Origin of the sequence: Streptomyces sp. NBC_01264 (genome assembly GCF_026340675.1) — a bacterium.
In the GTDB taxonomy this organism is placed as follows: domain Bacteria; phylum Actinomycetota; class Actinomycetes; order Streptomycetales; family Streptomycetaceae; genus Streptomyces.
The window spans coordinates 57,672-114,473 of record NZ_JAPEOX010000002.1; the positions used below are offsets into that span (position 1 = coordinate 57,672).

At 69.3% G+C, this 56,802-nt stretch carries 50 protein-coding genes and 6 pseudogenes (1 of these 56 cut by a window edge); 33 read left to right on the forward strand and 23 right to left on the reverse strand.

Going from position 1 to position 56,802, the window contains the following annotated elements:
* Positions 1 to 572, reverse strand: the beginning of a protein-coding gene (locus tag OG435_RS33025; RefSeq protein ID WP_266882479.1) for a hypothetical protein. 1,816 nt of this gene lie to the left of the window's left edge; 572 of the gene's 2,388 nt are visible here — the first part of the coding sequence; it begins with the start codon at positions 570 to 572; its stop codon lies off the left edge, out of view.
* Positions 573 to 820: 248 nt separating this feature from the next.
* Between OG435_RS33025 and OG435_RS50780 the strand changes: the two are divergent.
* Positions 821 to 2,180, forward strand: a pseudogene (locus tag OG435_RS50780) (IS701 family transposase).
* 439 nt (positions 2,181 to 2,619) lie between these two features.
* On the opposite strand, the gene OG435_RS33045 reads toward OG435_RS50780, so the two are convergent.
* The gene (locus OG435_RS33045) at positions 2,620 to 4,044 is read right to left on the reverse strand and encodes an IS701 family transposase (protein ID WP_266882486.1); all 1,425 of its coding nucleotides are present in this window, start codon (positions 4,042 to 4,044) and stop codon (positions 2,620 to 2,622) included.
* A gap of 173 nt (positions 4,045 to 4,217) precedes the next feature.
* On the opposite strand from OG435_RS33045, the gene OG435_RS50410 reads away from it, so the two are divergent.
* Positions 4,218 to 4,448 (forward strand): transposase family protein, encoded by a 231-nt coding sequence (locus OG435_RS50410; RefSeq protein WP_353962803.1) that lies wholly within the window; start codon positions 4,218 to 4,220, stop codon positions 4,446 to 4,448.
* A gap of 18 nt (positions 4,449 to 4,466) precedes the next feature.
* A complete protein-coding gene (locus OG435_RS33050; RefSeq protein ID WP_266886326.1) occupies positions 4,467 to 5,276 on the forward strand; it encodes an ISAs1 family transposase in 810 nt (269 codons plus the stop codon).
* Positions 5,277 to 5,531: 255 nt separating this feature from the next.
* Here the strand turns inward: OG435_RS33050 and OG435_RS33055 are convergent, their stop codons facing one another.
* On the reverse strand, positions 5,532 to 6,215 hold the full coding sequence (locus OG435_RS33055; RefSeq protein WP_266882488.1) for a transglycosylase SLT domain-containing protein: 684 nt from the start codon (positions 6,213 to 6,215) through the stop codon (positions 5,532 to 5,534).
* A 532-nt stretch (positions 6,216 to 6,747) separates the two neighbouring features.
* Between OG435_RS33055 and OG435_RS33060 the strand changes: the two genes are divergently transcribed.
* Positions 6,748 to 7,083 (forward strand): hypothetical protein, encoded by a 336-nt coding sequence (locus OG435_RS33060; RefSeq protein ID WP_266882490.1) that lies wholly within the window; start codon positions 6,748 to 6,750, stop codon positions 7,081 to 7,083.
* Between the two features lie 312 nt (positions 7,084 to 7,395).
* Here the strand turns inward: OG435_RS33060 and OG435_RS33065 are convergent.
* Together OG435_RS33065 and OG435_RS33070 are read right to left on the reverse strand one after the other, a co-directional pair.
* Positions 7,396 to 7,575: pseudogene (locus OG435_RS33065) on the reverse strand (IS5/IS1182 family transposase); the annotation flags it as partial.
* A gap of 12 nt (positions 7,576 to 7,587) precedes the next feature.
* On the reverse strand, positions 7,588 to 9,045 hold the full coding sequence (locus OG435_RS33070) for a penicillin-binding transpeptidase domain-containing protein (protein ID WP_266882492.1): 1,458 nt from the start codon (positions 9,043 to 9,045) through the stop codon (positions 7,588 to 7,590).
* Positions 9,046 to 9,570: 525 nt separating this feature from the next.
* Between OG435_RS33070 and OG435_RS33075 the strand changes: the two genes are divergently transcribed.
* The 6 genes and pseudogenes from OG435_RS33075 to OG435_RS33100 all read left to right on the forward strand — a co-directional run bounded on the left by OG435_RS33075 (position 9,571) and on the right by OG435_RS33100 (position 13,180).
* Positions 9,571 to 10,785, forward strand: a complete 1,215-nt coding sequence (locus OG435_RS33075) for an IS110 family transposase (RefSeq protein ID WP_266881342.1) — start codon at positions 9,571 to 9,573, stop codon at positions 10,783 to 10,785.
* Between the two features lie 488 nt (positions 10,786 to 11,273).
* A pseudogene (locus OG435_RS33080) lies at positions 11,274 to 11,612 on the forward strand (transposase); the annotation flags it as partial.
* Between the two features lie 316 nt (positions 11,613 to 11,928).
* On the forward strand, positions 11,929 to 12,279 hold the full coding sequence (locus OG435_RS33085) for a hypothetical protein (RefSeq protein ID WP_266882494.1): 351 nt from the start codon (positions 11,929 to 11,931) through the stop codon (positions 12,277 to 12,279).
* Positions 12,194 to 12,463 (forward strand): annotated as a pseudogene (locus OG435_RS50415) (MerR family DNA-binding transcriptional regulator); the annotation flags it as partial. The gene OG435_RS33085 and the pseudogene OG435_RS50415, both read left to right, overlap by 86 nt.
* A gap of 100 nt (positions 12,464 to 12,563) precedes the next feature.
* On the forward strand, positions 12,564 to 12,911 hold the full coding sequence (locus OG435_RS33095) for a B12-binding domain-containing protein (RefSeq protein WP_266882496.1): 348 nt from the start codon (positions 12,564 to 12,566) through the stop codon (positions 12,909 to 12,911).
* Positions 12,912 to 12,976: 65 nt separating this feature from the next.
* Positions 12,977 to 13,180, forward strand: a complete 204-nt coding sequence (locus tag OG435_RS33100) for a hypothetical protein (protein WP_266882498.1) — start codon at positions 12,977 to 12,979, stop codon at positions 13,178 to 13,180.
* Between the two features lie 487 nt (positions 13,181 to 13,667).
* Here the strand turns inward: OG435_RS33100 and OG435_RS50785 are convergent, their stop codons facing one another.
* Entirely contained in the window at positions 13,668 to 14,324 is a 657-nt protein-coding gene (locus OG435_RS50785) for a hypothetical protein (protein WP_266882500.1), read from the reverse strand.
* Between the two features lie 506 nt (positions 14,325 to 14,830).
* Between OG435_RS50785 and OG435_RS33110 the strand changes: the two genes are divergently transcribed.
* Positions 14,831 to 15,184 (forward strand): hypothetical protein, encoded by a 354-nt coding sequence (locus OG435_RS33110; protein ID WP_266882502.1) that lies wholly within the window; start codon positions 14,831 to 14,833, stop codon positions 15,182 to 15,184.
* A gap of 314 nt (positions 15,185 to 15,498) precedes the next feature.
* Entirely contained in the window at positions 15,499 to 15,966 is a 468-nt protein-coding gene (locus OG435_RS33115) for a GNAT family N-acetyltransferase (RefSeq protein WP_266882504.1), read from the forward strand.
* A gap of 199 nt (positions 15,967 to 16,165) precedes the next feature.
* On the opposite strand, the gene OG435_RS33120 is transcribed toward OG435_RS33115, so the two are convergent.
* The 4 genes from OG435_RS33120 to OG435_RS33135 form a co-directional block, all read right to left on the reverse strand.
* Positions 16,166 to 17,041: an MFS transporter gene (locus OG435_RS33120; RefSeq protein ID WP_266882506.1), complete on the reverse strand. Its 876-nt coding sequence runs from the start codon at positions 17,039 to 17,041 to the stop codon at positions 16,166 to 16,168.
* Positions 17,042 to 17,172: 131 nt separating this feature from the next.
* Entirely contained in the window at positions 17,173 to 18,069 is an 897-nt protein-coding gene (locus tag OG435_RS33125; protein ID WP_266882508.1) for a DUF5655 domain-containing protein, read from the reverse strand.
* Positions 18,070 to 18,465: 396 nt separating this feature from the next.
* Positions 18,466 to 18,960 (reverse strand): pyridoxamine 5'-phosphate oxidase family protein, encoded by a 495-nt coding sequence (locus tag OG435_RS33130; protein WP_266886328.1) that lies wholly within the window; start codon positions 18,958 to 18,960, stop codon positions 18,466 to 18,468.
* Positions 18,961 to 19,049: 89 nt separating this feature from the next.
* On the reverse strand, positions 19,050 to 19,334 hold the full coding sequence (locus tag OG435_RS33135; protein WP_266882510.1) for an SHOCT domain-containing protein: 285 nt from the start codon (positions 19,332 to 19,334) through the stop codon (positions 19,050 to 19,052).
* Between the two features lie 183 nt (positions 19,335 to 19,517).
* On the opposite strand from OG435_RS33135, the gene OG435_RS33140 reads away from it, so the two are divergent.
* The 3 genes from OG435_RS33140 (at position 19,518) to OG435_RS33150 (ending at position 21,433) form a co-directional block, all read left to right on the forward strand.
* Positions 19,518 to 19,982 carry a cyclic nucleotide-binding domain-containing protein gene (locus tag OG435_RS33140; protein WP_266882512.1) on the forward strand — a complete coding sequence of 155 codons (465 nt, stop codon included), beginning with the start codon at positions 19,518 to 19,520 and terminating at the stop codon, positions 19,980 to 19,982.
* A gap of 39 nt (positions 19,983 to 20,021) precedes the next feature.
* On the forward strand, positions 20,022 to 20,666 hold the full coding sequence (locus OG435_RS33145; protein ID WP_266882514.1) for a CBS domain-containing protein: 645 nt from the start codon (positions 20,022 to 20,024) through the stop codon (positions 20,664 to 20,666).
* A gap of 74 nt (positions 20,667 to 20,740) precedes the next feature.
* Positions 20,741 to 21,433, forward strand: a complete 693-nt coding sequence (locus tag OG435_RS33150) for a response regulator (RefSeq protein WP_266882516.1) — start codon at positions 20,741 to 20,743, stop codon at positions 21,431 to 21,433.
* 24 nt (positions 21,434 to 21,457) lie between these two features.
* Here the strand turns inward: OG435_RS33150 and OG435_RS33155 are convergent, their stop codons facing one another.
* The 6 genes and pseudogenes from OG435_RS33155 to OG435_RS33180 all read right to left on the reverse strand — a co-directional run bounded on the left by OG435_RS33155 (position 21,458) and on the right by OG435_RS33180 (position 27,898).
* The gene (locus OG435_RS33155) at positions 21,458 to 23,191 is read right to left on the reverse strand and encodes a sensor histidine kinase (RefSeq protein WP_266882518.1); all 1,734 of its coding nucleotides are present in this window, start codon (positions 23,189 to 23,191) and stop codon (positions 21,458 to 21,460) included.
* Between the two features lie 111 nt (positions 23,192 to 23,302).
* Positions 23,303 to 23,512 (reverse strand): annotated as a pseudogene (locus tag OG435_RS33160) (DUF1918 domain-containing protein); the annotation flags it as partial.
* Positions 23,513 to 23,535: 23 nt separating this feature from the next.
* Positions 23,536 to 25,026, reverse strand: a complete 1,491-nt coding sequence (locus OG435_RS33165; RefSeq protein WP_323187963.1) for a cation-translocating P-type ATPase — start codon at positions 25,024 to 25,026, stop codon at positions 23,536 to 23,538.
* A gap of 190 nt (positions 25,027 to 25,216) precedes the next feature.
* Positions 25,217 to 26,131 (reverse strand): annotated as a pseudogene (locus OG435_RS33170) (HAD-IC family P-type ATPase); the annotation flags it as partial.
* A gap of 7 nt (positions 26,132 to 26,138) precedes the next feature.
* Positions 26,139 to 26,999, reverse strand: a complete 861-nt coding sequence (locus OG435_RS33175; protein ID WP_266882522.1) for a universal stress protein — start codon at positions 26,997 to 26,999, stop codon at positions 26,139 to 26,141.
* Positions 26,996 to 27,898, reverse strand: a complete 903-nt coding sequence (locus OG435_RS33180; protein ID WP_266882524.1) for a universal stress protein — start codon at positions 27,896 to 27,898, stop codon at positions 26,996 to 26,998. Before OG435_RS33180 ends, OG435_RS33175 begins: the two co-directional genes overlap by 4 nt.
* A gap of 276 nt (positions 27,899 to 28,174) precedes the next feature.
* Between OG435_RS33180 and OG435_RS33185 the strand changes: the two genes are divergently transcribed.
* The 13 genes from OG435_RS33185 to OG435_RS33245 all read left to right on the forward strand — a co-directional run bounded on the left by OG435_RS33185 (position 28,175) and on the right by OG435_RS33245 (position 39,860).
* Entirely contained in the window at positions 28,175 to 28,870 is a 696-nt protein-coding gene (locus OG435_RS33185; RefSeq protein WP_266882526.1) for a CBS domain-containing protein, read from the forward strand.
* 120 nt (positions 28,871 to 28,990) lie between these two features.
* On the forward strand, positions 28,991 to 30,781 hold the full coding sequence (gene acsA / locus OG435_RS33190; protein WP_266882528.1) for an acetate--CoA ligase: 1,791 nt from the start codon (positions 28,991 to 28,993) through the stop codon (positions 30,779 to 30,781).
* Between the two features lie 25 nt (positions 30,782 to 30,806).
* Positions 30,807 to 31,886: a pyruvate dehydrogenase (acetyl-transferring) E1 component subunit alpha gene (gene pdhA / locus OG435_RS33195; RefSeq protein WP_266882530.1), complete on the forward strand. Its 1,080-nt coding sequence runs from the start codon at positions 30,807 to 30,809 to the stop codon at positions 31,884 to 31,886.
* Complete coding sequence (locus OG435_RS33200; protein WP_266882532.1) at positions 31,883 to 32,887, forward strand: alpha-ketoacid dehydrogenase subunit beta; 1,005 nt, start codon at positions 31,883 to 31,885, stop codon at positions 32,885 to 32,887. Before pdhA ends, OG435_RS33200 begins: the two co-directional genes overlap by 4 nt.
* A gap of 1 nt (position 32,888) precedes the next feature.
* Positions 32,889 to 34,202 carry a dihydrolipoamide acetyltransferase family protein gene (locus tag OG435_RS33205; RefSeq protein ID WP_266882534.1) on the forward strand — a complete coding sequence of 438 codons (1,314 nt, stop codon included), beginning with the start codon at positions 32,889 to 32,891 and terminating at the stop codon, positions 34,200 to 34,202.
* Entirely contained in the window at positions 34,199 to 34,450 is a 252-nt protein-coding gene (locus OG435_RS33210; protein WP_266882536.1) for an acyl carrier protein, read from the forward strand. Before OG435_RS33205 ends, OG435_RS33210 begins: the two co-directional genes overlap by 4 nt.
* 110 nt (positions 34,451 to 34,560) lie before the next feature.
* A complete protein-coding gene (locus OG435_RS33215; protein WP_266882538.1) occupies positions 34,561 to 35,430 on the forward strand; it encodes a universal stress protein in 870 nt (289 codons plus the stop codon).
* Between the two features lie 28 nt (positions 35,431 to 35,458).
* Positions 35,459 to 36,145: a CBS domain-containing protein gene (locus OG435_RS33220; RefSeq protein WP_266882540.1), complete on the forward strand. Its 687-nt coding sequence runs from the start codon at positions 35,459 to 35,461 to the stop codon at positions 36,143 to 36,145.
* Positions 36,146 to 36,386: 241 nt separating this feature from the next.
* A complete protein-coding gene (locus OG435_RS33225) occupies positions 36,387 to 36,992 on the forward strand; it encodes a CBS domain-containing protein (protein WP_266882542.1) in 606 nt (201 codons plus the stop codon).
* A 7-nt stretch (positions 36,993 to 36,999) separates the two neighbouring features.
* Positions 37,000 to 37,620: a CBS domain-containing protein gene (locus OG435_RS33230; RefSeq protein WP_266882544.1), complete on the forward strand. Its 621-nt coding sequence runs from the start codon at positions 37,000 to 37,002 to the stop codon at positions 37,618 to 37,620.
* Positions 37,621 to 37,636: 16 nt separating this feature from the next.
* Positions 37,637 to 38,293, forward strand: a complete 657-nt coding sequence (locus OG435_RS33235) for a CBS domain-containing protein (protein ID WP_266882546.1) — start codon at positions 37,637 to 37,639, stop codon at positions 38,291 to 38,293.
* A 14-nt stretch (positions 38,294 to 38,307) separates the two neighbouring features.
* Entirely contained in the window at positions 38,308 to 38,973 is a 666-nt protein-coding gene (locus tag OG435_RS33240) for a DUF4389 domain-containing protein (protein ID WP_266882548.1), read from the forward strand.
* Positions 38,974 to 38,984: 11 nt separating this feature from the next.
* On the forward strand, positions 38,985 to 39,860 hold the full coding sequence (locus OG435_RS33245) for a universal stress protein (RefSeq protein WP_266882550.1): 876 nt from the start codon (positions 38,985 to 38,987) through the stop codon (positions 39,858 to 39,860).
* A gap of 23 nt (positions 39,861 to 39,883) precedes the next feature.
* Here OG435_RS33245 and OG435_RS33250 read toward each other — a convergent pair whose 3' ends face one another.
* Positions 39,884 to 40,303 (reverse strand): CBS domain-containing protein, encoded by a 420-nt coding sequence (locus OG435_RS33250; protein ID WP_266882552.1) that lies wholly within the window; start codon positions 40,301 to 40,303, stop codon positions 39,884 to 39,886.
* A 114-nt stretch (positions 40,304 to 40,417) separates the two neighbouring features.
* Between OG435_RS33250 and OG435_RS33255 the strand changes: the two genes are divergently transcribed.
* The 4 genes from OG435_RS33255 (at position 40,418) to OG435_RS33270 (ending at position 46,828) form a co-directional block, all read left to right on the forward strand.
* Positions 40,418 to 42,097: an NAD(P)H-dependent oxidoreductase subunit E gene (locus OG435_RS33255; RefSeq protein WP_266882554.1), complete on the forward strand. Its 1,680-nt coding sequence runs from the start codon at positions 40,418 to 40,420 to the stop codon at positions 42,095 to 42,097.
* Positions 42,085 to 44,769, forward strand: a complete 2,685-nt coding sequence (gene fdhF / locus OG435_RS33260) for a formate dehydrogenase subunit alpha (protein WP_266882556.1) — start codon at positions 42,085 to 42,087, stop codon at positions 44,767 to 44,769. The genes OG435_RS33255 and fdhF overlap by 13 nt, the downstream gene beginning before the upstream one ends.
* 166 nt (positions 44,770 to 44,935) lie before the next feature.
* On the forward strand, positions 44,936 to 45,811 hold the full coding sequence (locus OG435_RS33265; protein ID WP_323187965.1) for a universal stress protein: 876 nt from the start codon (positions 44,936 to 44,938) through the stop codon (positions 45,809 to 45,811).
* A gap of 27 nt (positions 45,812 to 45,838) precedes the next feature.
* Positions 45,839 to 46,828 carry an Acg family FMN-binding oxidoreductase gene (locus OG435_RS33270; protein ID WP_266882560.1) on the forward strand — a complete coding sequence of 330 codons (990 nt, stop codon included), beginning with the start codon at positions 45,839 to 45,841 and terminating at the stop codon, positions 46,826 to 46,828.
* A 74-nt stretch (positions 46,829 to 46,902) separates the two neighbouring features.
* Here the strand turns inward: OG435_RS33270 and OG435_RS33275 are convergent, their stop codons facing one another.
* The 5 genes from OG435_RS33275 to ppsA are packed head-to-tail and all read right to left on the reverse strand — an operon-like array spanning position 46,903 to position 53,523.
* A complete protein-coding gene (locus OG435_RS33275) occupies positions 46,903 to 47,205 on the reverse strand; it encodes a dsRBD fold-containing protein (RefSeq protein ID WP_266882562.1) in 303 nt (100 codons plus the stop codon).
* Positions 47,206 to 47,226: 21 nt separating this feature from the next.
* Positions 47,227 to 49,908, reverse strand: a complete 2,682-nt coding sequence (locus OG435_RS33280; RefSeq protein ID WP_266882564.1) for a cation-translocating P-type ATPase — start codon at positions 49,906 to 49,908, stop codon at positions 47,227 to 47,229.
* Positions 49,901 to 50,527: an Rv1733c family protein gene (locus OG435_RS33285; protein ID WP_266882566.1), complete on the reverse strand. Its 627-nt coding sequence runs from the start codon at positions 50,525 to 50,527 to the stop codon at positions 49,901 to 49,903. The genes OG435_RS33280 and OG435_RS33285 overlap by 8 nt, the downstream gene beginning before the upstream one ends.
* Before the next feature lie 36 nt (positions 50,528 to 50,563).
* On the reverse strand, positions 50,564 to 51,067 hold the full coding sequence (locus OG435_RS33290; protein WP_266882568.1) for a flavodoxin domain-containing protein: 504 nt from the start codon (positions 51,065 to 51,067) through the stop codon (positions 50,564 to 50,566).
* A complete protein-coding gene (gene ppsA / locus OG435_RS33295) occupies positions 51,064 to 53,523 on the reverse strand; it encodes a phosphoenolpyruvate synthase (RefSeq protein WP_266882570.1) in 2,460 nt (819 codons plus the stop codon). The genes OG435_RS33290 and ppsA overlap by 4 nt, the downstream gene beginning before the upstream one ends.
* 331 nt (positions 53,524 to 53,854) lie before the next feature.
* Here ppsA and OG435_RS33300 point away from each other — a divergent pair, with 331 nt between their 5' ends.
* Complete coding sequence (locus tag OG435_RS33300) at positions 53,855 to 55,216, forward strand: nicotinate phosphoribosyltransferase (protein WP_266882572.1); 1,362 nt, start codon at positions 53,855 to 53,857, stop codon at positions 55,214 to 55,216.
* Here the strand turns inward: OG435_RS33300 and OG435_RS33305 are convergent.
* Positions 55,176 to 56,687, reverse strand: a complete 1,512-nt coding sequence (locus tag OG435_RS33305) for an AAA family ATPase (protein WP_266882574.1) — start codon at positions 56,685 to 56,687, stop codon at positions 55,176 to 55,178. The genes OG435_RS33300 and OG435_RS33305 overlap by 41 nt on opposite strands.
* Positions 56,688 to 56,802 lie beyond the last annotated feature (115 nt).

Sequence of the window (56,802 nt, forward strand, 5' to 3'; positions counted from 1 at the left end):
GAGTGGCCATAGCCGGCCGCAATCACCAGCGAGGCAACATATTTATCCGCCGCAAAGGCGTACCAGAGCGTGCGCACTGCGGTTTGCAGTGCCTCAAGCTTATCTGGCTCAAAAATGCCAGCGGTTAGGACACTTTCCCAGCTACACGCACTAAGGATATCTGCATACTTATTGATCGCCTGGCGGAGCTTTGGATTCTCGGCGAGCCGTTTACCCATAGCCGAGATCGCTTCATCCGAGACGGTGCTTGAATTTGCATTTGAAACGCGCTGCAGCTGCTCACCATAGGCCAAGGAATCGATCTGTTGCTGGATCATGCTCAGCAGGGCCAGATGTCGCTGCTCATTTTCCATGCTGACAAGACAGTCTCCATCGAGGAGCGTTTTCAGAAGTGCGATCTGATCCGCCGTGAGGATCGTCGGCAGTTTAATGTCGAAATCAGACCGCCCATTAGCGCACCATAGCACGGCAATGTCTGCCTTGAGAGCTGAGGAGATCTCCGGGTTGATCGCAAGCCAGTTATACATGTAAGCATACTGCTGATGCGTAATTGTTGCGGCTGTGTTCTCCATGAGTTCCCCTTATGTGGCGTGGAAGTTTTGGGGAAAAGCTCGATCATCTCGCTCCCCATTGTCTTTTATATTCTGGCTACCAGTTTCCCGCAGGCAGCGGTGCCACGTGAATCCCGAAGGGGCGGTCCTAAAGGCACCGTTCAGCTACGGCAGCTGTAGATAGCGCTGCCTGTGCTCATCGTGGCTGGTCAGCGGGGTGATGGGGTGGGGTGCGGGCGTGAGGACGGCCGCCCTGATCATGACGTGGTGTGACGCAACATCAGAACGAGACGGCCGCTTCGACCACGGTCGACGGAGCAGGCCACGACAGGGCCTTCGGGGCCTTGTCGGCCTCGTTGTCCGACTGCTTCGCCCGCTCCGAGAGCAGGGAGACGTTCGCGCGGATGACGCGGGGCATGCTGATGGAGCTCGAGGACGTCAACTGCTGGAGCCCGGCCGAAGCGATCGGCGAGCGAGGTCCGCACCGCCTGCATCATCTGCTGTCCCGTGCGGTGTGGGACGAACAAACGGTGCTGGAACGGACGGCGGCCTGGGCCGTTGACCTGCTCGACGACGGCGACGGGATCCTGATCGCGGACGAGACGGGGGACGCGAAGTCCTCGACCGACGAGGTGGCCGCGGCCCGCCAGTACTCCGGCTCGGTCGGCGGCGTGGCTCTGTGCCAGGTGGCCGTGCACCTCACCTTCGCCACGGCCGCCGGGCACTGCCTGATCGACCGGCGCCTGTACTTCACCAAGGCGTGGGCCGGCGACGAGGAGCGTCGTGAGCTGACCGGTGTTCCCGACGAGCTGGGCTTCGCGAGCAAGCCGCAACTCGCGGCCCGCATGGCTCGCGCCGCCCATCAGCAGGGCATATCCGCCTCGTTCTTCCTGGGCGACGAGGTCTACGGAGGGCGGGAGTTGCGTACGGCCTGCCGCGAGCTGGGCCTGCGCTACGTCGTGGGCGTGCGCTCCGATCGCCAGGTCACCACCCCGGCCGCGAAGCTGAGCGTGACCCAGATGGCCGCCCGGCTGCCGAAGCGGGCCTGGCAGCGGATGCGGACCGGTGCGGGGCAGAAGGGCGTACGTGACTACGACTGGGCGATGATCGAGGTCACCGCCGACGACACCCCGCCGCACACGACCGCGACGCGGGGACGTCCTTCCTGCTGGTCCGCCGGCACCGCTACACCCGCACCGTGTCCTACTACCGCTGCTTCGCCCCCGGGCCGGTGACCCTGGCAAGACTGGTGTCACTGGTGTGCCTCAGGTGGCGGGTGGAGGACGACTTCCAGGACGCGAAGGAGACCTGCGATCTCGACAAAGGCCAGGTCACCTGCTGGAACTCCTGGCGTCGCTGGAGCACGATCGCCCTGGTCGCCTACGCTTTCCTGGCCGTCGCCGCCACCCTCGAACTAGCCGCCCAGACCGGCCGGAACGACCCGTCGAGGCCGACCTCGTCCCCCTCAGCAGCCACGAACTCCTCCGCCTGCTACGGGCCTTAATCCTCCCGCCGCCCCGACGAGACCGCCCCCACCTGCTGTGGTGGTCCACCTGGCGTCGCCGACATCAACAACGCGCCCGCCTCTGCCACCAGAAACGGCACACGTACGCCGACACCACACCATGATCAGAAAATTCAGCAGCCGCCATCTACAGCTGCCGTATCTGTGGGTGTGGAGTGTCGCCAAGGCGCTGCATTCCTTTGTGGATTGGCGATGTTAAGACTCTATATCCGCGTGGCGAATAAATCATACGCGGAAAGTGCAATCCATCAGGCAATCAAGTTCCCGGACGAACCACCAGGGCTGGTTCAAAGTTGTCAGCTGACACGGCAGGTGGCTGTACTGAAGTTCGGCCGGGCCTACGCGAACGCGCTGCGCCGCCGGAGGCAGGGCTGATTCAAAGTCCAGGTGATCATGTGACGGTGCTGGTCACTGCGGTGTGAGGCTCCTCCAGGTGGCCCGTCACGAACACAACGAAGCTCCGGTTGACGGGGTGACCTCGCAAGTCGCCCTGAACACCCGGAGCTCCGATGTGCCGTCAGTCACGGCAGCTGTAGTTCTGGTTCAGGGCTGATCGTGGCGGTGGTGTCGTTGCTGGTGGCGGGTGGTCGCGACGGCTTGGTGGTGGCGCCGCCAGGCGATCCAGTGCAGGACGTGGTCACGGTCGCGGGCTGGTGGGGGTAGCACAAGGGCCCGGAGGAGACGGATGAGCTCGGGGCAGGTCAGCGGGACGAGTCCGGGCGGCGGCTCGGAGTCTTCGTGGACGGCTGCGGTGGTGAGGGCGAGGACGGCGGCGGCGATCAGGGAGAACAGTGACCAGCGCATCCAGGAGTTCCAGCAGGTCACCTGGCCCTGGTCGAGTCCGGTGAAGCCCTTGCCGAGCTGGAAGGCTTCCTCGATGCGCCACCTGCGGCAGATCACTTCCACCAGCGTGGCCAGCGAAACGTCGCCGGGCGCCCAGCAGCGGAAGAAGGACACCTCACCGGTGTAGCGGTGCCGCCGCGCGACCAACACACTCGTCCCGGCCCCGGCCCCGGCCCCGTTCTCGTTCTCGTTCTCGTTCTCGTTCTCGTTCTCGTTCTCGTTCTCGTTCTCGTTCTCGTTCTCGTTCTCGTTCTCGTCGGGAGTGTCGTCGGGGCGGACGTCGAGCCAGGCCCAGTCGTACTCCCGGGTGCCCTTGGTGCCATGCCCGGTCTGCCGGCGCATCCACTGCCCGGGCCGCACCCTGTTGACCAGTTTGCGGGCCTCCCGCCGGTGGCCGGCCCCGTCGGTGACCTGGTACGAAGCCGGGATACCGACCACGTAGCCGAGATCCAGCGCGCGTATGCCCCGGCGCAGTTCGCGTCCGCAGTACACCTCGTCGCCCGCGAACCAGCGGGCCTCGATCCCCGTGGCGAGTGCGTCGGTGACCATGGCCAGTGCCTGCTGCGGTTTCGTCGCGAAGGTGACGTGCTCCGGCACCCCGGCCATCTGGCGGCGTTCCTCGTCCGCGGCCCAGTCCGCCGGGAGGTACAGGGCCCGGTCAAGGATCATCTTCGTGGTCGAGGTGACCGCCGCCAGGTGGACCGCCACCTGGCACAGACCCACACCGCCGATCGCCCCCGAGTACTGCCTGCCGGCCCCCACGCAGTCCGTGGACGACTTCGCATCGCCCGTCTCGTCCACCACCAGCACCACTTCCTGCCCGGCGAGTTCACCGGCAAGCAGACCGGCGATCTCCCTGCGGGCCAGATCGTGATCGAACCGGGCCCGGGACAGCAGATGCTGCAACCGGTGCGGCCCCGGATGTCCCAACGCCTGCCCGAGAGTCCAGCAGTTCCGCGTGTCCACCTCGAGCAACAGCCCCGTGACCAGCTCCGCCGCCGTCGCCCGTGCCTCACGCCGCACGAAACAGCCCGCGACCACACTCATCGCCCTTCCGAAGGCCTCGCCCCACGCCTTCTCGGCTACCGTGGCCTCCACGGCCACCGCGTCTCGATACGTCGTCACAAACGTTCATGATCACGGTGGCCATACCCATGCCTGCACCCACCCCAGCAAGTCCCTGAACAGCGACAACGACGGAACTACAGCTGCCGTGTCAGTCTGCCACCGCCTGCCTGGCCAAGTCGCCCTCGCGTCAACAACGCGAACTCCCCGGCACGGCAGCCCGGCTGGCCGTCCTGCCCGACCCACGCGACCGGCGCGGACGTCGACACACCCTCACCTCGGTCCTGCCGACCGCCGCCTGTGCGGTCCTGGCCGGCGCCCGCTCCTACCTGACCATTGGCCAGTGGGCCCGCCACGCACCCCAAGACATCCTTGCCCGCCTGGGGTTTCATATGCGCGGACCGCTCGGCGTGCGCCGTCCGGCCTCGCCCTCCACCCTGCGTCGCGTGCTGACCCTGGTGTGACCCGGCGGGCTGGCCGACCTGCTTGGACACGATCCGACCGAGGCGGAGTCGGTCGCGGTGGACGGCAAGACCACCCGCGGCTCGCGCACCGACGCCGCCCCGGCCGCCCACCTCCTGTCCGCAGTCACGGCCGCCAGCCGCGCCGTCAGTCAGCTGCGGGTGCCGGACAAGACCAACGAAATCACTGGCTCCACCGCCCTGCTGACCCCGTTCGACCTGACCGGCACCGTAGTGACCGCCGACGCTCTGCACACCCAGCGCGAGCACGCGAAGTGGCTGGTGGAGGTGAAGAAGGCGCACTACCCGCGGGTCGTCAAGGGCAACCAGCCGACCCTGCACACGGCGCTGAAGTCCCTGCCGTGGAAGGAGGTGACCGCCCGCCGCTACGACCGCGAGGCCGGGCACGGGCGGCGCGAGACCCGCTCGGTACGCACGCTCACCGTCACCGGCCTCGGCCTGGACTTCCCCCACGTCGTCCAGGCGGCGAAGATCCTGCGGCATCGCACCGACGCCAAGACCGGCAAGGTCACCCGACAGACCATCCACGCCATCACCGACATGACCGCGTGGGAGGCATCGCCGCAGCTCATCGGACGTCTCGCCAGGTCACAGTGGTGCATCGAGGCCGTCCACCACGTCAGAGACGTAACGTTCGCCGAGGACGCCTCCGAGATCCGGACCGGACACGGACCGGAGAACATGGCCACACTGCGGAACTTCGCGATCAACACCCTGCGGGACGCCGGCCACCACAGCATCGCCGCCGGACTACGGGAGGTCTCCTACACGCCGTTCACCCGCCCGCTCGACCTGCTCGGGCTGACCTGACCAGCATCGCCACATGATCACCTGAACTTTGAATCAGCCCTGGGCGGGCAGGCGTGCCGAGTTCTGCAAGGAATGCCGGTTCTGGAATCTCATGAGACGGCCTCGGATGTAATACACTTCCCGCTTTGCCGAAAAAACCCATCCGTGGAGTGCATTCCCAGTCTGCGCCGGCATCGCGACGTGCCGGTAGGGGCAACCGGCCCGATAGTCCCGGGCAGGGGTAAACGAAGGGGAGTATTCGTATACCGGAGATCTTCAGTACGCACTGTCAACGTTGTCGATCGAGCCATAACGGGCGGCCGCATAGTTGGCCGCGGCCACGATGTTGGCGACCGGGTTGTACTGGGACTCCGCAGTGCCAGGCACGTGGTAGGCCAGGAAAGTCGGACGGATGACCTGGAGCAGGCCGATGGACGGATCACCGTCCCTGGCGTTGACGTCCCAGCCGTTGGTCGCCGACGGATTCCCACTGGACTCGCGCATGATGTTCTTGTAGAGACCGTCGTACGTACCCGGGATGTCGTGCCTCCTCATAATCTTGAGCGACTCCTTGATCCAGCCGTTGAGATTGTTCGCGTAGACCGGAGTGCGGGCGGCCGGCCGCTCTGCGGCCCCGTCTCCTCGACGGCTCTTCTCGCGGTGAAGGCCCTTGTCGTGGTGGTGCGTCGACACGATGTGCCGGGCAGGCCCGGCATGCGTCTCCGCGACGGTCTGCTGAACGGCCAGGTACTCCAGGGCCTTCGGCCGCCCGCCGCCGATGACCTGGGTCCAGGCGGCGGGTACGGCCGCCATGGCCGTGGGGCTCCCTCCCGAGTGGGAGCCGACGGTGACGAGAGAGAAGGCAAGGGCTGCGGATCCCAAGGCGGCAACACCGACGATCGCGGCCCGGCGCGCCGGCATCGGTCGGTGGCTTCGGCCCGGAGCGCCGGTCTCAAGCATGGGGAAACCTCTTCGAATAGCGGGAATGTCTGGAAAGCACCGCGGGACAGTGGCGCCGTGGGACTTAATTCTTAGCGGCGGAGGGAATGCCCCGCAATAACGTGACCTACGATCTCCCATAGTGGATCAGGGAGTCCCGGGGCCGTTCATCAGAGCCGAGATATTCCGGAAAGCTCAGGAGGAGGACGGGCGCGTGCGGACTGTTTACCCGTCCGCTAGGTGGCTTCGTAAGTGACTTACGACCCCGTGATCGGTCTCACATCAAATGCGGTCGAGGTGATCACGAATGTGTTCGACGGGAACGCCGCAGGCGCTGAAGGCCGCCCGCCCCTCGTGTCCGTGTTTCTCCACACTCCCTTTCGGGCACGCCGGGGCCGGCCGCAGCGGGACTCGGGGCCCTGGAGTCAGGACCTTCGCGGCCGCTGTGCCGGGCCTGTGAGGTGTGCCATGGATGGTGGGTATCCGGCCCCGGCAGGCCCATACCTCCCGCCGCCGGACCGGCGGCGGCAACCCATCGCCGGAAGGGGATCCGATGTACTTCCCCGAGTCCGACACGCGCTTCGCCCCGACCTCGGGACCGCTCTGCCCCGGGGACCTCCTCCGGGAGCCGTACACTTTCACCTGCCTGACCTGCGGCATTAGTTGGGAGGCGGAGTACGAGGTGATCTGCCGCATGGGGAACCTGGGCGTGGACCGCGAGATCTACACCGTCGACGGCGAAGTGACACCGCCGCCCACCGCGCCTCGGACCTGCGCGGGCTGCGGCAGCGCACAGGTCCGCGGCAGGCAGACGGAGCCGACCACCGTGGCGCACAACGTGCCCGTGCCGCGCCTGCGCCTGCGCCTGCGGACACGAAGCCGTCGCTGAAGAGCGAGGCAACCGTTGTGGGGCAGTCGGTGGTCCCGGCCCCGCACGACGGGGTTGCCGGGTCAACACGAGCGGCCGCGCGGGGTGTGCGGGTCGCACCGCGCCTGGCGGCCGCCTCAGCCACGCCCTTCCGCATCCTCCATGGGCCGACTCGACGCGAGCATCGTGACGCTCACCTCTCCCAACCTGGGAGTTCCACTCCCCCATTGGCCACGGTCCAGCGGTTCTCCCTCCCGTACCCGCTCGCCCTCACCGCGGCACTCGCCGCCGTCGGGCATCTCCCGGACGCACTGGGCAGTATCCGACAAATGATCATGGGGCTGGTTCGCGGAGCCTGAGGATCAGCGGGGCCCGGACGACTCCGGCGCGGTAGCGCTCGGCGAGCTTGTCGAACCTGGTCGCGATCGCGCGGAACTGCTCGAGGCGTGCGAAGCCCGGCTGGAGCAGGCCTTGTCGCCCAGGACTCGGGCCGGTGTCCTGCGCCGGCGGCCGACGCGACGGCCCTCAGCCGAACAGCGCCGCCCGCATCATAGCCGCGGCAATCGGCGCCGCCTGCCCGTTGCCCGATACATCGGTGCGGACCGCGCCGCTGGACTGTACGAGTACGGCCACCGCGACCTCCTTCCCCCGCGGGCCGCGGGCGCAGGAGACGAACCACGCGTACGGCTCACCGTTGTTGCCGTCACCGTTCTGGGCGGTGCCGGTCTTGCCGCCGACAGTGAGGCCTCCGATCCGGGCGTTCGTGCCGGTGCCGTCCTCGACCACCGTCCGCATCGCCGAGCACAGCTCTCCGGCGGTGGCGGCCGACATCGCGGGCGAGCCCCCGTACGGTCCTGGATCGGCCTTGCTCAGCGCGTGGCCGCTCGCATCGGTCGTCTCCTCGACCATGTACGGCTTCATCAGGGTGCCGCCGTCGGCGACGGCCGAGACGACCATCGCCATCTCCAAGGGTGTGGCCTGGTCGTCGAACTGGCCGAACCCCGACAGCGCGGTCTGTGCGGCATTCATCCGGGACGGGTACACGCTTTCCGCCGCACGTACGGGTGTGTCCACATCGGGATCGTTGAAACCGAGCCGGTCGGCCTCGGCCGCGATCCGGGCGCTGCCCAGCTGAACGGCGATCTTGGCGAAGACGGTGTTGCAGGAGTACTGCAGGGCGGTACGGATGCTGGCGTTGCGGCAGGGGGCGGAGGATTCCTCGTTGGTGACGTACCGCGTGGTCCGCGGCGGCAGGTAGGGGTCCGGGCTCTGCGTCGGAGTGTCGACGTCCGGGTAGAGCCCGTCCTTGAGTGCGGCGGCCGCGACCACCAGTTTGAACACGGACCCGGGTGCGAGGGGATCCCGCAGGGCGCGGTTCAGCGTCGGTGTCCGCGGGTCCGCGAGCAGTGCCTGCCTCGCCCGCACGTCAGCGGGCGACTCCCCGGAGAACGTCCCCGGGTCATAGGAGGGGGTACTGGCCATGGCGAGGATCGCGCCGGTCCTCGGGTCCAGGGCGACAGCTGCGCCCGTACTGGCTCCGAGACCCCGGTAGGCCGCCTTCTGCACGGCGGGGTCGATCGTGGTGAGCACCTCGCCCGGTCTGGCCGGCGTCCTGCCGAATTCTTGCAGCGGGGACTTCAGGCGGGGGTCGGTGCCGTCGAGGAGCGGCTGGTCCAGGGCCTCCAGCTGGGTACTGCCGTAGAGCTGTGAGGAGTAGCCGGTCACGGGAGCGTAGAGCTTGCCGTCCGTGTAGGTGCGCTTGTACGCGAGGTCGCCGCTCGTGCGCTCGGACCCGGTGACCGGGCGCCCCTCCACCAGGATGTCGCCCAGCGGACGGCTGTAGCGGTCGATGGCATCGCGCTCGTTGTGCGGGTTCACGGCAAGGCTGTGGGACTCGCCCGCCTGCAGCCACGTAACGCGCACGAGGAGGGCGAGGGCCAAGCCGAAGAGCACGACGGCAACACGCCGCACGGGCCGGTTCACGCGTCATCTTCCCGCCCGGCTGCGCCGGCGCGGTACACCGACGGAGACGGACAAGGATCTGCGGACGGGCAGCGGGCGGGAACCAGGGCTCGACTTGGCCGGCATAAAGGGCTCTTCACGGAAGACGGAGGAACAGGACTGGACCCCTCCAGCCTCCACCACGGTCCGCTCCCCCAAGGGATTACCTTCGTCCCGACCTTGCCTCGCTCACCACGACGAAAGGTAGCCGTGCGGGTGCCGACGCCCAGCCAGGCCGGTGCCCCCGTTATCTTTTTCGCGGTCCTGCAATGGGGCCGCTGGCCTCCGGGCCCGGTATGACTGTGTCCCCTCTGTCGAAGTGATGGCCTGGGGGGTGGTGTCGCCGGGGCCGTGGGGTGCCGTCGGAGATGCTGATGAGAGACCCGGCCACCGCCCGGTCCGGCGCAATGCCGGGCAGAGACGTGGGCGGCAGGTCTGCATAACGTGGATGCGCGAGCACGGTGCCAACGCCGAGGCCGGCCAGGTCAACCACCCGGGAGGGGTGCGATGTTAGACACCGGTGATGTGGGCGTCTTCCTGGGTATGGACGTCGGCAAGACAGCTCACCACGGCCACGGTCTGACGCCGGCGGGCAAGAAGGTCTTCGACAAACCGATGCCTAACAGCGAACCGAGACTGCGGGCCGTCTTCGACAAGCTGATCGCGAAGTTCGGCACGGTGCTGGTGATCGTGGACCAGCCCGCATCGATCGGGGCTCTGCCGCTGACCGTCGCCCGGGACGCGGGCTGCGAAGTCGCCTACCTGCCCGGCCTCGCGATGCGGCGGATCGCTGATCTGTATCCGGGCGAGGCGAAAACGGACGCGAAGGACGCGGCGGTGATCGCGGACGCGGCCAGGACGATGCCCCATGTCCTGCGTTCGCTGGAGCTGACCGACGAGGTCACTGCCGAGCTCACGGTGCTGACCGGCTTCGACCAGGACCTCGCCGCCGAAGCCACCCGCACCAGCAACCGGATACGCGGCCTGCTCACCCAGTTCCACCCCTCGCTGGAACGCGTACTCGGACCCCGGCTGGACCACCGGGCCGTCACCTGGCTCCTCGAACGCTACGGATCCCCGGCCGCTCTGCGGAAAGCCGGCCGCCGCAGGCTCGTCGAACTCATCCGCCCGAAGGCCCCGCGGATGGCCGTCCGGCTGATCGACGAGGTCTTCGACGCTCTCGACGAACAGACCGTCGTGGTCCCGGGAACCGGGACTCTCGACATCGTGATCCCGTCCCTGGCCGCTTCCCTCGCGGCGGTTCACGACCAGCGCCGGGCCTTGGAAGCGCAGATCAACAGCCTGCTGGAGGCTCACCCTCTTCACCAGGTCCTGACCTCGATGCCGGGAGTCGGCGTCAGGACCGCTGCCGTCCTGCTGGTCACCGTCGGCGACGGCACCAGTTTCCCCAGCGCCGCCCACCTCGCCTCCTACGCCGGGCTCGCGCCGACGACGAAGTCGTCCGGGACCTCGATCCACGGCGAACACGCACCCAGAGGCGGAAACCGGCAGCTCAAACGCGCCATGTTCCTCTCCGCCTTCGCCTGCATGAACGCCGACCCGGCCTCCCGCACCTACTACGACAGACAAAGAGCCCGCGGGAAAACCCACACCCAGGCCCTCCTCCGCCTCGCCCGCCAACGCATCAGCGTCCTGTTCGCCATGCTCCGCGACGGCACCTTCTACGAGTCCAGAACCCCCGCCATCACCCTCGCCGCATGACCACCCCAAACAGCCCCATACCCGGCACCACGTCCTTGACGAAGGACATAGAGACACCCCCCCGTAGGAATGGTCAGTTTGCTCGTCACAGCGCTGGCGCACCCGAAACCCCGCATCTCGCCCAGGATCGGGCCAGTGGGCCGCACGGGTACCCCTTGTCCCCCAGTGATCCCCCACGGGTGCCCGCGCTCACCCTCTACGACGTCGCCGTGCACGCCGGAGTGTCTGAGTCCTCTTGGCGCCACCACCACGCCGCGTTCACCGCAGCCAGCCGTCCCATCAGCCGCGTCAGTGGCCCTCACGGCGCGTGGCAGGAAGCAGGAGCGCGGCAACCAGGCCCACCGCCAGGGCCGACGGCATGATCAGGAGGGCAGTGTGGAAGTCGCCGGCGGTGGGGAGCGTGTCTGAAAGATCGTGTAAGTCCGTGATGTGGAAGCCTGGCCCGGGGCTCGGCCTCGGGCCTGTGGGCCAGGCGGATCGGACGAGTCATGGCAGACAAAAACGAAGCGGCCGCGTCCGTGGCCAGCGACAATACGGTCGACGAGGTGCTCGAGCGGCTGCTCGACAAAGCTGACGCCTCCGGGGCGGCCCTTCTCGGTGAGGGCGGGCTCCTGACCGAGATCACCAAGGCCGTCCTCGAGCGGGCCCTGGAAGCCGAGATGAGTGAACACCTCGGCTACGAACGCGGAGATTCCGGAGGTCACGGGTCTGGGAACTCCCGCAACGGAACCTCGCCCAAGACGGTCCTGACCGATGCCGGAGCGGTCACTCTGGCGGTGCCGCGTGATGCTACGAGGACCCCTCCCCCGGATTTGCCGCGCTCTGCGGCTTCCTGGCCTTCTACCCGTCCCGGGTGGATCACTGCCGAGTCGGGGACGAGGAAGTGGTCGCGCAGCCGGGAGACTTCTACGGGGGCTGGATCACATCCGAGATCAAGGGGCCCTTCAAGGGCCCTCCGGGTACCCGGGGGTGGTGATGCCGACCGCGCCGCCGCCGGATGGGCCCGGCTCGCGTATCCGGCAGCGGCGCGGTAGGAGAAGAGGAGGCGGGCAGCAACGAAGCGGTGTCCGCGCGGAAGAGATGCCGAGCCGCGGCGTACGCGGGTCGCGCTGCGCGTCAGATCGAGTACACCGGGAGCCGGCCGTGGCACGTTCCGGGGCACCAGCACCGATGCCGGCCCCGGCCCGCCCCCAACGGTCGAGGCAGTGGCGGGCCCTTACGGGCTTCCTCGCCGTGAGTTACGGCGTCTCGGCGCTGGGAGCGCTGGCCTCCGCCGATGCGGGTGAGGTGTACGCGGCGCTGGTCCGGCCCGGCTGGGCCCCGCCGGCCCGCCAGTTCGGGCTCGCCCTGCTGGACGTCGTCCTGCTGCTGGCCGCGCTCGCCACCACGGTTTGTACTGTTCTGGCGGTTGAGCCGCACTGCTGCGTTCCTGCTCGTCCCATACGTGGTGTGGGTGGCCTTCGCGACCGTCCTCAACGCGTCCATGGCAGCTGAACCCGTGAAGGTCGAAGAGCAACCCCTGCCACCGCCGGTGATCGGCATGAGTGCGGGCGCCGTGGCGCAGCGTCTCGGAGTGGCGCCGGGAACGCTGCGTTCGTGGGAGCGGCGTTATGCGATCGGGCCTGCTGTCCGCGTCGCGGGCAAGCACCGGCGCCGGCTGCCGGAGGACATCGCGCGTCTGGAGGAGATGTGCCATCTGACCGGGCAGGGGGTACCGCCCGCGGAGGCCGCGCGAGCTGCCCGGGTGAAGGCCGCAGGAGCGTTGCGGGACAAGGACGATGCGCCCGCGACCGGGGGGGGGGCGGGCTCCTGGAGATTCCGCGACGCTGCCACTGGGGCCGGTCCGTGTCGAGTGCCGCGGTCTCGCACGGGCGACGGTGAGACTGGACGGGGAAGCGGTGGAGCTCCTCCTGGACCGGGCGATCGAGGACCACGGATGCGCGCTGGTGTGGGAGGAGATCATCGCCCCGACGCTGCACGCGGCCGGCCGCACGTGGGCCTCTGCAGGCGAACGGTACATCGAGGTCGAGCACCTGCTGTCCTGGCTGGTCCTCCGGCGTTTCCAGTCTGAGCCCTGCGCGAGGTGGTACGACGGGTGGGCCCGTCGCCGATGCGTTTCTCGTTGAACACCGCTTGTCGGTTGGCCGTATCGGATCCCGTCTCCGAAGGCTCGTTTCGGCACAATGGTCGCGTGACGAACAATGAGGATGTCGAAGCACCTTCCATCAGCAAGGGCTTGGTTGTAGGCATACTGATCGGCATCGCAGTCGGGCTGGTGCTCGGGCTGGCCGTCTTCGACAACATGGCGATCGGCCTGGTACTCGGCAGTGGCGCAGGCGGGGTCCTCGGCGCCACTTTCCCAGCGGCGCGGCGCTCGCAGGGCCGGCCTTCATGAGCTCCACGCCGCGGCCTGTGCCGGAGTGCTGCACGTGAACTCCCCAAGCACAGCTCGGCCTTGTTCACGGGTTGTGGGATCCGGCACAGCTCTTGAGGAGCGGTCGCGGAGCGTCACCTCGAAGTTCGATTCCAAGGGAACTGGTTCGTGTCAGACCGCGTACGCCTTTCTGTCTGACCGTCGGAAGTAACGCCCCATCGGGTCTCCGCCGGTCGATGCCACGGCCGGCCGTGAACGGTGATGGTGCTGGTCATACAGACGGATGCACCGTTCTGAGCCTCGCTGGTGTTCGACGGGATCGACGAGTTGGATGTCGAGGCACTACGGCCGCGTGCGACACGGTCGAGGTGGTGGCGAGAGCCGATACCTGCGCAGGCTGAAGGACGGGCCACGTCAACAGGATCAAGAACGCCTACGTCGTCGTGGCGATCGCAGCCGAGAGCCGTGCCGCGCGCAGGTAGGCGGCTCGGCTCGCATCGGTCCGGCGTCAGAGGTAGGTCACGCCGGTCAGCTGCTCGGCCTGCGTCCAGAGCCGGTGGCCCGTCTCCGGATGGGCGGCTGCGACGCCGGGCTGGACCTCTCGCACGTCCCGGCCGCGCATCTCCTTGTAGCCGGAGGGACGGAAGAACTCTCCGCCGCGCACGTCGAGTGCGGTGGCGGCATGCAGCCGAGGCAGCGCTCCCTGCTCGCTGGGCGCCTGCAGGATCCGCAGAACGGCCCGGGCCATGAGCTGCTGGAGCCGACCCCGGTCCCGTCTGGCGGACCGGCCGCCCGCGGACCGCAACATGGTCCAGGTCCTGTTCCGTGAGCCCGAGGCCCGGATGCTCTGCCAGGGCTGGGAGAGCATGGCCCGCCAGTACGTAGCCATGCTGCGCTCCGCCGTCGCCGACGACCCGGGAACGACGAAGCTGCGGGCCAGCATCCCGTAGCACGCAGCGATCTCCCCCAGGTCGCTCTCCACCGACGCCGTACGCTTCCCGGCCCGCAGCAGCTCCACACCCAGCTCGCACAGCATCCGGGCCAGCTCACGGATCCACAGCCGCTCCGGATCCCGCGCCCCCGGCACGGTCACCGGCACCGCAGGCACCCGCCCCAGCCAGTGCTTCCTCCCCCACCGGGTACGGTCCGGGACGGCGTCGGACAAGGTCATCACCTTCTGTCTCGTACAAGGATCGGTACTGGCCGGAGCCGACTTCGGCATCGAAGCACGACACGTCGGCCGCCGCCCCACGCCCCGTGGGTCCCCGTACGCATCGCGGCATTCCGTTCCCCCATGGTGGACCACCGGACCACGGGCAGAATCAGGGCTTGAAGTCCCGGCTCTCCAGCAAGACGGTCCGGCGGAAGTCCCCACCCGCTCACCCTGTTGCATGCATGCAACCCACTGCCCCTGCGAGCGTCCAGACGGCCCGGATGACGGCGCTGTGTCTGAGCGCTACCACCACGGGTCGCGCCACGACCAGGAGCAGCTCGCCGCCTGACCCCACCGCCCGGTCGGCCGGCGCCTCCACCTGGGCAGTGGTCGTAGCGGGCCCGGCTCCCGCCCCGCGATACCGTGTTCCTCAATGGGGTGTCACAACAGATGTGACGCCCCCCTCCGGAGGTAGTCAGCGTATGAGTTCAAAGCGCAGCAAGAATCCAGCCCTGCCCGTGCTTGACGACGCATTCCGACTCGCGTCGGTCAAGGACTCCGAAGAGTCCACCCGTGACTTGGTCGCACGGCTGGCCACCACCGAGCTGCGCCGCGCTTCCCACCCGGGCCGGGTCACCTGGGAGCCCATCGATCAGGTCGAGCCCGAACCGGCCCCGCCGACTGTGGTCGACGGTGACGGAGACCTGTGGCTTCGAGACCGGGCCACTGGCAACTGGACCATGCCCGAGTTCAACCCGAAGGAGTTCCCGGCACGCTGTGGCGAGGTCCTGACGTGGAACGAGCTTGCCCGCGAGTTCGGCCCGCTGACCGCACTGGCCGACGACCGCCGCATCGGCGGCGGCCGGCGCTGACCGCGCAGCGTCCTGGGGCCCCCGGCGGCACCGTTTCCGGATCCGGGAACGGCTCGCGCCCGTCCGGCCGGGCGCGGCGGCCGGGGCGCTGGTGGGGCAGGAGCGGGCGGCGACCCCGCCCGCTCCGCGCGCACCGCCTTGTGATCGGCAGCCTCGCTGATCGGCAGGGATCGGTCGGGACCGACGGTCCGGTGGAACGGGATCCAGACCGATCTTCCCAGGCCACGAGTAGACTCGATGAGTTTGATCAACTTTCGGACGCCGTACTCGATGAAGTACCACGTGCCGGACTTGCCACAGGAGCCACCATCGAGATGATCTCCCTCCGCGAAGTGCTCGACAGTGATCTGCCTGTCTTCTGGCGGCACCTCTCCGACCCCACTGCGCAGCACGTGGCCGCTGTCACCAGGAAGTACCACTACGACCGGGGCCAATTCGACAGCCACTGGTCCAGGATCCGTTCCAACCCCGATGTCCTGATGCGCACCGTACTGGCCGACGGTGAGGTGGTGGGCCATGCCGCGGTGTACGGGCCGCCGGACGGACGCGAAGTCACTTACTGGATCGATCGGAAGCACTGGGGCCGCGGCATTGCCACAGCGGCGCTCACGGCGCTGGTCGATCTCGTAAGCGTTCGGCCGTTGTATGCCCACGCGGCAGCCGACAACGCGGGCTCCATTCGCGTACTGGAGAAGTGCGGCTTCGTCATCACGGCGCACGGCAGGGGATTCGGCCAGGCGCGGGGCGGCGAGATCGACGAAGTGCTCCTCACCCTGTACTAGGTCCTCGCGCAGTACCGGGAACGGGAAGCCGGCGGCATGCCGGGGAGCAGCCACGTCGAACAGCTCCCCGCCAGCAGCCAGCACCGGACCGGAATATGGATCGCGGACCAGAACCAAGGCCGCGACCGACTCCCCCCGGCCCAGCTCTCCGAACTCGGCGCTGGGCCTCACCGAGGAACTGACCGGCTTCGCCCGCCTGCTACTGATCGGCCGGTAGGCCGCCCGGTCCGGCGCCAACGCCTACGCGAAGGAGCAGCACGGCCACAGTGATGATCATCAGAAGGCCGAGAGCGTACGGGGTGGCGTGACCGGTGGTCGCGTACAGCCATCCGGCGAGGAGCGGGGCGGTCATCTGGATCCCCGAGCCGATCGAGGAGATGCCGCCGGCCAGCCAGCCCTGTTCGTCGGCGCCGACGGCGTTCGACATCAGCCCGTCCAGGGCCGCGGTCATCGCGCCCTGGCCGGAGGCGAACAACAGGGCGGCCACGGCCAGGAGTTGAGGCACGTCGAGACAGAATGCGACCAGGGCCATTCCGGCGCAGCCGACCGCCTGGCCGGCGATGCCGGATATGACGACGCCGCGTTCACCGATCCTGGGCACGAGCAGCGCGAGGAGTCCGCCCTGGATGACGATGTCGAGGATGCCGGCGGCCGACATCAGGAGACCGACCTGCGCCGGGCCCCAGCCGACGCTGTCCTTGCCCAGCACGGAGAGGTTGTTCACGTAGAAGTAGAACGGGACGCTGACGAGGGCAAACCCGGTGAGCAGCACGCGGAGTTCTTTGCGGGCGAAGGCGTCCTTGAGCACCTTGAACGGGTGCAGTTCCTCCAGCTTGAGCTTCTTGGACCGGTTGTGCGGGGCGAGGCTTTCGGGGAGGGCGAAGATGGCCACGAGCCCGACCAGGGCAGCTATCAGCGCGGTCGCGAACACCGGGACGTCCAGACTGATCCTGGCCAGCACTCCGCCGATCGCGGGACCGATCATCATGCCCACGCCCGTGAGGGCGCCGAGAAGACCGAAGCCCTGCAGCAGGGTCCGGCATCCAGCGGCCAGGCGGCGCTGACGGCTTCCCATAGCAGTGGATCCACGAATTCCGAATTCCCAGATCCGCCGCATCATGGAAGGACACCGCCACCCCTGTCCGCACCACGAAAGGCCGACGCCGCTGCCTGATCCACAACTCGATACCGCTGCCCGCCGAGCGGTCACGCCGCTTCGTAAGCCATCCGCAGGAGCGGCTCCACTCGGTGCAGATCGCGGTCCGTGCGCAGTCGGACTTCAAGGTCGCCCGTTCCGTGGTGGCCGATCTCGCTGACGTCCCGGGTGAAGCCGGGGACGAGGTCGACCTCCTTGGGCGACAGGCGGAGGGTCATGACGACTTCCTGCTGGTGGCCGTGGCTGACGCAGGCGAAGTTCCGCAGCGTCCGGTAGGCCCGGTACTGCTTGCGGTCGATGCGGCTCACGTCGTCACCGAGTCCCAGGAGGAGCTCCTCCAGTGCGGCCCGCAGGTCCGAGACGCCGGCGTTCTCCGCCGGCCTATCCCCTTGGGCTGTCCTGCGCTGCCGGCGGTCGTTTCGGACCGCTCCGTCGGCGACGACGGAGGCGACCGGCTCAAGGGCCAGGAGGTCGTTGCCGAAGTAGCTGTAGCGGACCAGGTCGATGCTGCGCCGGATCTCGCGTACGGCGTGGACGTCGTAGCGCGTGAAGTCCTCCGCGACGCAGATCAGCCTGGGCGCGCTCCACAGGACCTGGTCCGCAGCCGCATCCCCGAGCCGGTCGCGGACCAGGTGCTGGAACTCCGCCTTGTGGTCGACGAGCCACGACAGGTAGAAGAGGCCCTGCGTGATGACGCCGGCGTCACGGCCGCGCTTGTACTCGACGACGACGGGCGAGCCGTTCTCATCGATGCCGAGCGAGTCGATCCTGCCCCCGTGCACCGGCCCCGTGCTGTATTCGCTCGCCAGGAACCGGACGCCGAGCAGGAGCTCCATGTTCCCCTCGACCACGTCCTGCAGGTGGCGTTCCAGCTCCGCCGGCCTCGCGGTGATCTCCACCGCGCCCCCACCGTTCACATCGAACAGCCTCAGTCTCAGCACCCCCATGCATCGCTGTATCCAGGGGCCACAACAGCGGCGGAGACCGAATTGTTTCCGTCTCGGCCTTCGGGGATGTAAAGATCCTGTGAGAGGCTGAAGCCAGAGCCGATCGCCTCACACGTACCCTTGTGGCACATGTGTGGCACAGCACCACACGACTCGTGTTCGGAAGCTGCGTTTTCGCAGGCCAGCCCCCGTAGCTCGGCGGATAGAGCAGGCGCCTTCTAAGCACCTGCTCCATCGTCCGGTTCCAGGGCATGCGTCATCCGCAACAGGTGAACCTTGGTCTCTACAGCAATTCCGGGTCCGCTTGGGTCCGCGATCGCCCCCACGCCACGCGGACCGGTAACCCCTCCCCCTCCTGCCGGACGTTGCTGCGGTGCAGCAGCCAGGCATCGCCGGTCAGGTGGACGCGCCAGGGGCGGGGTGCGCGGCTTCGGCCCCGAGCCGGAAGCCCGTAACGAGATCGGGCCTGATACGCAGCGCCTTGGTCGCCGTCTGGCTCGCCCACGGCAGCAACAACGCCTCGTACCGGTCCGCCTCATCGTCGTCGCCGATCAGAGAGGCGTAGCCGGTGACAACAACGCTCCAGCCGAGGCAGGTCTCAGGGTCGATGGCATCAGCCTCGTAGGCGACGACGACCGCAGGCGCATCGGGCGTCGCCGGGAGCAAAGCGAACGCTCCGCTACCCTGGATGCGGACGATAAGGTCCTCCCCGTCCACCAGATGGCTGACCGGTCGCACGGCCGGAAGAGCGTGCTCGGTAAAGACAATGCGTCCCAGCGAGACCGTGGCGAGCAGCCTCAAGGCTTCAGTGCGGTCCAACGGCTTCACGCACCGGGTCGGCACCATTTCCGGGCCGCGGACGTCCTTTCGCGCCGTCGCTTCGTGGTCCATCATTCGCGCCCTTTGCTCGGCCCCCCCACTGCCGGGTTGATCGCGAGACCAGTCGGTCCCTGTCGCGGCTTGCGCCCGCAGGGCCAAGTTCAGCTCTGTTCCCGTCCCGGGCGGCCTTGACCTGGCTCGTGCGCACGCAGTGTGGTCAGGCGCTGTTCGTACTCTTCTTCGTCGATCTCACCTCGGGCGAACCGTTCGGCGAGCACCTGCTTGGCGGAAGGCGCAGCCGGGGGCTGCATCGGGCCCCCGGGAAAGCGGTCGCCGCTGCGGAGGAGCAGAACGGCTGCCGCGACGGCCAGGGCCACGAGGAGGACCATGCTGAACGACATGGCGACCCAGCCCCATCCGCCCATTCCATGGTCGTACCAGAACATGGTTCACACCTCTTTCGCGATGGTCTGGGACTCAGCCCGCAGGGCACGCCCTGTGTGTCCTCACTGTCCACCTGGCGGTGTTGTCCGGGCATGGGCCGTTAGGGACACGGCCAGGGCCGATCGGCCCATCCCCGCGGCCGTGTCAGCGTCCCAGACTGAAAGCGACTCGAACGGAGGCCTCAAATGAGCACGCCTTCCCCCACCCGGATCGCCGCCGCTCTGCCTGCGGAATACCGCGCCCGTCTGACGGACATCGCACGCGAGGCCGGTTTCCCCGTAGGTGCCCGCCTCTTCAATGAGGGAGGCCACGCAGACCGGTTCTGGATCGTGCGATCCGGCACGATCGGTCTCGACGTCCGCGTGCCCGGCCGGCAGGCGGCGGTCATCGAGACTCTCGGTTCCGGCGAGCTGGTCGGATGGTCCTGGCTGTTCCCTCCCTACACCTGGCACTTCGGCGCCGAAGCGACGAGCCCCGTACGCGCCCACGAGTTCGATGCGGCCGCCGTGCGGACAATGATGGAGGCCGACCCCCGCTTCGGCGCCGCCATGTGGCGCTGGGTGGCCCAGGTACTCGCCCACCGGCTCGTATCCGCCAGGGTCCGGCTCCTCGACCTCTACGCCCCTCACGGCAGCGGCAGCGCGCTGTGAACCGGTTCAACCCCACCGAGATCACTTGAGGAGTCGGCCATGCCCGCATTCCGGTACACCGTCAGCGATGTCATGACCCAGACCGCCGTGGCCATCGGCCGCAAGGCGTCGTTCAAGGAAATCGTCGAGCTGATACACCAGTGGAAGGTCAGCGCACTGCCGGTGCTCGAAGGAGAGGGCCGGGTCGTGGGCGTCGTCTCCGAGGCCGACCTCCTGCCCAAGGAAGAGTTCCGGCAGGAGGACCCGAGGCTGCCGGAGCAGCTGGCTGAGGCGTCCAAGGCCGGAGGCGTGCTCGCCGAGGAGCTCATGTCCAGCCCGGCCGTCACGGTCCACCCGGACGCCACGATCGCCGAGGCCGCCCGCATCATGGCCAGGAAGGGCGTGAAGCGGCTGCCCGTCGTGAACGGCATCGGCCTGCTGGAGGGTGTCGTCAGCCGCAGGGACCTGCTGAAGGTGTTCCTGAGGCCCGACGAGGAGATCGAGGACGAGGTCCGCAATGGTGTCCTCGCGGAACTGGCTCCCCCGATACGCATCGACTGCACGGTCAACGACGGTGTCGTCACCCTCCGGGGCGACCTCCGGGACCGCGCCCTGGCACCTCTGATAGCCCGCGCGGTCCGCGCCGTCGAGGGAGTCGTGGACGTAGGGGTGGACCTCCACCACCCCGTCGGTACGGGCGCCTGACACCGCTCCCCAGGTATTCCCCGCCCCTTCCTGCGACACTTCTCCTGAGACGTACACCGACCTCAGGGGCGTGGATGTCCGATACACCGGCCGCATCAGCGGAGGCGCCCACCCGGGTGTTCCTCCTGGACGACCACGAAGTCGTCCGACGCGGGCTGCACGACCTCCTCGACGCCGAACCTGACATCGAGGTGGTGGGCGAGGCGGCGACAGCCGAGCAGGCTCTGGCCCGAGGCCCTGCTCTGCGGCCCGACGTGGCGGTCCTGGACGTCCGGCTGCCCGACAGCGACGGAATCACCGTGTGCCGTGAGCTGCGCTCGCACATGCCGGAGCTCGCCTGTCTCATGCTGACGTCCTTCGACGACGAGGACGCCCTGCTCGACGCGATCATGGCCGGCGCCGCCGGCTACGTCCTCAAGCAGATCAAGGGTTCGGACCTGGTCTCCGCCGTACGGACGGTCGCAACCGGGCAGTCGATGCTCGACCCCGCGACGACCGCCCGGCTCATGCACTCTCTGCGGGACCCCGAAGCCGCCAGGCCACCAGGGGACGAGCGCCTCGCCGCGCTCACCGAGCGCGAGCGGGCCGTCCTGGAACTCATCGGCGGCGGCCTGACCAACCGGCAGATCGCCAAGCAGCTCTACCTGTCGGAGAAGACGGTGAAAAATCACATCTCCCGCCTGCTCGGCAAGCTGGGCGTCGAACGTCGGGTCCAGGCTGCGGTCATCGCCGCCCAGGTGCACGAGCACGACGAGGGCCAGCGCTGACAGCCACTGTGTGACGGCCGGAGGTCAGCTGCTGCCCCCGGCGATGGGGACTGTCCATTCGAGGCGGGTCCCGTCACCCTCCGCACCTCGCGCCGACACGGTCAGCCGGCCGCCCAGCGCCTCCGCCCGCTCCGCCAGGTTGCGCAGACCGCTGCGCCGTCCGCCTTCCGGGAGCCCGACACCGTCGTCGGTCACCGTGACCGTCAGAACACCGTCGGCAGCTGCGACCGAGACCTCTGCGCGGCGGGCACGAGCATGCCGAGCCACGTTGCTGAGGGCCTCACTGATCACCGCCAGCACTTCATCGGCCATTGACCGTGGTACCCCGGTTTCGATCAGACCTTCCATCCGCAAGGCAGGGGCGAAACCGAGCACGGAAGCTGCCGCGTCCACAGCCTGAAAGGCCCGAAGTCTGAGTCTCGGCGCCGCACCTTGCACCTCGTGTTCGCGGAGGCCGAAGATGGTCGACCGGATGATCTTGATCGTCGTGTCGAGGTCGTCGATCACCCTCGCGAGCCGTTCGGACGCCTGCGGGTGCTCCACGAAGCCCTGGGTGCTCTGCAGGGTCATTCCTGCGGCGAAAAGCCGCTGGATCGCGAGATCGTGCAGGTCACGGGCAATGCGGTCGTGATCCTCCAGGAGACTCACCTGTTCGGCATCCCGCCTACGGTCGGCAAGCTCGAGTGCCAGCGCGGCCTGCCCCGCGAAGTGCGGCAATGCCAGGACCTCGGTAGCCGCGAACGGTGGGCGACCGCTGCGACGGGCCAGCATGAGTACGCCGCTCAGCCGCTCCTTGGTGCCCACGGTCACCGCGACGGCGGGCCCGAAGCCCTTCCACCGCTCCGGCTGCACGGTCACGCGTTCGTCGCTCGCAACGTCCGGAACCGTGATCAGCCCGTCCTGGGCGAGGGCTGCTGCGGCAAGGGTTCCCTCGCTGCTGGGCAGCACGATGCCGCGATGCGTGTCGGCTCCCTCCCCCAGGGCCAGCGAGCCGCGCAGCTCACCACTCGGGCCGACCAGATAGAAGACGCCCACGTCGGCCGCGGTGATCTCGCGGGCCCTCTCCAGCATTCCTTCGAGCACCTGGATCTCGGAGGAACCGGACAGCAGCTCGCTCGTGAAGTCGGAGCTGGCTCCCAGCCAGCGTTCCCTGAGCCGGACCGCCTCGAAGAGGCGGGCATTGTCGATGGCAATCCCGGCCGCGACGGCCAGGGTCGACAGGACGGCCTCGTCCTCGGCGTCAAAGTCCGCCCGGCCTCGTTTCTCGGTCATGTACAGGTTGCCGAACACCGCCTCACGGACCCGGATGGGTACGCCGAGGAACGAATGCATGGGCGGGTGGTGGGGTGGGAACCCGTATGAGGCGGGATGCTGGGACAGTTTCGCCAGGCGCAGCGGCTCCGGGTGACGGATCAGCTCGCCGAGGATGCCGTGCCCGGACGGCAGATCGCCAATCTGGGCACGCAGCTCATCGCTGATGCCCACGGGGAGGAACTCCGCGAGCTTCTGATCGTCCCCGATCACGCCCAGGGCCCCGTACTCCGCGTCGACCAGCATCACTGCCGCCTCCACGATCCGTGTCAGGACCTGGGGCAGGTCGAGTTCGCGGCCGACCGACATGACCGCCTCCAGCAGGCCGTTCAGGCGGTCTCGGGTGCCGCGTACCTCGTCGATCCGCCCTTGGAGCTCATCCAGCAGCTGGTCCAGCCGCAGGCGCGGCAGCTGGCTTCGCGGGGTGTCGTGGCCATCCTCGACCATGGCACCTCCAGGGGCGCACGGGATCGGAAATCACATCTCCTTCCACGGTAGCCCCGCGCTGCCGCGGGTTCATTCCGGAGACTGGGGCGGTCGCTACCGCGCTTGGTTGGGCGCCGCCGGCTTTCCCTCGGCTTCACTCAGATGTCTGACGTGGGCGTCCGGGCCGGGGAAGTAGAGCGTGACGCGGCCGGTGTCCGACCAGCGGATGTCGTAGGGCGGAGTCCCGTCGTCATGGTGCAGGCCGACGACCTCGCCGTCACGGCCGGGCTTCCCGACCACTGGGCCTCCCACCACGACCTGGTCCCCCAGATGCGCGTGGATTCCATTTTCACTCACGTATGCGCTCATCGTCTTGTCTCCTTGTGGAATGCGGGTCTCGAATGTCGGGCCGCGGTGAATCCGGTGACGGCGGCGACTGCCGCGAAGCCCGTACCCGTCCAGCCGACGGGCTCGGTGTCCAGCACCGCCCGAAGGAACGGCACGTAGAGTGCGGCTGCGGCGAGCAGCACCGACGCGAGTACGGACAACGGCAGGAAGAGGTTCTGGCGGGTCAGCAGGCGCGTGCGCAAGCCCAGCACGACACCCAGCTGGCCTGCCAGGAGCGCGAGGAAGAGCACACTCTGCCAGGGCAGTCCCCAGCGCCGCGCGACGACCCCGGCACCCAGGCTCGATGCCGTGACCACGGCGGCGAGGAGGAGCAGCCGCTGCCAGGCTCCGTCACCGAGGATCTGCTGGCCCGCTGGCCGTGGGGGCCTGTGCATGGCTCCTGGCGCGACCGGCTCGGCTCCCATGGCCACACCCGTCAAGCCATGGGTGAGGAGGTTGATCCACAGGATCTGACCCGCCCGCAGCGGCAGGGCGAGTCCCAGCACGGGGCCGGCCAGCATCACGAGGATCTCCGCCGCGCCGCCGGCCAGCCCGTAGACGAGGAACCGGCGAATGTTGTCGTAGACCCGCCGGCCCTCCTCCACGGCCGCGACCACGGTCGACAGCTCATCGTCGGTGAGGACCAGGTCGGCGGCCTGCCGGGCGACCTCCGTGCCGCGCCGGCCCATGGCCACGCCGATGTCGGCCTGCCTGAGGGCGGGACCGTCATTGACTCCGTCGCCGGTCATCGCGGTGATCTGGCCGCGTGCGCGCCAGGCCTGGACGATGTCCAGCTTCTGCTGCGGCGTCGTACGGGCGAACACCCTGACGGCAGTGAGGTCGGCGACCCGTCCCGCAGCTACGTCCGGGCCGGTGGCGACGTGCTCCTCCCCGTGGTCGTCGTTCAGCAGGCCGACTCGCGTGGCGATCGCCCGTGCCGTGGCGGGATGGTCTCCCGTGATGAGCACCGGGGTGATCCCCGCCGCGCGGCAGGCAGCAAGTGTGGCGGCTGCGTGCGGCTTGGGCGGGTCGCTGATCGCTACGAGACCGAGCAGGCGCAGCCCCGATTCCACGTCGGCCGGATGTCGCGGAACGTCGTCCCGCGTGCCCGAAGCCACCGCCAGGACCCGATAGCCGCGCGCGGCCAGCAGCGTCGCTTCCTGCCGTGCGCCGCGCAGCAGATCGGCTCTCTCGCCGAGAATGGCCGCGTCCAGCACCACCTCCGGCGCGCCTTTCAGGCAGACGAGGACCTGGCCCGACGGCGTCGTGTGCAGGGTGGTCATCCGCTTGCGCACACTGTCGAACGGCGCCTCGTCCGTTCTGGCACGCCCACGCTGCAGGCTGGCCTGGTCCGCGCAGCCTGCTCCTGGCGGCCGCCGCCAGGAGCGCGGCTTCCATGGGGTCTCCGACGGCGGTCCAGCGATTCTCGTCATCCGAGGAATCCTGGGGCGGCCGCAGCCCCGCGTCATTGCAGAGGGCCGTCACGGTCAGCAGCTCGCGGACGGGATCGAGTTCGTCGGCGGTCGGCCGTCCGCCTTCGAACAGGATGTCGCCTTCCGGCTCGTACCCGACACCGAAGAAGTCGAACGTGCCGCGTGGCGTCCACACGTGCTGGACCACCATGCGCCCCTCGGTGAGGGTGCCGGTCTTGTCCGTGGCCAGGACAGTCACCGAGCCCAACGTCTCCACAGCCGGAAGCCGCCTCACCAGAGCGTGCCGGTCCGCCATCCGCCGCGCACCCAGCGCCAGGGCCAAGGTGACCACCGCCGGAAGGGATTCGGGCACGGCCGCCACCGCGAGGCTGATCGCCGTCACGGCCATCGTGGCGACCGAAAACCCGCGAGCGAGGCCGAGCACAAACACGACCAGGCAAAGGGCCAGGGTCACGCCGGCCAGGACACGGCCGAGGGCTCCGAGGCGGCGTTGCAAGGGAGTCGGCTCGCGTCGGCCGTCGAGGAGTGCGGCGATGCGGCCGAGCGCGCTGCCGGCTCCCGTGGCCGTCACCGTTGCCACGCCTCGTCCTCGTACCACCACGGTCCCGGCGCTCAACCGGGCGCCGGGATCCTTGTCCACGGCCACCGATTCACCGGTCAGCATGGACTCGTCGACCAACAGGACGGACGCTTCGGTGAGTTCGGCATCGGCGGCGACGATGTCACCCTCCCCGAGGAGCAGTACGTCGCCGGGAACGACCTCCGCGGCGGGGACTTCCCGCGGGGTGGAGTCACGGAGCACCCGGGCATTCGGGGCGGACAAGGCCGACAGAGCGGCCACTGCGTTGTCGGCCCGGACCTCCTGCACGACACCGACTGCGGTGTTCACCACGATCACAAGCGCGATCACCACCGCATCGGCGTGGTCGCCGATCACCAGGGTCAGTACGACGGCCCCCAGCAGGACCATGATCAGCGCATCCTTCAGCTGCGCCACCACCCTGGCGTACAGTGGCACGGCCTTGCCAGCCGCCACCTCGTTGCGGCCGTGCTCCGCGAGCCGCCGGGCCGCCTCCGGCTCCGTCAGGCCCCTCTGGTGCGCTGCGGGGGCGGACTTCTGCTGTGCGGCGTGCGTCGTCACGGCGTTTTCACCTGACGGGGACCGTGATCACCGGGCAGTGGGCCCGGTGCAGCAGCCCGTGGACGACCGACCCGAGCCGCATGCCCGTGTAACCACCCCTGCCTCGACGGCCCACAACCACCGCCAGGGCATGCTCGGCGGCACCGGCGAGCTCCTCCACCGGATGTCCGGTCAGCACCTCGTGCGTCAGCGTGATGTCCGGGTACTTCTGTGACCAGCCGGCCGTCGTCTCGGACAACATCCGGCGCTGCGCCTGCACAGCGGCCTCCTCGTCGTGGAACGGGAAGACCGGCGGCTGCCACACCGAGACGGCACGTAGCGCGGCTCCTCTGAGATCCGCTTCTTCGAGAGCCAGTGCCAGCGCCGCCTTCGACGATTCGCTGCCGTCGATGCCCACCACGAGGTACGGCGGCTGCTGCGTGACGTGCTCGGCGTCTCCCACGACCACGACCGGGCAATGCGCCTGGGCCGTGACGGGGACGACCAAGGAGCCAGCACTGAAGAACTCCGAGGTGCGACTCAGGTGGCGGGAGCCGAGCACGATGATGCGCGCGTGGCTGGACAGTCGGCCAATCGTCGGAGCGGGGAACCCCTCGACCAGATCCACGACCGGTTCGACCTCGGGGTGGCGCTCCCGGCTCCAGGCCGCAGCGGCGCCGAGGGCGTCCGAGGCGGCCTGATGCAGGGCGATGTTGCGGGGGGTGTCGTCGACGTGCTGCGTGTCGTGCCGCGGGGGTACGGCAGAAACGAGCCGCAACCCGCACCGACGCCGTCGGGCCTCGTCCACCGCCCAGGCCAGGGGCAGGTGACAGTCCCTGGCCGGGTCGATGCCGACGACGATCTCGTGGCGTTCGCCCAGGTCCGTCACGACTCGCTCCCGTGCTCGTGGTTGTGGCGCGGGATGAGCTGCACGGGGCAGTGAGCGTGGTGGATCAGGCTGTGCGTTGCCCGACCGAGGGTGGGTCCGAGGTAGCCGGGTGCCCGCCGGCCGCCCATGACCAGCAGGTCCGCGCCACGGGATGCCTCGACCAGGACGCTGGCCACGGACACGCTCTTCTCGGCGTCCACCTGCACGGTGAGGTCCGGGAACTCCTCGCGGATCTGATCCCCTACGGCCGTCAGGTGATGGGCGTGCTCGCCTGCGATCTGGTCCACGTCGTCGAGCATGGTCGCGACGTTGCCGACGGACTGCAGGATGTTCCACACGTGCAGCAGCCGCAGCGAGCCCTTGCGGAGCTCGGCCTCGCGTGCGGCGTACCGTGCGGATTCGAGGTCGTGCTCGTCGCGGACGGCAGCCAGTACCGCACCCATTTCGGCGCCGTTGCCGATGCCTCTGACGATGATGACTGGCGTCTTCGCACCTGCGGCGACCTTCAGTCCGACCGAGCCGAGCATGAGTGAGCTGAATCCGCCCGCGCCGCGGTTGCCGACCACGATGGTGCCGTAGAGGCCTGCGGACCGGTGGAGGCTCGGGACGGGTGCGCTGCGGCTGAACTCGGTGTTGACCTGCAGGCTGGGAAACTGTTCCGTCACCGCGATGGCGGTGGCGTCCAGCAGTTCACGGCCCGCCTGGCGGACCTGCTCGATGGTCTCCACCGACGCGTAGAGGGCTCGACCGTCCGTATCTGCCCCGTACACGATGTGCAGCGGACGCTCGCGGCGCGTGGCCTCGGCAGCCGCCCAGAGCGCTGCCTGGCGAGCCGGCTCGGAGCCGTCGACACCCACGATGACGGAGCCGAATTCGGGGCTGCTCGTGGTGCTGTTCATGGTTCCTCCTTGCAGAGCCGCCAGGGGTCCGGCTCTCAGGTTGACACCGCGGACGCTCACACCCGGAGGGCCGCTCAGGCCCCCGACAGGGGCCGAAGGTCCCTGTTCATTCACTACGGCGTCCGCAGGTGTGGCGCGGGTCCGGTCGGACCCGGATCCGGACCATTCGGCCCTCCTCCTCTCATGGGAGCCGGCGGATCGTGGGTTCTGAAGCGACTCCGACCGTCACGTCCGCGTGGGATCGCTGTAATCGCTGCACCGGCAGGAGGTGTCTCCATGAAACACATCAAGGTGGGAGACCTGATGACCGACGAGGTCGTCTCGGTCGTCACCTCCACTTCCTTCAAGGATGTCGCCAAGCTGCTCGCACAGCACGACATCAGCGGACTGCCGGTCCTCGATAGCGAGGATCGCGTGCTGGGTGTCGTCTCCGAGAGTGACCTCATCGGCCGAGAAGCCGCAGATCATCCACTGGTGAGCGATGCGCCTGATGCCGGCCGAGGGGCCGCCACGTTCCCATCCGAGGTGATCTTCACTGCCGGTGAGGTCATGTCTGCGCCGGCGGTCACGGTTCACGCGGACGAGACCGCGACGGGAGCCGCCCGCTTGATGGCTCGCAGAGGCGTCGAGCGACTGCCGGTCGTGGATGACGAGGACCGCCTCGTCGGCATCGTCACCCGGCGTGACCTGCTCAGGCTCTTCCTGCGACCCGACGCGGAGATTCGACGCCGCGTGGTCGAGGACGTACTCACGGACACCATGGGGCTGGACGAGGACACGGTCACCGTCCACGTGGTCGACGGCATCGTCACGCTCGAGGGCAGGCTGGGAGGACGGAGCCAGATTCCGGTTCTGACAGGACTCATCAGCCAGCTCGATGGCGTGGTCGCCGTCGTCCCCCGCCTGACGGCTCGCGTCGACGACTCCCTGCTCGCTCCACCGCACCGGAGCGCCTATGGGATGCCCTGGTGACAGCCACGGCCGTCGTGGGCCGTCCGGGGGACACCTGGACACCGCGCGCCGCGTTTGCCGCCGTCACCAAGCGTGACGTTGTCTCCTTGAAGATTCCAAGGCAAGGACAAGGACCCGGCCATGGATCACCTGATCATCCGCAAACAGCCCGGACCCGGCGCCGTCTTCATGCTCCAGGACTACGAGCGGGTCCGGGCGGATTTCACCTGGGACGAGGCTCGCTCCCGGATGTCCGGGCTGCCGGGAGGCGGGCTGAACATCGGATACGAGGCCGTCGACAGACACCTGGCTGCAGGCCATGGCGGGCGGGAAGCTCTCCGCTGCATCGCAGCCGACGACACCGTCACCCACATCACGTACAGCGAGCTCGGCGCCCTCACAAGCCGTTTCGCCAACGTACTCACCTCCCTGGGCGTGGGACGGCAAGAGAAGGTCTTCACTCTTCTCGGCCGCTGCCCTGAGCTGTACGCGACGGTCCTGGGCACGCTGCGCAGCGTGCGCGTGCTGTGCCCGCTCTTCTCGGCCTTCGGGCCCGAGCCGGTGCGCCAGCGGCTGGAGCTGGGCGACGCCCGGGTCCTCGTCACCACCGAGGCGCTGTACCGGCGCAAGGTCGAGGAGAACAGACACCGCCTGCCGCATCTGGACCATGTCCTGCTCGTGGACCCGGTCACGGATCCACCGCCCGGGACCGTCTCCTTCGCCGAGCTCATGGAGCACGCCTCACCGGAACACGTCGTCCCCCCCACCGACCCGGAGGACATGGCGCTGCTGCATTTCACCAGCGGCACGACCGGTACGCCCAAGGGTGCGGTCCATGTGCACGAGGCGGTGGTCGCCCACCACGCGACAGCGGCCTTCGCGCTCGACCTCCGCCAGGAGGACGTCTACTGGTGCACGGCGGACCCCGGGTGGGTGACGGGCACCTCGTACGGGATCATCGCCCCGCTCACCCACGGCGCGACCGTCGTGGTGGACGAGGGTGACTTCGACGTGCACCGCTGGTACCGCATCCTCGACGGCCAGGGCGTCACGGTCTGGTACACGGCGCCGACCGCGATCCGCATGCTGATGCGCGCCACCCCCAGGGGCGGCACCCGGGAGCTCACCGGGCCGTACGACCTGTCGGCCTTGCGATTCATCGCCAGCGTGGGCGAGCCGCTCAACCCGGAAGCCGTCCTGTGGGGGCAGGAGGTGCTCGGCCTGCCGATCCACGACAACTGGTGGCAGACGGAGACCGGGGCGATCATGATCGCGAACTTCGCCGTCAGCGACATCCGCCCCGGTTCCATGGGGCGGCCCCTGCCCGGCGTGGAAGCCGCGCTGCTCGAACGCGGCGAGGACGGACGCGCCCAGGTGACCGCAGGACACGTCCGCGTGATCACCGAGCCGGGAGTCGAAGGGGAGCTCGCGCTACGCCCGGGCTGGCCCTCCATGTTCCGCGGCTACCTCAACGAGGAGGCCCGCTACCGGGCCTGCTTCGCGGACGGCTGGTACCTCACGGGTGACCTTGCCAAACGAGACGAGGACGGATGGTTCTGGTTCATCGGCCGGGCCGACGACGTCATCAAGTCGGCGGGGCACCTCATCGGCCCGTTCGAGGTGGAGAGCGCTCTGATGGAGCACCCCGCCGTCGCGGAGGCCGGAGTCATCGGCCGCCCGGACCCGGTGGTGGGAGCCGTCGTCAAGGCCTTCGTCTCCCTGCGTCCGGGGCTCACCCCCGACGCGTCCCTCCAGCGCGAACTCCTGGCGTTCGCACGCAGGCGGCTGGGCCCCGCCGTGGCCCCCAGGGAGATCGAGTTCGAGCAGAACCTTCCCAAGACCCGCAGCGGCAAGGTGATGCGCCGCCTGCTGCGGGCCCGGGAACTGGGGCTGCCCGAAGGGGATCTGTCCACCTTGGAGAACCCCGGATGACCAGCTCTCGAAAGAAGGCAGCACGATGAGCGGCACTACCCCGCAGCACGAGGGACGAGCCCCTACCGCAGCACGCAAGAGCGGGCGAAGGAAGACACCGGCCGGCGCCGCCCGCGGCGCTCCCGACAGGCATCCGGCACTCGGAGATCACCTGTCCCTGCTCCGCCGGATGCTCGCCATCCGCCGCTTCGAGGAACGGTGCGTCGAGTTGTACAGCGGCGCGAGGATCCGAGGATTCGTCCACCTCTGCATCGGAGAGGAAGCCGTCGCCGTAGGCGTCAACCAGGCCCTGCTCGAGGAGGACGCGGTGGTGTCCACTTATCGCGAGCACGGGCACGCCCTGGCCCGCGGAGTTCCCGCCGACGCCGTGATGGCCGAGATGTACGGCAAAGCCACCGGCTGCAGCCACGGGCGCGGCGGCTCCATGCACCTGTTCGACGCCACACGCCGCTTCTACGGGGGCAACGCGATCGTGGCCGGCGGACTTCCTCTGGCGGCCGGGCTCGCACTCGCCGACCGGATGCGCGGCAGCACCCGCGTCACCTGCTGCTTCTTCGGGGACGGCGCCTTCGCCGAAGGCGAGTTCCACGAGACCGCCAACCTCGCGGCCCTGTGGCGGCTGCCCCTGCTGCTGGTCTGCGAGAACAACCTGTACGCCATGGGCACCAGCCTGGCCCGGGAGCACGCGCAGACCAACCTCGCCATGCGCGCCGCTTCGTACGGAATGCCCGCCTGGACCGTCGACGGCATGGACGTGCTCGCCGTCGAAGCCGCCGCCCTACGGGCGACGGAGTCCGTGCGCGCGGGCAACGGACCGCACTTCCTGGAGGCGCAGACCTACCGGTTCCGCGCCCACTCCATGTACGACCCGGACCGGTACCGGGCCAAGTCCGAGATCGAGGAATGGAAGGGACGCGACCCCCTCAAGGGGCTGGCCGACCTGATGCGTTCGGAAGGAGAGCTCGACGACCGGGTGATGGAAGAACTCGAAAGCGAAGTGCTCGACGAGATCGACACGGCCGTACAGCGGGCCGAGGAAGCCCCCTCCGAGCCGGTCACGGACCTGCTCTGCTTCGTCACGAGCTCATCCGGGAGCACGCCATGAACACACGGAATCCATCCGCCGTCACTCCCCGGCCGACCACCTACCGTGAGGCTCTCCGTGAGGGGCTGCGCGAGGCCCTGCAACAGGACGAGCGGGTCTTCCTCATGGGCGAGGACGTGGGCCGGTACGGCGGGTGCTTCGGCGTCAGTCTGGGACTGCTCGAAGAGTTCGGGCCCGACCGCATCCGCGACACTCCGCTGTCCGAATCCGGCTTCGTCGGCGCGGGCATCGGCGCCGCGATCGGTGGGATGCGGCCCGTGGTCGAGATCATGACCGTGAATTTCAGTCTTCTGGCACTGGACCAGATCCTCAACAACGCGGCCACGCTGCTCCACATGTCGGGCGGGCAGCTGAGCGTGCCCGTGGTGATCCGCATGACGACGGGAGCAGGCCGGCAGCTCGGCGCCCAGCACTCCCACAGCCTTGAGGGCTGGTACGCGCACATCCCCGGTATCCGGGTGCTGGCCCCTGCGACGGTCGACGACGCGCGGCACATGCTCGCCGCCGCCCTCGCCGACCCGGATCCGGTACTGATCTTCGAACACGGCGGTCTGTACAACACGGAGGGCTCCCTTGACGGGACCGTCGAAGCCGTCGACCTCGACACCGCGGCCGTACGCCGGTCCGGTACGGACGTCTCCGTGATCACCTACGGCGGCTCCCTGCCGAAGGCGATGGCGGCCGCGGAAACCCTTGCCGGGGAGGGCATCAGCGCGGAGGTCGTGGATCTGCGCTCCCTGCGCCCGCTCGACGATGCGACGGTGATGGCGTCCGTCGGCCGCACGCATCGAGCGGTGATCGTCGACGAGGCCTGGCGCAGCGGCAGTCTGGCCGCGGAAATCTCCTCCCGCATCACCGAGCAGGCGTTCTACGAACTCGACGCCCCCGTTCAGCGCGTGTGCAGCGCGGAGGTGCCCATTCCCTACGCACGACAGCTCGAAGAGGCGGCGCTGCCCCAGCCCGCGACCATCGTGGACGCCGTCCGCCGGACGGTGAGCTGACATGGCCGACTTCACCATGCCCTCCCTCGGCTCGGACATGGACGAGGGCACCCTCGTGGAATGGCTGGTCAGCCCCGGCGACACCGTCACGAAGGGCGATGTCGTCGCGGTCGTGGAGACGGCCAAGTCGACCATCGAGGTCGAATGCTTCGACTCGGGAACGGTCAGTGCCCTCCTCGTCACCCCGGGGACCACGGTGCCGGTGGGGACACGAATGGCCGTGATCGGCCCGGCGGTCGAGCCTCGGGCCACGGCCGGCGCGAAGCAGCCGGCCGCCCCGGCCACTGGCCTGCGCGCCGCTCCCGGCCGCACCGTGGTCCCAGGCGGGGACGCCGTGTCCACCCCCTTGGTTCGGCACTTGGCCGAACGCAAGGGCGTCGATCTGTCGTCCGTGCACGGTTCCGGCAAGGGCGGGCGGATCACCCGCTCCGACGTGGAGCACGCGCCGGTCGAGGGGCCGCACCGGGTGAAGGCCTCCCCGCTTGCCCGGCGACTGGCCCAGGAGGCGGGCGTCGACCTGAGCACCCTGCGGGGAACCGGGCGGGACGGCACGATCCGGGCCGACGACGTACGCGCCACGACGGAAGGGCATCCGGCCCGTACCGGCGAACGCCATGAACCGGTCCGACCGTCGCCGGCCACGCCTGAGCCGCTGCATCCGGCGCGTTCGGCGATCGCCGCGCTGATGGCCCGCGCCAACCGGGAGATCCCCCACTACTACTTGTCGACGAAGGTCGACCTGGCCGTCGCGATGAGCTGGATGCGCGACCGGAACGCGAGCGTGCCGGTCGCGGAACGGCTCGTGCCGGCGGCCCTGTTGCTCAAGTCAGTTGCCCTGGCGGCACGCCAGGTACCGGAGCTGAACGGCTACTGGCGGGAGGAGGCGTTCTTCCCCGCGAGTGCGGTGCGACTCGGCGTCGCGGTGTCCCTGCGCGGCGGCGGCCTGGTGGCGCCCGCGCTGACGGACGCCGACACCATGCCGCTGCCGGAGCTGATGGCGACGCTGAAGGACCTGGTCTCGCGGGCTCGTGGCGGCCGTCTTCGGGCTTCGGAGACCGCAGATCCCACCCTGACAGTGACCAACCTCGGCGACCAGGGGGTGGAGGCCGTCTTCGGGGTGATCTACCCACCGCAAGTCGCGCTCGTGGGTCTGGGGCGTGTCATCGAGCAGCCGGTGGCCGTGGACGGGATGCTCACGGTGCACCCGACGGTGACGGCCACTCTCTCCGCGGACCACCGGGCGAGCGACGGTGCGACCGGGGCTCGTTTCCTGACGGCCATCGACCGCCTGCTCCAACGACCGGAGGAACTGTGAACCGCGACGAGGCCCTCGTACTGATCAAGGACGTCCTGACAAGCGCCGTTCCCGGCGCTGACGCGAGCGTGCTCTCCCCCGACGAGAACTTCCGGGACAGCCTGGAGATGGACTCGCTGGACTTCCTCAACTTCATCGAGGCACTGGGCGAACGCACCGGACTCCCCCTGCCCGAGACCGACTATCCGGCACTGAACACCCTGCACGGCTGTGCGGACTACATCGCCTCACGCACCTCCGGGCAGTAGCCGGGGCTGGTCGGCCCCACATGGGGCCACATGGCCCCTCCCCTCTCACCACGCCGCGGACGAACCTGGAAGGGCACCGCGGCTCCGCGCCGCCCAAGGAGGTTCTCGCCATGAAGCACCACGTGACCGTCGGCGTCGACGGCTCTCCCGAGAGCCTGTCCGCGGCCCGTTGGGGCGCCCGTGAGGCGGCCTTGCGGGAGGTCCCGCTGAGGCTCGTCCACGCCGTCGACTGGCCGATGAGCCCAGCGATTCCGGGGTTGGGCCGTGAGGGCGCCGACCGGTGGGCCGACGAAGCGCTCACCGAGGCGCTGGATGACGTACGACGTCGGCATCCGGGCCTGGAGGTCTCCACTCGGTGCCTGGCCGGCAGGCCGGCGGCAGCCCTGGCCGCGGAGGCGGTCGACGCCGGGCTGCTCGTACTCGGCTCCCGCGGCGTGGGCGGCCTGGTCGGCTTCCTCATCGGCTCGGTGAGCATGTCGACGCTCGCGGCCACCGAGACGCCGGTGGCGCTCGTACGGGCGGCGGGCGAAGCCGAGGAGACCGGACCCACCCCGTACGGAGAGATCGTTCTGGGTGTCGACATCCACGAGGCGGCGGACAGGGTTCTGGCCTTCGCGTTCGAAGAAGCGGCCCGCCGGGGCTGCGCCCTGCGTGCGGTCCACGGCTGGAGGATGCCGTCCATGTACCAGTACGCCCCCTTCTTCGACCCGGATGACGAGAGGGAGGTCGGCCGCAGTGTCACCCAGATGCTGGACGACATGCTGCTGCCGTGGCGCCACAAGTTCCCCTCCGTGAGGGTCACCCACCAGGCGTTCGTAGGGTCTGCCGGCCCGCAACTCGTCCAGGCCGCGTCCGGCGCGGATCTCGTGGTGGTGGGCCGGCATCTGCGCCGCTCCCCCTTGGGCTCGCATCTGGGGCCGGTGGCCCACGCCGTCCTGCACCACGCCACGGCTCCCGTCGCGGTCATCGCCCACGACTGACGGCCTCATCCTCAAGGGAGATCGGACCATGTCCCATCGCACTGTCGCAGACGTCATGACCAGGGACGTGGCCACCGCCAGCCCCGAAGCGTCACTCAAAGCAGTCGTCTGGAGCCTCGACCACAACGGCGTCTCGGCCATGCCCATCGTGGACACCCGCCACCACCCGATCGGCCTCGTCTCCGAAGCGGACCTCCTCCGCAGGCAAGCCGGCCTGCCCGACACCGGAGGGCGCGACCCCGTGCACCGTGCGGCATCCCTGGACCGTGCCTCCATGGACGCCCGCACCGCCGGGGACCTGATGTCCACCCCCGTACTGACCGCCCGGCCGGAGTGGGGCATCGTCGAGACGGCCCGATTCCTGCACGAGCGGGGCGTCAAGCGCCTGCCCGTGATCGACGAAACCGGAACTCTGGTGGGCATCGTCAGCCGTTCCGACCTGCTGCGGCCCATGCTCCGCCGCGACGACGCCATACGTGATGAAGTCGTCGACGACGTGCTGGGCCGGACGCTCCGAATGACCCCGGGCGGCGTCGCCGTAACCGTGCGGGAAGGCGTCGTCTCCCTGAGTGGCCGGGTCGAGGAGCGGTCCACCATTCCGGTTCTCGAACGGCTGTGCCGGTCGGTCGACGGGGTCGTCAGCGTGGACCAAGCCCTCGGCTACACCGTCGACGACCTGTCTCCGGCTGCCGAGCCGAACCACGGCACCGGTTGAGCCCCTCACGACAAGAGGCGGAAAGAGCCCGCCCGCTTCTCGCGGATCCCGATTGCGCGGTGGACGGCCATCAGCCGCTTCTCCGCATCCTCTCAGGGACTCTTTCCGTCAACTTCAGGAAAGCACGCCTGACGCCTGCACCATAGGGCCGATCAGGCCCCGGTGGCCCCCGGACGGCCCTACCACCAGCGGGCGGTGGTGCCGACGCTCGGATGTATCGGGACACCGCTCTGGAGGAATCATGAAGCGCCTGCGCACCGTCAACGACGTGATGACCCACGCCGTGATCTCCGTCAACCGCGGAGCACCGTTCAAGGACATCGTGGAGGCCATGCGGCAATGGCGGATCAGCGCCCTGCCCGTCCTGTCGGAAGACGGACGAGTCGCCGGCGTGGTGTCCGAAGCCGATCTGTTGCTCAAGGCCCAGGGCGCGGACGAATCCCGTGCCGTCACCGCCGGCCAGCTGATGACCGTACCCGCCGTCACCGTGACCGAGGAGACCGGCATCCCCGGCGCAGCCCGCCTGATGGCCCACCGGCACCTCAAGCGGCTCCCCGTCGTCGATGCCGACGGCCGCCTCGTCGGCGTCGTCAGCCGGGGCGACCTGCTCAAGATCTACCTCCGGCCCGACGCGGACATCGCGGAGGAGCTCCGCGAACTGATCATGGCCGAGCTCATCCCCGCAGGCTCTGCCGTGGTGCAGGTCCACGTCGCCGACGGCATCGTTCATCTGGACGGCTCCATCCCCGACCCGTCCCTCAAAGACGTGCTGGTACGTGTCGCACGCACCGTACCGGGGGTCGTGGACGTGACGGCCGCGCGCCTCGACACGGAAGTCCGCGCGTGAGGCGACGATGAGACACCGCAGCGTCGCCGACCTGATGACCCCCTCCGTCGTCAGCGTGCAGCCCGGCACCCCGTTCAAGGAGATCGCCCATCTCCTGAAGGAGTTCGACATCTCTGCCGTGCCCGTCGTGGACGAGGCCGAGCGTCCTGTGGGCGTCGTCTCCGAAGCCGACCTGCTCCGCAAGCCCACCTTCGCCAGCGGGACGAACACCGCTGCCGGTCTCATGACCAGCCCCGCCATCACCGCCCAGCCGCACTGGAGCGTCGTCCGCGCGGTGCGAGTCATGCGCAAGCACCAAGTCAAGAGACTGCCCGTCGTGGATGCCGCCGGCCGGCTGATCGGCATCCTGAGCCGCAGCGACCTGCTGCAGCTCTTCCTGCGCAGGGATCACGCGATCCAGGAGGAAATCCTCGAGGACGTACTGACCCGCACCCTCGGACTCAGGCCCTCCGCGCTGACCGTCGAGGTCACTGACGGTCTCGTGACCCTCAGCGGCACCGTGAGCCGCCGCAGCCTGGTCCCCATCGTGCTGCGCCTGTGCCAGAGCGTCGACGGCGTCGTGGACGTGGTCAACCGACTCGACTACGAACAGGACGACATGTCGGTCGACACGCGAACAGCCCGCTGAGCGGTAGGAGAAGAGCATGAGGCATCGAGAAGTCCGCGAGCTGATGACCCGCGAGGTCATCAGCGTACCCAACAACGCTCCCTTCAAGGAGATCGCCCGAGCCCTGACGGAACACCAGGTGTCGGCCGTCCCGGTCGTCGACCAGGCCGGCCATCCCATCGGCGTGATCTCGGAACGGGACCTGCTGCCGAAGTCCGCAGGCCAAGGAGACTATTTCCAGTCGCTGCCCGAACGGGAAGCGTGGCTGGAGGACAAGGCCGCGGGTACGCGCGCCGAGGAGCTGATGTCCTCGCCCCCCGTGTGCGCCAGACCCGACTGGACAGTCGCCGAAGCCGCCCGGCTGATGGAATCACAAGGGGTCAAGAGGCTCCTGGTCGTGGACGACTCGGACGTGCTGATCGGCATCGTCAGCCGACGGGACCTGCTGCGGATCTTCCTCCGGGACGACGAGGACATCCGTCACGAGATCACGGGTGACGTACTCGACCTCAGCCTGCGCCAGAGCCCCACCGCCATCACAGTGGCCGTCGCCGACGGCCGGGTCGAACTGCACGGAACCGTCGACTTCAAGAGCCTCATCCCGCTGATCGAACGGCTCTGCCGCACCGTGGACGGCGTGGTCTCCGTCACCCAGCACCTCGGATACGCCATCGACGACACGACCCCCACCTGAAGGAGTTGACGTACATGACCAGTGCCATGGGTGTCCCGCAACCGGTCATCGTGTCGGCGCGGTTGGACAGTCCTCTCTCACGGTGGCTGTGGCTGGTGAAATGGGTGCTGGCGATCCCCCACTACATCGTGCTGGCCTTCCTCTGGATCGCCTTCCTCGTGGTCAGCGTGATCGCGTTCTTCGCCATCCTCTTCACCGAGCGCTACCCGCGAGCACTGTTCGACTTCAACCTCGGCGTCCTGCGCTGGTCGTGGCGCGTCTCGTACTACGCGTACGGCGCGCTCGGCACCGACCGGTACCCCCCGTTCAGCCTCGGCCCGGAACCCGACTACCCGGCACGGCTCGACATCGCGTACCCACAACGGCTGTCCCGGGGCCTGGTACTGGTGAAGTGGTGGCTGCTCGCCATCCCCCACTACATCGTGATCGGCTTCTTCACCGGCGCGCCGCACGGCGGCTGGTGGGGCGGCGGCCTGACCGGCGTACTCGCCCTCATCGCCGTCGTCACGCTGGCCTTCACCGAGAAGTACCCGCGCGACCTCTTCGATCTCATCATCGGGCTGAACCGCTGGGTGCTGCGCGTCGCGGCCTACTCCAGTCTCATGACCGATGCGTACCCGCCGTTCCGCCTCGACATGGGCGGAGACGAACGTCCCGAGACCGTGCAGCCCTCTGCCTGAAGGAAGTCATCATGAACGATCGCATCCTCGTCGGCCTCGACGGATCCGCGGAAAGCGTCGCGGCCGCCCATTGGGCGGCACGGGAAGCCCTTCTGCGGGGCGTACCACTCCACCTCGTCCACGCCGAGGAATGGTCGACCCCGCTCGACATTCCTGTCGCCACGGACGATGTACGCCGTCACTGGTCCCAGGCGCTTCTGAACGAGGCCGCCGACGAGCTGCGCACGAGGCACCACGAACTGGAGGTCGACATCCGGTCATTTGACGGCAAGCCGGCCGCCATGCTCGCCGCCGCCGCAGCCGGCGCGAGCATGATCGTTCTCGGCTCCCGGGGACTGGGCACCATCACGGGGTTCGTCCTCGGGTCCGTCGGCATGGCGGTCATCCAGGCGACGGTGCGGCCGGTTGTCATGGTACGGGCGAGCGAAGACACGGCGCCGCACCCGGACGGCCGGCACACATCCCGTGACGTGGTGGTGGGCGTCGACATCAGCGGGCCCTGCGACGCGCTCCTCGCCTTCGCCTTCGAGGAGGCGGCGCGGCGGGCCTGCGCCCTCCACGTCCGGCTCAGCTGGTCGATGCCTCCGCTGGTGGGATACGGAGCGGCGTACGATCCGCGAGTCCACGCCCAACTCGAGATGAGCGCGAAGGGGTCTCTGGAAGACATCCTGAAGCCCTGGCGGGACAAGTACCCGGCTGTCGACGTCACCTCTCGGGCGAACGCCGGCCACGCCTCCACAGAACTCCTCGACGCAAACTCCGAAGCGGGTCTCATCGTCGTCGGCCGCCGCATCCGACGGTCCTCGATCGGCACGCACATCGGACCGGTCACTCACGCGGTCCTCCACCACTCCAAAGCACCCGTCGCCGTCATCGCGCACGAATAGCCCCGGCAGGGCGACCGCTGCGGCTAGCGTTGTGCGCAGATGGTCTCGACGAAGTGGCCCACCTGCTCGTCGGACAGGTGCCGGGCAAGATCGGCCTCGCTGATCATCCCGACGAGACGGTGTTCGGCGATGACCGGGACGCGCCGGATCCTGTGGTCCTGCATCGTCTGCAGGACCTGGCTCGTGTCGGCGTCCGCGTCGACCGTGATCGGCTTGCCCTGCGCGAGCTGCCCGGCCGTCATGTGGTGCGGGTCCTTGCCCTTGGCCAGGCACTTCAGCACGATGTCACGGTCGGTGATGATGCCGTGCAGACGGTCGTCAGGCCCGCAGATCGGCAGCGCGCCGACGTCCAGCTCGCTCATCCGCCGGGCCGCGTCCATGAGCGTCTCGGTCTCCTGAACGCAGGTGGCACCGCTGTGCATGATGTCCCGTGCAGTGGTCATGTCCGGCCTCCTCGCGCCTCGGCCCCCTCTCCAGTCTGGGCTTCGGCGCAGCGCCCCGCTCGTCGGCACGGAGATCCACGTGCGCATACCCGCAGCCGGATCGATCATGGGGGCATGGCCTCTCCGCGCCGCGAGGAACAGCCCGATGCCTTCCGAGTCCTTGCCGAACGCCGGGGCCAGCCGGGAGACCGGCTGACGCGGGCTCTGGCCGCGTCACGCGAAGAGCACACGGCCGGTCCAGCCGAGTGGGCTCCTGCCATCGCCGACCGGTTGGGCCTGCCTGGTGCGGCCGCTCTCGGCCCCGCAACCTACTTCGCCGACCTGGCCACCCCGCACGGACGCCGCCACGTGTCCATCTGCTCCGCTACCGCGTGCTTCGCGGCGACCGGTGGTCGCCCGCTCGATCCGGTGGAACGAGAGCTGGGGTTGCGCCCGGGTTCCGTGTCGCCGGACGGAGGAACATCACTTCAGTCCGTCCGGTGTCTCGGCTACTGCTACGCGGCCCCCGCGGCTCTGGACGGCAGCACGCCGTGCACCGGGCCGTCGCTGTCCGCCCAGCTGGCCGGGCGGGAACCTCCGCACGCCCCGGACATCCCCGCGTCCGACGACACCGGTGATCCCGTACTCCTCGCTGACGCGAGCCCATGGCAGCTGTGGCCGGAGGTCGTCGCCTCCGGTTCGGCCGAGGCCATCCGCCGGGAAGTCGCGGCCTCCGGTCTCCGGGGGCGCGGCGGGGCAGGTTTCCCCGTCCACGCGAAATGGGAGGCCGTACGCGGCGCGCCCGGCCCGGGGAGGGTCGTCGTGGCCAACGGGGACGAGGGAGATCCCGGCTCCTTCGCCGACCGCCTTCTGATGGAGCGCTACCCGGAACGGGTACTGGAAGGCCTGGCGTTGGCCTGCTTCGCGTGCGGAGCGGACCGCGGGGCCGTACTGGTGCGCTCCGAGTACCCGCGGGCCCTGCACTCCGTACGCACGGCCCTCGCGCGGGCCTACGCGGACGGCCATTTCGGAAGGTCCTCGCACGGGACGGCGACCGCCCTCGACGTCGACGTGGTGAGCGGGGCCGGATCGTACGTGGCCGGCGAGGAGACGGCGCTGATAGCCGGCCTGGAAGGCGGCCGCGGGTGCGCCCGGGCTCGGCCGCCGTACCCCACGCAGCGGGGGGTCTGGGACCGCCCGACCGTGGTCAGCAACGTGGAGACGCTCTCGGCGATCCCCTGGATCGTGGCCAGGGGCGGCGCGGCCTATGCCCGCCGCGGCACCACCGCGGAGACCGGGACCAAACTCGTCTGCCTCTCCGAACGCTTCGCCCGCCCAGGCGCCTACGAGGTCGACATCGGAACGCCCGTGGAGCGCATCGTCACCGAGTTGGGCGGTGGCCTCAAGAACGGCGCGGAGCTGGCCGTCCTGCAGGTCGGCGGGCCGCTCGGCGGGTTCCTCGCCGCTGGCGCGCTGGACGTGCCCCTCACCGAAGCGGACTTGGCCGCGCACGGCGCGGCGCTCGGGCACGCGGGGCTGGTGGCCCTGGACCGCGGCCTCGACCCCGTCGAAGTGCTGCGGCACGTCTGGGAGTTCGCCGCCGCGGAGAGCTGCGGGGCATGTTCGCCCTGTCGGGTGGGCTCACGTCGGGGTCTGGAACTCGCAGCGGCGGGCGCGCCGCCCGGGGACGAGTGGGCCCGGTTGTCGCGTGTCCTGGAGAAGGCGAGCCTGTGCGCCTTCGGCAGGCGCCTTCCGGCGGCGGTCCGCAGTCTGGCGCGGGCGTACGGGGATCGGCTCCCGGGGTGGGATCCGTGATCCGGGTCGAGGTCGACGGCGTGGACGTCGACGTTTCCGAGGGAGTGACACTGCTGTCCGCGGTCCAGTCCGCGGGCGTGGAACTGCCGGCGCTCTGCTCGGACGAGCGACTGCGGCCTGCGGGGTCGTGCCGTACCTGTCTGGTCCGGTCCGACGCCCGGCTCGTGGCCGCGTGCGTCACGCCCGCGACCCCCGGCAGCCGTGTTCTGACCGCCACGGACGACCTTCGTGAGCTGCGGCGGGAAGCCGTGGAAGTCATCGTGTCCGCCCTCCCACCCCGCGCGCTTGCTGCCAGCAATCCCTCCGAGCTCGCGCACGTGTGCAGATCGCTCGGGATCGGACCGGATGCGGCAGGGGGCACCGACGGCCGCGGGAGCGACGACTCCCACCCCTACGTCACCCTGGACCGTGATCTGTGCATCGCCTGCGGCCGGTGCGTGCGCGTGTGCGCCGACGTACAGGGCACCTTCGCCCTGACCCTGATCGGCCGCGGAGCCGACACCGTCGTCGCCCCCGGAACCGGCGGGCCCTGGGCGGACTCGGACTGCGTGTCCTGCGGCGGCTGCGTGGACAGCTGCCCCACCGGCGCGATCGCCGCGCCGGGGCCGGGCCGCGGCCTGACGTCCGGGGTTCCCTCCGACGGTGCCGTACGCACGACGTGCGGGTACTGCGGCGTCGGGTGTTCCCTCGACGTGGTCGTCCGCGACGGGGACGTGGCAGCAGTACTGCCGGCCCGGGACGGACCGGTCAACCGCGGGCACGCGTGTGTCAAAGGCCGCTTCGCCCACGGCTACCGTCTTTCCCCCGACCGTCTCACGCAGCCCCTGATGCGCCGAGGAAACCTCCTGGAGCCGGTGGAGTGGGACACCGCGGTCCGCCACATCGCCGACCGGTTCTCGGCAGCCGTGCACGCGGCCGGCCCCAACGCGGTGGCCGCCATCTCCTCGGCCCGGGCCACCAACGAGGAGAACTACCTCTTCCAGAAGTTCATGCGGACCGTCATCGGCACGAACAACATCGACAACTGCTCCAGGCTCTGCCACGCCCCCTCCGCAGCCGGCCTCGTGGCCTCCTTCGGCCTGTCCGGCGGCACCGACTCCTTCGACGACGTGGAACGGGCCGACTGCCTCCTGGTGGTCGGCGCCAATCCGGTGGAGGCCCACCCCGTCGTCGGGGCGCGGCTGCTCCAGAGCGCCCTGCGAGGGGCCAAACTGATCGTCGCCGATCCACGGGCCGTGGGGCTTGCCCTGCATGCGGACGTGCATCTCAGGCCGCGCCCGGGCACCAACGTGGCACTGTGCCACGGCCTGGCCCACGTGCTGCTGGCCGAGGGGCTCGTCGACGAGCGGTTCCTGCGGGACCGGGCGGGCGGACTCCCCGAGTTCGGCGCACTGGTGGCCGACTACCCTCCGGAGCGGGTGGCCTCCATCACCGGAGTTCCGACGGCAGACCTGATCAGCGCCGCCCGGCTCTACGGGCGGGCCCTGCGGCCCGCGATCGTCTACGGTCTGGGCGTCACCGAGCACCTCCACGGCACCGACGGCGTCCGCTCGCTCGCCAATCTGGCCATCCTGCGCGGCGCCGTCGGCACGGATCGGGGCTTCGGCATCAACCCGCTGCGCGGCCAGAACAACGTCCAGGGCGCCTCCGACATGGGGGCCCTGCCGGACCTCCTCCCGGGATACGGAAAGATCGCCGATCCGGCGGCCCGCGCACGCGCGGAAGCCGTCTGGGGCCTGCCGGTCCCGGCGCGTCCCGGCCTGCGCATCCCGGAGATGTTCGCGGCCGGCCGCTCGGGAACCCTGCGAGCCCTGTGGATCATGGGCGAGGACGTGTGCGCCACCGATCCCGACACGGAGAACGTGGTCCAAGCCCTCCAGGCCTGCCCCTTCGTCGTCGTCAGCGAGCTGTTCCCGTCGGAGACCGCCCGGCACGCGGATGTCGTCCTCCCCGCCGCGTCATGGCTGGAGAAGGACGGCACCTTCGTCAACCTCGACCGCCGCTTCCAGCGCGTACGCACGGCGGTACAGCCACCCGGCCAGGCCCGCAGCGACTTCGAGGCCGTGCACGCCGTCGCAGCCGCCATGGACGCCGACCTGGGCTGCACGGCCCCCGCCGACGCACTGGCCGAGTGGGCACGGCTCGCCCCGCTCTTCGCAGGGATCTCCCACGCGCGGCTGGACCGGGAAGGGGCCGTCCCGTGGCCCTGCCCGCATCCGGACGGACCCGGGACCGCCAAGCTGTACCGAGAACGGTTCGCCACACCGGACGGCCTGGCGCACCTGGCATCCGTGCCCTACCTGCCACCGGGCGAAGAGCCCGACGCCGACTACCCACTGGTCCTCGTCACCGGTCGCAGCTGGGCGCACTACAACTCCGGCAGCATGACGCGGCGGGGCGGCAACCTCGGCTTGGACGCCGTCGACCACCTCGACATCCATCCTGACGACGCCGGGCGCCACGGCGTGCACGACGGTGAGCCGGTCACCGTGGAGAGCCGTCATGGCCGGGCCCGGCTGCTGGCTCGCGTCGGTCGGAGCGTCTCTCCCGGTCAGGTGTTCTGCACGTTCCATTTCCCCGCCAGCGGGGTGAACCGGCTGACGTCCGACCGCATCGACACCGTCACGTCGTGCCCTGAGTACAAGGTGACGGCGGTTCGTCTGACCATGTGAGCGCAATCCGTCATCGACGCGACAGACGACCAATGTGCAGGGTTGCGGTCGCCCCAAGCGGGCTGGTCGGTCCCACAGGGGACCGACCGGCCCCTCCACAGAGGCTCGCCGAGCAGCCAGTCTGGAAGAGGCGGGAAGACCTCCCGCCCAGAAGGAGATGGTGACCATGCCGAACCGAGTGACCGTCGGCCTCGACGGGTCCCCGGAAAGCACGGCGGCCGCCCGCTGGGCCGCACGCGAGGCCGAGCTCCGCGGCGCCACCCTGGACCTGGTCCACGCAGAGGAGTGGCTGGAGAATCCACCGCTTCCCGTCGCGACCACCGAAGAACGCCGACGCTGGGCGGAGACCGTCCTGCGCGACACCGCCGAAGAAGCGCGACGCGCACATCCGTCCTTGAAGGTGGACACCCGTCGAGTGGGCGGGCTGCCTTCCCTGGCGCTGGCGCACGCCGCCGAGGGTTCCGACATGCTGGTACTCGGCTCGCGCGCGCTCGGCAGCATCGCCGGGTTTCTCGTCGGATCCACCGGCTCGGCCACCATTGCCGAGACAGAACGCCCCGTCGTGCTGGTCCGGGCCGTCGGCCGCGCGGGCGTTGCGCCCGACGGCGGTGGTGACCGCGGGCCGGTCGTGGTCGGCGTGGACATCCACCAGCCCTGCGACAAGCTCCTGGCCTTCGCTTTCGAAGAGGCGTCCTTCCGGCGCTGCCCGCTCGTGATCGTCCACGGCTGGTCGCCACCGCCGATCCTCAGCTATGCACCGGCCCTCGCCCCGGGGATCCATCAGGAGATGGCCCGCGGCATCACCAGCGCGCTGGACGAGATGGTCCGTCCGTGGCGCGAGAAGTACCCTGCAGCGCAGGTCGACTCGAGGGCCACCATCGGCCAGTCGGCGATCCAGATCCTCGACGCGGCCTCTGCAGCCGCCCTCGTCGTCGTCGGCCGCCGCATCCGCCATTCCGCATTCGGCACCCACATCGGCCCCATCGCACACGCCGTGATGCACCACGCGGTCTCGCCGGTCGCCGTCATCGCCCACGACTGAGGCCCACCGCACAGGCAGGACAGTCCCATGACCGCTTCGATTCCCGAGCCGGCGGAGGTCGTTCCCCTCATCGAGGACGCCGTCATGGCTCCGTCCATGCACAACGCCCAGCCCTGGAAGTTCCTCTTCCGGCCGGCTTCCGGCAGTATCGAACTGTACGGCGACCCCGGACGTGCCATGCCCCTCGCCGACCCGGACCACCGCGCCCTCCACCTGGGCTGCGCCGCCGCACTGTTCAACCTACGCGTGTCCGCCGCCTGGGCAGGCCGGGGCGCCAACGTACGGGTGCTGCCGGACAGGGACGATCCGTGGCTATTGGCTGCAGTGGACCTCAAGGACCCCGAGCCCAAGGACCGGGATCTTGGAGCCCTCCACCCCGCCATACGACGTCGTCACTCCAGCCGTTTCCCCTTCTCGGAGGAGGAAATACCTCCCGCGCTCCTGGACGGCCTGCAGGCCGCCGCCCTGCTCGAAGGGTGCCGCCTGCTCGTTCCGGACGCATGGCACACCGACACGGTCCTGGGCCTCATACACGACTCCGAGCACCGCGAGGAGATGGATCTCGCCGTGGCGGCGGAAACGATGGCCTGGACACACACCGGTACGCCGGATCAGCAGACCCGGCCCGACGGCATTCCCGTACACGCCTTCGGCCCGAAGCACACGGGTCGCGGTGGAGGTGTGCGCGACTTCGGCCGTTCCCAGCACATCCCGGGACGCGCCTGGGCCGCCTTCGAACGGAACCCGCACATCGCGCTGCTGGGCACCTCCGGCGACAGGCCCGAGGACTGGATGCGAGCAGGACAGGCCCTGCAACGCGTCCTCCTCCAAGCCACCGCCGACGGGCTGGTCACGTCCATGACCTCCCAGCCGCTGGAATGGCCCGAACTGCGCTGGACGGTGCGCGATCCCGGCTCGGCCATGAACCACGTACAGATGGTGATCCGGCTCGGCTACGGGCCACAAGGTCCCGCTACGCCCCGACGCCCCGTGGCCGAGGTCCTGCACATCCGGTGAGTCGGACATCCGGAGAGTCGTGCTCCGGCGGCGCCGCGACGCCGGTGCGACAGCCACAGAAGGGGAGGCCGAGGCTAGGACGTCGCGATGTCCAGCCACCCGGCATGCGGCTTGAGGGACTCGCGCAGTGACGGTTCGTCGGCGGCCTGCCTGTCTCCGTAAGCGGTTTGCTTCATCTGGGCCGCCAGGTCCTCCATGGCGCGGGCGACCGCGAGTTCGTCGCCGATTTCCGGGATGTCGGTGTCCTGCGGGGCGCAGCGGGCGGTGCCGTGGCCGGTGAGTCTGGTCGTGCCGGTGTCGAGTTCCAGGCGGGCCTTCGTCGTCTGTTCCTCTTCGAAGAGGAACAGACGGAGCTTCCATTCGGCTGTGTGTGACATGAGGTGTCTCCCGGGCGTGTGTCAAGGGTGCGGGTTTCCGTGCGTACGTCGCCTCCAGCGCCTCAGCTCGTCGGTGCCCCAGACGAGGACCGGGAAGCAGGCGATGAGGGCGACGACGTCGAGGGGCAGGGCTGCGGTGCCGAAGAGGCCTTGCAGGGGCGGTGCGTAGACGAGGGCTGCCGTGAAGGCGAGTTCGAAGGCGATGCCTGCCAGGAGCAGGGGGTTGGTGAACAGGCCGATGTCGCGCAGCGCCGCGTGGTCGGTTCGGGCGGCAACCGCGGTGCCCACCTGGCAGGTGACGATGCCGGCGAAGGTGGCGGTCGTCGCGGTGACGTACGCGTGGTGGAGGGGGCTGCCGACGCCGGTGGGGTCTCCCGGGTGCCAGCCCGCACGCCACAGCACGTAGAAGAAGGCGGTCATGACCAGGACGGCGGAGACGGTACCGAGGTAACCCCAGCTGCGGATGAGCATGTCGCGGGAGATGACCCCTTGCGAACTCGGTCGGGGCGGGCGGCTCATGGTGCCGGGCTCGGCCCGTTCGCGGCCGAGGGCGAGGGCGGGGAGGGTCTCGGTGCCGAGGTCGATGGCCAGGATCTGGAGGACGGTCAACGGCAGCGGGACGGCACCCGCCGACAGTGCGAAGACCAGGAAGGGGACGACCTCGGGGGTGAGGTGGGCGAAGATGTAGACGATGAACTTGCGGACGTTGTCGTAGACGCGGCGGCCGGATTCGATCGCGGTGACGATGGTGGCGAAGTTGTCGTCGGTCAGCACCATCGTGGATGCCTCGCGGGCGACGTCCGTGCCGGAGCGGCCCATGGCCACGCCGATGTGTGCGCGGTGGAGGGCGGGTGCGTCGTTGACGCCGTCCCCGGTCATGGCGACGATCAGGCCGTGTGCGCGCAGCGTGTCGGCCACCTTCAGCTTGGTCTCGGGCGAGGAACGCGCGAACACGACCTCCGCGTCTGTCGAGGCGAGGAGTTCGTCGAGTTCGTGGTCGCCGATCGCCTCGGACTGGGCCACCACGTGCAGACGGGGCAGTCCGATTCCGACTTCGCGTGCGACGGCCGCTGCGGTGGCGCCGTTGTCACCGGTGACGATGTGCACGCGGAGTCCTGCATCGTGGCAGCGCCGAACGGCGGCCGCGACTTCGGGACGTGGCGGGTCGTACAGACCGACGAGCCCGATCAGACGCAACCCGGTCTCCGCGTCCTGGCGGCGGCCGGGCGCTTCGGCTCCGGTCGGCAGTGTCCGGACGGCAACGGCCAAGACCCGCATTCCCTCACGGGCGAGTTCGTCTGCCGCGGCAGCCTCCGCCCCGGAACTTCCGTCCAGGGTCTGCAGCACCGTCTCCGGCGCACCTTTGGCGATGACGCGCAGGCCGTGTTCGTCATCGGCTTGGACGACGGACATCAGGCGCAGCCGGGGGTCGAAGCGGAAGAGGGCGCGGCGCCCGGTGTCCCGGCCGTCGAGGTCGACGGGAGCGGCGTGGGCAGCGGCGCCTTCGATCAGGGCCATCTCTGTCGGGTCGCCGTGTAGTTCGCCGTCGTCGTCCCGGGTGACCGTGGTGCACAGTGCGCTGGTCCGCATCAGCTCTCCCACCCAGGGGCCGGTCTCCCTTGCGTGGTCGGGCGTCCATACGGCTTGGAGGCGCATGCGGTTCTGGGTGAGTGTTCCGGTCTTGTCGGTGCAGATGACGTTGGTGGAGCCGAGGGTTTCGACGGCGCTCAGCCGTTTGATCACCGCTCCTTGGCGGGCGAGGACGCGTACGCCGACGGCGAGCGCGAGGGTGATGGTCGGCAGCAGCCCCTCGGGGACATTGGCGACGAGCAGGCCGATCGCGAACATCAGGGTGTCGGTCAGCGGCAGGCCCGCGGCGACGCCGGCCGCCAGGAACACCCCGCCCATGGCGACCGCTACGGCCGCGATGAGCCAGGCGACCTTCTTGACCTGCTGTTCCAGGGGGCTGGGGTCGCGCCGGGTGCGCTGGCTCAGGGCGGCGATGCGGCCGAGCTCCGTGTGGTTTCCGGTGGCGAAGACGATCGCCTGGGCCTGTCCCCCGGTGCAAATGGTGCCGCTGAAGACGAGGTTGGGCTCCTGCAGCAGCGGCGCTCCGACGAGTCCGGGGCCGGCGAGGCGCTCGGCAGGGGTGGACTCGCCGTTCAGCATCGACAGGTCGACCTCGATGGCCCCCTCGGTCAGCCGTGCGTCGGCCGGAACCTTGGCACCCTCTTCGAGAACGACCAGATCGCCCGGCACCAGTTCCCCTGCCTCTACTACCGTGGGCCGACCATCGCGGATCACCAGGGCGTGCTCGGGCAGGTACTTGGCGAGTGTCTCCACGGCCTGTTCGGCCTGCCGTTCCTGGAGGAGGGCGAACGCCGCGTTGACGAGGACCACGGCGACGATGGCCCACCCGAGCACGGGAATGCCGGCGACGAACGCCAGCGCGGCGGCAACCCAGAGCAGCAACGCCAAAGGGTGGACCAGCTGACGTACGAGTTCACGCCCCAGGGAGGTACGGGTCTTGCGCCGGACCTCGTTGGGGCCGTAGACGGCGAGGCGGCGGGCTGCCTCTCGGGCCGACAGCCCGCGCGGCCCGGTTCCGAGCTCGCGCCGCAGCAGCGGAAGCGGCTCCATCGGGTCGGGGTTCAGGAGCGGATCCCCGTCGGAGGGCCGGGGGGTGGTGGCGGCTTCAGTCATCCTCGGCTCCCGGGTCCCTGCGCACCCGGCCGGACCAACGCGGCTCCAGGAGCTCCCACTCGCGGTCCCATGCGGCCAAGCTGTGCGCTTCGACGCGGTGGAGCCTGAGCCAGACGACTCCCCCGGCAGAAAGTACGATGACACCGAAAACAGCAGCTCCGGCGGCGACCGCGGTGGAGGCCACTTCGCCCTCTGGGCGGGGCTCGGATGCCTCCCTACCCGCGTCGTCGACCCAGACCATGACCTTCCCACCCACGGGTGTGCCGGCCGGGACCAGAACCGTGTCGGTGTGGCGGTGGGAGACGGGATACTCCCAGGCCGCCTGCGCCTTCACCATCCGGGGGGCGATGAAACGGGCAGGAAGTGCCTTGTCGGCCTGACCTACCGTCGTCGCCGGGATTCGGTGCCGGTGCAGTGCCTCCGCCTGGGCGGCGCGGTTCTCCGCGTTCCAGACCGCCATCCCGATGGCAATGCCGCAGAGCACGGCGATGAGCGGGGAGAGCCTGAAGGCGGCGATCCAGAGGCCGCGCGTGCGGTCGTCGGCGCGACGTAGTTCATTGGGGCGGCGACCGCGCCGCCGACGCCCCGGGCGGCCTTCCTCTGGGTGACCCTCGCGCATATCGTGCCTCCGGCTGCCGGGGATTGACCGAGCGTGTCAGTGGAGAGCGGTGAGCTCGGCGCTGATGTGGTGGGCCCAGCTCTGGATCCGCTCGGGATTACGGAAGTCGCCGCCCTTGCCGGATCGGACCAGCGCTCTGGCGAGCAGACCCGAAGTGTGCGCCGTGATGCTGCCGCCGAAAGTGACGTGTTCGCGTGCCCCCAGGCGCTCCATCTGCTGCGCGACCGCCCGTACCGGCGGGATGTCGTGCCGCTCGGCGGAACTGTCCACCGGGCCGCTGCTGAACAGCCAGACCGGCCGGTGCTTCAGATAGTGGGCATTGCGTTCGGCGCAGCGCTTGGCCTTGCGGCTCCAGTGCCCTGCGTACAGGGCTCCGCCGAGCACCACGGCGTCGTAGCCACGCACGTCGTCCACGTCGTCGGCAGGGAGCACGACGGCGTCGAGGCCGTCCTCGCGCAGCGACACACCGATCTGCTCGGCGATTCCCGCAGTCGCTCCGTGCTTGGTGCCGTAGGCGACCAGTACCCGCTTCGAGGTCATGACGATTCTCCGTCCCCGTCGTTCCCGTCGTTCTCGGCGCGCTTCACCGGGAACCCGGCCCGGACCGTTTGGTCCGCGCCGTAACGCTTGAGTTCGCCGGCGGCCACGTGCTGTTTCACCGCGGCGAAGCTGTCAGGGGCCACGGAGATCGAGTCGATGCCGGTCTTCACCAGGAACTCGGTGAAGGCGGGGTCGTCGCTGGGGCGTTGGCCGCACAGGCCGACCGTGGAGCCCACGGACTGGGCCCGCGTCACCAGGATCTCGATACTGCGGGTGACGGCAGGGTTGGTCTCGTCGAAGACGTGGGCGAGGGCTTCGGAGTCTCGGTCGACTCCCAACGTGAGCTGGGTGAGATCGTTGCTGCCGATCGAGAAGCCGTCGAAGCGTTGGGCGAAGTCCTGGGCCAGGATGACGTTCGCGGGGATCTCCGCCATGACGTACACCTTCAGCCCGTTCTCACCCCGGCGCAGGCCCTGCTCGTCCATGGCCTCCAGGACCTTGTCGGCCTCTTCGAGGGTGCGGCAGAACGGGATCATGACGATCACGTTGGTCAGGCCCATCTCGTCGCGGACCCGGCGCAGGGCGCGGCATTCGAGGGCGAATCCCTCCCGGTATCCGTCGCTGTAGTAGCGGCTCGCACCGCGCCAGCCGATCATCGGATTGGCTTCGACCGGTTCGAAGGGCCGGCCGCCCAGCAGGCGCGCGTACTCGTTGGTCTTGAAGTCGCTGGTGCGGACGACGACGGGCGCGGGCCAGCGGGAGGCGGCGATGCGGGCGATTCCGTAGGCCAGGCGCTCGACGAAGTATTCGCCGCGGTCCAGGTAGCCCTCGGTGAGCTGGTCGATGACGCAGCGGTCGTGGTCGTCCAGTCGTTCGGGGTGCAGGAGGGCCATGGGATGGACCTTGACCTGGTGCGCGACGATGAACTCCAGTCGGGCGAGGCCCACGCCGTCGGCCGGCAGCCTCCACCAGCGGAAGGCCGCGGACGGGTCGGCGAGGTTCAGCATGACCCGGGTCCGCGTGGCCGGCAGACCGGCGAGGTCGGTCTCGGTCTCTTCGTAGGCGAGCAGGCCCGGATAGACCCGACCGCGGCCTCCTTCGGCACAGGAGATGGTGACTTCCTGGCCGTCGCGGAGCACCTCGGTGGCCCGGCCTGTTCCGACGACGGCGGGAACGCCGAGTTCGCGACTGACGATGGCTGCGTGCGAGGTGCGGCCACCGTGGTCGGTGACGATCGCAGAGGCCCGCTTCATGATCGGTTCCCAGTCCGGGTCCGTGATGCCGGTGACGAGCACGCCACCGGCGGGGAAGCGGTCCAGGTCGACGGGCGAATCCAGGGCGACGACCGGGCCGCGGCCGATGGCCTCACCCACCGCGATCCCCTCGATCAAGGCCTCACCCGGTGTTGCGGTCAGGCGACAGCGGCGCAGGGTCGAGGCGCGGCGCCGCGACTGCACGGTCTCGGGCCGGGCCTGGACGATCCACAGCTCTCCTGTCAGACCGTCCTTGGCCCATTCCAGGTCCATGGGGCAGCCGTAGTGTTCCTCGACGGTCTGGGCCCAGCCGGCCAGGAACCGGACTTCCGCGTCGGTCAGGACGCGCTGTGAGCGCTCGTCGCCGGTCGTATCCACCGTCCGGGTCAGACCGTGCTCTGCGTAGACGGCCTTCTGCCGCTTCGCGCCGATCCGTACGTCGATCACCGGGTCCAGCGACGGGTCCTTCAAGCTCGGCTTGAACACTGTGTACTCGTCGGGGTCGACCTGTCCGCTGACAACCGTCTCGCCCAGTCCCCAGGCCGCGCTGACCACGATGACCTCGGGGAATCCGCTCTCCGGGTCGAGGGTGAACATCACGCCCGCACCTGCCAGGTCCGACCGGACCATCACCTGGATACCGGCGGAGAGGGCCACCGAGAGATGGTCGAATCCCATCCGCTCCCGGTAGTCGATGGCCCGGTCGGTGAAGAGCGAGGCGTAGCAGCGATGGACCGACTCCAGCAGTTGGGCGGGCCCTCGGACGTTCAGGTAGGTCTCCTGCTGCCCTGCGAAGCTCGCCTCCGGAAGATCCTCGGCGGTGGCGCTGCTGCGTACGGCGACCTCCGGTTCCTCACGGCCTCCATCGCGCCCCAGCTGTTCGTACGCCGAGACGATCTCCGTACGCAGCACGTCCGGGAGCGGCTCGGCCAGGATCATCGACCGAATGGCCGCCCCCGCCTCATCCAGTGCCGCCCCTTCGTGGAGACGCCCGATCTGCTCCTCGATGCGGTCGCGCAACCCGTGGCCGCCCAGCAGCTCTCGGTACGCGTCCGCCGTCGTGGCGAACCCGGGAGGTACCCGCACACCTGCGGAGGCCAGGTGCACGGTCATCTCTCCCAGGGAGGCGTTCTTCCCTCCCACACGGCCGAGGTCCTGCCGGTCGAGTTCTGCGAACGGTATGACGCGTCGGGTGGTTGCCATGACGTCCTCCGTCGTACGTGTGGGGCTCAGTAGGGCATCGGGCGGCCGGACGGGGTGCGCAGGTCCATCGGCGCAGGCGTGCGGGGCTGCCTCGGTCGGGTCTGGATCCGAATGCGCTGCATCGTCCTCACCTCTTCCGGAACGGAGCCCTCGGCGGCGTCCGGATTCCACGATCGCTCTGATGAGTCACCTCTCCGACCGGTGGATCCAGGCGGGCGGAGCTACCTTCCAGGGGAGTCCATCGGACCGGGCCGCGGACAGGGCCGCGTGGGTCAAACGAGGGACCAAAGGGCCCATGCTGCGGCAGCCGGGCGCGGTCAGGCTGGGGGGTATGTCCAGCGCGACAACCACCGACCTGTACGAGGTGACGATGGCGATGTCATACCTGCGTGAGGGTATGCGCGCCCCGGCCACCTTCAGCCTGTTCGTCCGGGATCTACCGCCAGGTCGTGGGTTCCTCGTCGCTGCGGGCCTCGAGCCGGCCCTGGACTACCTCTCCCGGTTCCGGATCACATCAGCTGACGTGCATGACTTCGCCCGCGCCCTGCACAGACGGCCGGAGGAACTGGCCCCTCTGCTGGACCTCCGCTTCGACGGCGAGGTCCGGGCAATCCCCGAGGGCCGGCTCGTATTCGCCGGTGAGCCCCTGCTGGAGGTCACCGCACCGCTGCCGCAGGCCCAGCTCGTCGAGACGTACTTGCTCACGCAGGTGTGCCACCAGACCGCGGTCGCGTCGAAGGCGGCCCGCTGCGTGATCGCCGCCCAGGGGCGGCCCCTCGTGGACTTCTCGTTGCGCCGCACGCACGGCCCCCAAGCCGGGTTCCAAGCCGCCCGGCTCGGGACTCTGGTGGGGTTCTCCGGGACCAGCAACGTCGCCGCCGCCACCCAGCTCGGCATCCCCGCGTCCGGCACCATGGCGCACTCCTACATCGAGGCCTTCGCTTGTGAGGAGGACGCCTTCCGCGCGTTCGCCCGCGCCCATCCGGGTCCTCTCACCTTCCTCGTTGACACGTACGACACGGAGGGTGGCGTCAGAGCTGCCGCTCGTGTCCTGACCGACCTGCGCCGTGGCCCGGGCTGCGCGATCCGCCTCGACAGCGGCGACCTTGACGCGCTCGCCCACCGGTCGCGGGCCCTGCTCGACGAGGCTGGACTGGAGGACGTGCGGATCATCGCGAGCGGCGGCCTCGACGAATACGCCATCGACGCGCTCGTACGCGGTGGAGCGCCGATCGACGTCTTCGCGGTCGGCACCCGCGTGGGCGTCGCCACCGACGCCCCGTACCTGGACGCGGCGTACAAGTTGGTCGAGTACGACGGTAGGCCGGTGATGAAGCTGTCCTCCGCGAAGGTCACCGCGCCGGCCCCCAAGCAGGTATTCCGCCGGGCTGGTTGCACGGATGTACTCGGCCTGCGCGGCGAAGTGCCCCCAAGCGGCGCGACGCCCTTGCTGCGTACGGTGATGAGGGGTGGCTGTCGTAAGGGCCCGCCCGACTCGCTCACCGCCGCCCGAGCCCGCTTCGAGGCGGATCTGGCTGAGATGCCGCCAGCGGCGCACCGCATTCAGCGCCCCGAGGCACCGGTCCCTACCACTTCCCCGCAGCTGAAATCCTTGACCGTCGGCGTACGACGACGTCTCGAAGCAGCAATCGTTACGGGTCCCGGTACAGGCGCTCGAGATCGACGAGCATGACTTCGTCCCGCGCTTGCGCCGCGTACAGCTCGGGGCTGAATCCCGAAGCACCATAGAGGGCCAGGCGAACCCTGCCGACGTCTTCCTCCTGGGCTGCGAGTGCCTCCAGGATGCTGTGCAGCTGTTGCAGATGGCGGACGTCCATACCGGTTTGCCATCGCGCGAGTCCCACCGACAGGAGGGCGCCGCTCTTGTGCGCGTCCCTTTTGCGGACCACGACCTCGGCCTCGAGCCCTGTCGGCGAAGAAGGATCGCCGAGCGAACCGTACGACGCGGTGAGCTGGTCGGCGCCGAAAGAACCCGGCGGGGCGAAGTGGACCACCCAGTCTCTGCATGTCTGGGCGAACTGGGGGCCGACGACGTGGGAGTTGAAAGCGTTTCGCGCCTCGCTCCACACTGCTTCGGCGGCGCCCCGTTCCAGTGCGGTCCTGCGCGGACGGGCCACGACGTGGTCGAATGCCAGGAGTTGGTCGGTGGGCCGGTGGTGTACGAGAGCCGGTCGCAGTCCGTCGTGCTCCCGCAGGAGCAGGCCGTGCTCCCGCAGGACGGAGAGGGCACGAGTGGCATCGGAGAGCTGTTGCCCGAGGAAGGCGGCGATCTCCCCCTGGGTCGTGCAGCCCGCGGCCAGGGCGGCGAGCACGGAGTGGCACGCCCCGGGATTCTGGTGCCCGGTCTCCTCATCGACCAGGTGCCGTGCTTCACGGAACAGCGGCGTGCGTGGATTCAGGACGGTACGGCAGACCCAGGCGTCGAAGTCGTTCCGATCGGCGGGAACGTCACCGCCCACGTAGTCGTGCCGGTAGGCCGGAGTTCCGCCGACCACGGCGTACACGAGAAAGGCGAGCTCCAGGTCGTCAAAGCCCCACAATTGCGCTGCCTTGCGAAAGTCCAAGGGTGGGATGTCGAGTTTCAGACCCGATACGGCGTCCAACGGAGACGAAGGCGCGAACAGCCGGTTCATGACCGGCGCGGTCGCACCTCCCAGAATCAGGCGCGCGCGGTTCTCCTTCGGCGAGTGCTCAGAGCGGCGAAGGACGCCATGGACGATCGATGTCAGAGCCGGGCTCGCCGCGACGAGGTCCGGAAACGAGTCGATGATGACGGGCAGTGGCCTGGAGTCACCCAGCGCGAGCAGGTCGTCGACGGCTTCCTTCCAATCGCGCCAGTGCCTGGGCGGTGCGACCTGCCGGTATCGCGCGTACTCCTCGCCCAATCTGCGCAAGGACTCGGCTTCGGTGGCCTCCTGACCGCAGAAGTAGAACCCGCCGGTGGCCTGCGCCACCGATTCCAGCAGGAGCGTCTTGCCCTGTCGCGGCCGACCCACGACAGCCCCCAACCTCGTCCCCGCATGCGGATCGCTCGCGAAGGCGATCAAAGTCGCCCATTCGTCCTCCCGGCCGAAAAGTCGGTCAGGCTTGGCAGAGAGGAAAGAACCCGTCATCGGGGTTTGCTGTCCGTGTACGGCGTTCACACCATGCACCTCCGGAAGCAGCTGAGGGCTGACTCCATTCTCGGGCTCCGGGCCCTCCAGCGCGCGCCGCACGGGCCCCGGCCGTACCGGCGAACCTCATCGGAAGCCGCGCCAC

Excerpts from the sequence above, each read along its gene's own strand:
- OG435_RS33135 (WP_266882510.1), bottom strand. The coding sequence starts at position 19,334 with ATGTTCTGGTACGACCATGGAATGGGCGGATGGGGCTGGGTCGCCATG.
- OG435_RS33180 (WP_266882524.1), bottom strand. The coding sequence starts at position 27,898 with ATGAACAGCACCACGAGCAGCCCCGAATTCGGCTCCGTCATCGTGGGT.
- OG435_RS33275 (WP_266882562.1), bottom strand. The coding sequence starts at position 47,205 with ATGTCACACACAGCCGAATGGAAGCTCCGTCTGTTCCTCTTCGAAGAG.
- OG435_RS33290 (WP_266882568.1), bottom strand. The coding sequence starts at position 51,067 with ATGACCTCGAAGCGGGTACTGGTCGCCTACGGCACCAAGCACGGAGCG.
- OG435_RS33095 (WP_266882496.1), top strand. The coding sequence starts at position 12,564 with ATGCGCCCGCGACCGGGGGGGGGGCGGGCTCCTGGAGATTCCGCGACG.
- OG435_RS33240 (WP_266882548.1), top strand. The coding sequence starts at position 38,308 with ATGACCAGTGCCATGGGTGTCCCGCAACCGGTCATCGTGTCGGCGCGG.
- OG435_RS33230 (WP_266882544.1), top strand. The coding sequence starts at position 37,000 with ATGAGACACCGCAGCGTCGCCGACCTGATGACCCCCTCCGTCGTCAGC.
- OG435_RS33245 (WP_266882550.1), top strand. The coding sequence starts at position 38,985 with ATGAACGATCGCATCCTCGTCGGCCTCGACGGATCCGCGGAAAGCGTC.
- OG435_RS33140 (WP_266882512.1), top strand. The coding sequence starts at position 19,518 with ATGAGCACGCCTTCCCCCACCCGGATCGCCGCCGCTCTGCCTGCGGAA.
- OG435_RS33075 (WP_266881342.1), top strand. The coding sequence starts at position 9,571 with ATGTTAGACACCGGTGATGTGGGCGTCTTCCTGGGTATGGACGTCGGC.
- OG435_RS33225 (WP_266882542.1), top strand. The coding sequence starts at position 36,387 with ATGAAGCGCCTGCGCACCGTCAACGACGTGATGACCCACGCCGTGATC.
- OG435_RS33165 (WP_323187963.1), bottom strand. The coding sequence starts at position 25,026 with ATGACGCGGGGCTGCGGCCGCCCCAGGATTCCTCGGATGACGAGAATC.
- OG435_RS33155 (WP_266882518.1), bottom strand. The coding sequence starts at position 23,191 with ATGGTCGAGGATGGCCACGACACCCCGCGAAGCCAGCTGCCGCGCCTG.
- OG435_RS33055 (WP_266882488.1), bottom strand. The coding sequence starts at position 6,215 with ATGCTTGAGACCGGCGCTCCGGGCCGAAGCCACCGACCGATGCCGGCG.
- OG435_RS33150 (WP_266882516.1), top strand. The coding sequence starts at position 20,741 with ATGTCCGATACACCGGCCGCATCAGCGGAGGCGCCCACCCGGGTGTTC.
- OG435_RS33185 (WP_266882526.1), top strand. The coding sequence starts at position 28,175 with ATGAAACACATCAAGGTGGGAGACCTGATGACCGACGAGGTCGTCTCG.
- OG435_RS33215 (WP_266882538.1), top strand. The coding sequence starts at position 34,561 with ATGAAGCACCACGTGACCGTCGGCGTCGACGGCTCTCCCGAGAGCCTG.
- OG435_RS33130 (WP_266886328.1), bottom strand. The coding sequence starts at position 18,960 with ATGGACCACGAAGCGACGGCGCGAAAGGACGTCCGCGGCCCGGAAATG.
- OG435_RS33255 (WP_266882554.1), top strand. The coding sequence starts at position 40,418 with ATGGCCTCTCCGCGCCGCGAGGAACAGCCCGATGCCTTCCGAGTCCTT.
- OG435_RS33220 (WP_266882540.1), top strand. The coding sequence starts at position 35,459 with ATGTCCCATCGCACTGTCGCAGACGTCATGACCAGGGACGTGGCCACC.
- OG435_RS33145 (WP_266882514.1), top strand. The coding sequence starts at position 20,022 with ATGCCCGCATTCCGGTACACCGTCAGCGATGTCATGACCCAGACCGCC.
- OG435_RS33235 (WP_266882546.1), top strand. The coding sequence starts at position 37,637 with ATGAGGCATCGAGAAGTCCGCGAGCTGATGACCCGCGAGGTCATCAGC.
- OG435_RS33300 (WP_266882572.1), top strand. The coding sequence starts at position 53,855 with ATGTCCAGCGCGACAACCACCGACCTGTACGAGGTGACGATGGCGATG.
- OG435_RS33205 (WP_266882534.1), top strand. The coding sequence starts at position 32,889 with ATGGCCGACTTCACCATGCCCTCCCTCGGCTCGGACATGGACGAGGGC.
- OG435_RS33120 (WP_266882506.1), bottom strand. The coding sequence starts at position 17,041 with ATGGGAAGCCGTCAGCGCCGCCTGGCCGCTGGATGCCGGACCCTGCTG.
- OG435_RS33270 (WP_266882560.1), top strand. The coding sequence starts at position 45,839 with ATGACCGCTTCGATTCCCGAGCCGGCGGAGGTCGTTCCCCTCATCGAG.
- pdhA (WP_266882530.1), top strand. The coding sequence starts at position 30,807 with ATGAGCGGCACTACCCCGCAGCACGAGGGACGAGCCCCTACCGCAGCA.
- OG435_RS33200 (WP_266882532.1), top strand. The coding sequence starts at position 31,883 with ATGAACACACGGAATCCATCCGCCGTCACTCCCCGGCCGACCACCTAC.
- OG435_RS33060 (WP_266882490.1), top strand. The coding sequence starts at position 6,748 with ATGTACTTCCCCGAGTCCGACACGCGCTTCGCCCCGACCTCGGGACCG.
- OG435_RS33280 (WP_266882564.1), bottom strand. The coding sequence starts at position 49,908 with ATGACTGAAGCCGCCACCACCCCCCGGCCCTCCGACGGGGATCCGCTC.
- ppsA (WP_266882570.1), bottom strand. The coding sequence starts at position 53,523 with ATGGCAACCACCCGACGCGTCATACCGTTCGCAGAACTCGACCGGCAG.
- acsA (WP_266882528.1), top strand. The coding sequence starts at position 28,991 with ATGGATCACCTGATCATCCGCAAACAGCCCGGACCCGGCGCCGTCTTC.
- OG435_RS33250 (WP_266882552.1), bottom strand. The coding sequence starts at position 40,303 with ATGACCACTGCACGGGACATCATGCACAGCGGTGCCACCTGCGTTCAG.
- OG435_RS33125 (WP_266882508.1), bottom strand. The coding sequence starts at position 18,069 with ATGGGGGTGCTGAGACTGAGGCTGTTCGATGTGAACGGTGGGGGCGCG.
- OG435_RS33265 (WP_323187965.1), top strand. The coding sequence starts at position 44,936 with ATGCCGAACCGAGTGACCGTCGGCCTCGACGGGTCCCCGGAAAGCACG.
- OG435_RS33285 (WP_266882566.1), bottom strand. The coding sequence starts at position 50,527 with ATGCGCGAGGGTCACCCAGAGGAAGGCCGCCCGGGGCGTCGGCGGCGC.
- OG435_RS33115 (WP_266882504.1), top strand. The coding sequence starts at position 15,499 with ATGATCTCCCTCCGCGAAGTGCTCGACAGTGATCTGCCTGTCTTCTGG.